This is a genomic window from Pseudomonas brassicacearum (genome assembly GCF_003732225.1).
GTDB lineage: Bacteria > Pseudomonadota > Gammaproteobacteria > Pseudomonadales > Pseudomonadaceae > Aquipseudomonas > Aquipseudomonas brassicacearum_E.
The window spans coordinates 168,398-224,329 of the sequence record NZ_MOBJ01000034.1 but is presented as its reverse complement, the minus strand read 5'-3'; the positions used below and the strand labels follow the sequence as shown (position 1 = coordinate 224,329).

Genomic DNA, 55,932 nt, shown 5'->3' with positions numbered 1-55,932 from the left:
CAGTGGAATGTGATCTTGCAGGGCACTGATGCCGAGACGGTGTTTTTCGATTATTGAGAGATTAAGGTCAAAAGATCGTCCGAACGCGGCCCGAGCCTTCGGCAGCTCCTACGGGGGGCGCGTGTTTCTCCCGTAGGAGCTGCCGCAGGCTGCGATCCTTTTCGGCATCTGTGAAACGGGGCCGTAAATCCTGCCTACACGGTTAACCTGAAAAACCGTGGTGTCAGATTTTACGACTGCTGCGCAGCCGAACGCAGGCTTCGCCAGCTGCTACGGGGAATGTGCCGAACCTGATATCCCTTCACTTACCGGCATTAGGGTTTGCCTCCTCATCACGGGGTTTTATTTCTGTGAAACGGGGGTGTTGCAAAGTATGTCTAGACTCTCACTGTCCCCATTGAGTGAAAAAACATGACAACAATAACCAGCCTCTACACCGCTGAAGAGCGTGGCAAAAGGATCTTTGCGATTGTCGGGGCGTCTTCCGGCAATCTGGTCGAGTGGTTCGACTTCTATGTTTACGCCTTCTGCGCGATCTATTTCGCCCCGGCGTTTTTCCCTTCCGACAACCCTACGGTGCAACTGGTTAACACCGCCGGGGTGTTCGCCGCCGGGTTTTTGATGCGTCCCATCGGCGGCTGGCTGTTTGGCCGGGTGGCCGACAAGCACGGGCGCAAGAACTCGATGATGATTTCGGTGCTGATGATGTGCGCCGGCTCACTGCTGATCGCCTGCCTGCCGACCTACAAGGACATCGGCGTCTGGGCGCCGATCCTGCTGCTGGTGGCTCGCCTGATCCAGGGCGTGTCGGTGGGCGGTGAATACGGCACCACCGCGACCTACATGAGTGAAGTCGCGCTCAAGGGCCAGCGCGGTTTCTTCGCTTCGTTCCAGTACGTGACTTTGATCGGTGGTCAGTTGCTGGCAGTGTCATTGGTGGTGATCCTGCAACAGTTCCTGACTGAGGACGACCTGCGTGCCTGGGGCTGGCGGATTCCGTTCGTGGTCGGCGCTGTCGCGGCATTGATTTCGCTGTTCCTGCGTCGTTCGCTGAAAGAGACCACCAGCAAGGAAATGCGCGCAGACAAGGACGCCGGCAGCATGGCCGCGCTGTTCAAGAACCACACCGCCGCCTTTATTACCGTGCTTGGCTACACCGCCGGTGGTTCGCTGATTTTCTACACCTTCACCACCTATATGCAGAAGTACCTGGTGAACACCGCTGGGATGCCCGCCAAGACCGCCAGTTACATCATGACCGGCGCGCTCTTCCTTTATATGTGCATGCAGCCATTCTTCGGCATGCTGGCGGACAAGATTGGCCGGCGTAATTCGATGCTCTGGTTCGGTGCCCTGGGGACGTTGTTCACCGTGCCGATCCTGCTGACCTTGAAGTCCGTGACCAGTCCGTTCCTGGCGTTTGGGCTGATCACCGTGGCACTGGCGATCGTGAGTTTCTACACCTCGATCAGCGGTCTGGTGAAAGCCGAAATGTTCCCGCCACAAGTCCGTGCGCTGGGGGTGGGCCTGGCCTACGCGGTGGCGAACGCGATATTTGGCGGTTCGGCGGAGTACGTGGCGTTGAGCCTGAAGTCAGTAGGTGTGGAGAACTATTTCTACTGGTACGTGACGGTGATGATGGCGGTTGCCTTCCTGTTCAGCCTGCGTTTGCCGAAACGGGCAGCGTATCTGGAAAACGATCTTTGACTTGTCGGGGCGCGCCTGAATCGGGCGCGCTCCGCGTAAGGAATCCCTATGCAACGACCGGGCAATCAATTGTTCGATGCCTATTTCACGGCTCGAAATATGCGTGAGGTGTTCAGCGATCAGGGCCGGGTTCAGGCCATGCTCGATTTCGAAGCGGCACTGGCCCGGGCCGAGGCGCGGGTCGGACTGATTCCGGCGTCTGCGGTTGCACCGATCGAGGCGGCCTGCCGAGCCGAGCACTATGACTTTTCTGCCCTTGGCGAGGCGATAGCGATTGCCGGTAACTCGGCGATTCCGTTGGTCAAGGCGCTGGGCAAGCAGATCGCCGCGCATGATCAGAACGCCGAACGTTACGTGCATCTGGGTGCGACCAGCCAGGATGTGATGGACACCGGCCTGGTGCTGCAACTGCGTCAGGCACTGCATTTGATTGAGACCGATCTGGCGCGACTTGGTGAAGCGTTGGCGATCCAGGCCCGGCGCCATGTGCTCACGCCAATGGCCGGACGTACCTGGCTGCAACATGCGACGCCGGTCACGCTGGGAATGAAAATCGCCGGTTGGCTGGGAGCGGTGACCCGCAGTCGGCAACGTTTGCAAGTACTCAAGCCGGGCCTGTTGGTGCTGCAATTTGGTGGCGCCAGCGGAACCCTCGCAGCCCTCGGCGAGCAGGCCATGCCAATTGCCGAAGCACTGGCGCAGGAGCTGCAACTCACGTTGCCGGAGCAACCCTGGCACACCCAACGTGATCGTCTGGTGGAGTTCGGCGCGGCGCTTGGATTGATCGCCGGCAGCCTCGGCAAACTGGGCCGCGACATCAGCCTGCTGATGCAGACCGAGGCGGCGGAAGTCTTCGAACCCTCGGCGCCGGGCAAGGGCGGCTCCTCGACCATGCCGCACAAACGCAACCCGGTGGGCGCGGCGGTGCTGATCGGTGCTGCGACCCGCATTCCCGGATTGCTGTCGACACTGTTCAGCGCCATGCCTCAAGAGCACGAACGCAGCCTGGGGTTGTGGCATGCCGAGTGGGAAACCTTGCCGGAAATTTGTTGCCTGGTGTCCGGCGCGTTGCAGCAAGCGCTGTTGATAACAGAAGGGCTGGAGGTCGACGCTGGGCGCATGGCGAAGAACCTTGAGTTGACCCAAGGCCTGGTGCTGGCCGAAGCAGTGAGCATCGTTCTCGCCCAACGGATCGGTCGCGACAGCGCGCACCATCTGCTGGAACTGTGCTGCAAGCGCGCGGTGGCCGAGCAGCGACATTTGCGTGCGGTGCTCGGTGATGAGCCGCACGTGACCGCCGAGCTTTCGAGCGCTGAACTCGATCAATTGATGAACCCTGCGCACTACCTCGGTCAGGCTCAAACCTGGGTTGAGCGTGCGCTGGCCGAACATTTTGCCCTGACTGCCTGAAGGAGAATTTCTGTGGGATTCGTACAACTCGCCGACGGCGAACTGAACTACCAACTCGACGGTCCGGAACACGCCCCGGTGCTGGTGCTGTCGAACTCGCTGGGCACTGACCTGCACATGTGGGACGTGCAGATTCCGGCGCTCACCGAACACTTTCGGGTGCTGCGTTTCGACACCCGTGGTCATGGCCGTTCGCTGGTGACGCCGGGGCCATACAGCATCGAGCAGTTGGGCCGTGACGTGCTGGCATTGCTGGATGCCCTGAAAATCGAGCGCGCCCATTTTTGCGGTCTGTCCATGGGCGGGTTGATCGGTCAGTGGCTGGGGATCAACGCCGGCGAGCGTCTGCACAAACTGGTGGTGTGCAATACCGCAGCGAAGATCGGTGATCCTTCCGGCTGGAACTCGCGTATCGAAACCGTCCTGCGCGACGGTCCGGCGGCGATGGTCGCGCTGCGCGATGCGTCGATTGCCCGTTGGTTTACCCCGGACTTTGCGCAAGCCAATCCGGCGGTAGCGAAGCAGATCACCGACATGCTCGCCGCCACTTCACCGCAAGGTTATGCAGCCAATTGCGCGGCGGTACGCGATGCCGACTTCCGCGAGCAACTGTCCTTGATCAACGTGCCGAGCCTGGTCATCGCCGGCACCGAAGACGCGGTCACGCCACCTTCGGGCGGGCACTTTATTCAAGAGCAAGTGAAGGGCGCCGAGTACGCCGAGTTCTACGCCGCCCATTTGTCCAACGTTCAGGCCGGCAGTGCGTTCAGTGACCGGGTGCTGAGTTTTCTGTTGGCTGAAAAGTCTATCTGAGGAGCGATTTGTGGACGAGAAACAACGTTACGCCGACGGCATGCAAGTGCGTCGTGCAGTGCTCGGCGATGCCCATGTCGATCGCAGCCTGGCAACCCTGACCGAGTTCAATTCGGAATTTCAGGAAATGATCACCCGCCACGCCTGGGGTGACATCTGGACCCGTCCCGGTCTGCCACGCCACACCCGCAGCCTGATCACCATTGCCATGCTGATCGGCATGAACCGCAACGAAGAGCTGAAAATGCACCTGCGTTGCGCGGCGAACAACGGCGTCACCCGCGCCGAGATCAAGGAAGTGCTGATGCAGAGCGCAATCTACTGCGGCATCCCGGCGGCCAATGCGACTTTCCACCTGGCCGAGTCGGTGTGGGACGAGTTGGGCGTTGAATCGCGCGAGTAACGCTCCCTATGCCCTGACACGACTGTCAGGGCTGCAATGCCTCCGAGGAGTTCCCGTTTACACGGTATGGCTCAATGGGAATTACTGTCCCAGAACCAACTCCAAATGCCTGGCAAATGCACCGGTTGGTTGGCATCACGAACCGTGCGGGCCAGAGCCGCATCTCGCAAGGCTACATGTTCGTCGTAAAAAGGTTTGGTGGCGGTGGTCACGCCGGTCTCGCGGGCGCTGTCGAGGAGTATCTGTAGATACTCCTCCATATGCCAGGATGTGTAGCGATTGAGGTCGTGAAACGTCACGACCACCGGAATGACGCCATCAACCGTCGGCAGTTCTCCGGCCGCTATCCGTTCGCGCACCTCCGACATTTGCCTCAGCATGTTGGCACGTCGGCGTGGGCTGCCATTGAAGCCCCATATTTTGCCGTCATTGGCGCTCAGGTCGGTCAGCAACACCTGCAAGCCATGTTGTTGATACGCGGCGAACGTGCGTTTGTCGTAATTCCAGAACGGTGGGCGCAACAGCATCGGCGGGCTGCCGGTGATCGACGCTATGTCCGCAGAGCCTTGGGTGAGCGACCGTTCGAGTTCTTCCGGGGAGAGCGAGCGGTGATTGGTATGCCCCGGCGTAGCGGTATGGAAGCCCAGGATGTGGCCTTCAGCATGTTCACGCTGCATGATTGTGCGGCCCAGTTCGCTGCCACCGGCGCGGGAGGCTTGTGTCTGCACGAAGAACACGGCCTTGATGCCCGGCTCAATCGGGTTGTTGGCAAGTACGTCGAGAACGGCAGTTGTTGGATTGAAAAAACCGGACGCGCTTGGACCATCGTCGAAGGTCAGCAGAAAACGGATCGGCGGGGTCGAACGCAAAATCTGTGCGGTCTTCGGGGTCAGTTCGATCGGCGGGCCGATGCAGCCGCTGAGGCCGACCATAATGGCAAGGACTGATAAGACAGCAGCGATCAGTTTCATGATTTTGCTTTGGCCTACGACAGATCAGGATGAATGCAGACTGTCGGCGCGCAGTTATTCACCGCACCGCAAGACCGTCGCTCCTATGGAAGTCTCCATAGGAGCATAACGGGGCTGAACGGTTCATGTACTCGCGGTATTTTTATCGAGTCAGAGCAGGTTGATCGGATAGCTGACGATCAGGCGGTTTTCGTCGAATTCGTTGTTGCTGTAATCCCGACGCATGGTCGAGTTACGCCACCGGACGTTGAGGTTTTTCAGGCTGCCGCTTTGCACGGTGTAGCCGACTTCGGTCTCGCGGCCCCATTCCTTGCCGTTGGTGACGGTCCCGGTGTGCACGTTGTCGCCGCTGATGTAGCGGTTCATCAGGGTCAGGCCGGGAATGCCTGCGGCGGCGAAGTTGTAGTCGTGGCGCAATTGCCAGGATTTCTCCTGGGCGTTGTCGTAGCTTGAGTTGTAGCTGTCGTTGGCCAGCGTCCCGCCGCTGGTGCCGTTGACCCGCATCCAGGCACTGTCGCCAGTGAGTTTCTGCAAGCCGACATAGAAGGTGTTGCCACCATATTTGGCCGAGAACAGCCCGGACCAGGTTTTGTTATCAAGCTCGCCGGCCCGTGCGTTGCCGTCTTCCTTGCCATAGAAAAAGCCCAGGTTGGCGCCGAGGGTCCAGTCACCCAATGGCTGGGTATGGACCAGGTTGAGGAATTGCTGACTGTAGATGTCCTTGAGTTGGGCATTCCACACGGCGATTTGCGTGCGCTTGTCGTTGAAGCTGTATTCGGCGCCCTGGAAGTTGAAACGGTCGGACGTGACGGCGGGTTTGCCGGTCATCGACATGTCGCTCATGCTGCTGTCGTCACGCGGGCTGTTGCCGCGCATCTGACCACCGTAGAGCGTCAGGCCGTCGATTTCCTTTGAGGTGATCTGCCCACCGCGAAAGGTTTGCGGCAACGAACGCCCATCGTCCGAACGCAGGATCGGCAACACCGGCATCCACTCACCGACTTTCAACTCGGTCCGGGACAGCTTCGCCTTGAAGGCCACACCCAGACGCCCGAAGTCATCGGCCGGGCGCCCATCGTGGTCCAGCGGCAGTAACTGCGTGCCCCCGGTGCCGCGTCCGCCATCGAGTTTCACCGAGTACAGGCCCAATACGTCCATGCCGAAACCGACGGTGCCCTGGGTGAACCCGGATTTGGCATCGAGGATGAAGCTTTGCGTCCATTCTGCCGCCGTGCCCTGCGCATGGGTCGGGTTGGTGAAGTTGCGGTTGAAGTAGAAGTTGCGCAGGTTCAGGTTGGCGCTGGCGTCTTCGAGAAAACCCGATTCCTGAGCCATGACGGGCAGAGTCGCGGTCAGCAGGCTCGGCAGAATAAGGGCGGTTGTCAGAGTGAATGGCTTCATGTGCTCGGTTTCTCTAATTGTTAGGGATGCAGCAGGGCGCAGCCGCAACCTTGGGGTTGCAGTCAAAAAAAAATTCGCGAGGGCGTGGTCGGCGCAATTAGCCGGAGCGGGCGGGGTGCGCAATCATGGTGTCGAACCTGTTGTTATTGGTTTTTGTAGGTGCGAGGGAATGGTGCAGGGGATCGACGACGGGATTCAATCAGATGAACGGGGTTTTGGGCGATTAACGAACACTAATCGACACCCGTCCGGTCGCATGGCGGTATGAAATATTGTTAATTAAATCCCATAGTTGTTCGGGTCAATAATGGGTGTTCGGCTTTGTGTTCTATTAATGGCGCTGGTGTTCTTTGATGGGTGTTAAATAGAAGTATTTATTACTTTGGTTGTAAGCTGTTTCCTACAGTTATTACTTTCATTAAACGACTGTCGATCATTGCCAGTTAACCTTAAGAAACGGTGTTATCGATTATCGTGAAACGGTTTAAAGGGAGCCATGGGTATGGCTGGAAAAGAGCAGAGGCCTTGCTATATTCAAAGTCCTCAGGGCGGGCAAGGAAAAGTCTCGTGCGTCGTCAGGAGGTACGTTTTCGTCATGCGGAAATAACAAGGAGAAGTACCATGAGCAATAAAGTCAATCAGCAGACCTTGGCCACGGTTGTTGGACGTGCCGTGTTGGATCCGGGTTTTGCCGATGCACTTCACAATGATCCTGCCACGGCAGCTAAAAATGTCGGTGTGCATCTAAGTGCTGATGAAATTGCGGCGGTTAAAGGCATTGATGCTGCAAAACTGTCGGCCGCCTCTGCCAGTATTCGAAGCGATCTGGGACCGAGTGCGATATTTGATACCCAGCAACAGCAAGCGCGCATGGATTAAAGGCCGGTGATGTCATTTGGCGTGCCCCGAAAGGTGGGTCTTTCACGGTGGTACGCCGAATGGCTTTATGAAATGTCATGAAGCAAAGCGGCCGAGCGCGGAGTGAATGACTGATGTCTGTCATCTTGGCTCCAATGGATAACGCGGACTTTGTCAGGTTCGCCGAAAGAGCCGTTGCCGAATATGGCGACGGTATGCTCGTCGCGGGTGAATGGGCCCGGGAGGAAGCGTCGCAAAAGGCCCGAAGTGTCTTCGAACAATTGTTGCCGCAAGGGCGACTGACTGAAAAAAACCAGCTCTGGGTGATCAAGGATCAAGAGCGTCGCATTGGCGAGTTGTGGGTCGCCGAGCGCCGCACCGGTGCCGGCAAGAGTGCCTTCATTCTGGATATTTACATTAACCCCGGAGAGCGCCGCCAGGGTTATGCAAAGCAATCACTGTTGGCCCTCGAGTCATGGGCACGTCAGGCGGGATGCGAAGAAGTGCGACTGCATGTCTTTGGTCGCAACGCTGCGGCGCGTCGTCTTTATGAACAATCAGGGTATGGCATCGCCAGTCTGACGATGGCGAAGCCGTTGCCGCCTACCTAAGGGAAGGTTGAAAAATGGAAATCGGGAACAGTGGTCTGCGTGAGCTATCCGATGACGAGTTGTTTCAGGGCACGACATTCCTGCCGGACACGGAGCTTTCACGATTTGAAGTATTACTGGAGCGTGTCAGCCGGAATCGCTACACGAGCTTTGTTGCGCTGTACTCCGAACTTTTTCAACTGTTTCCCGATGCTCCGCAGGTGGCGGAATTTTTCGAGCAGGCGTTTAATCTTATCGTGCCGCCGACCCGCGAGCAGCGCGTGATTATTAATGATCCGGTGTTTCAAGTGTGGAGTGTGTTGACCACTCATTATGCCAACTTGGTCATCACGAAAAAGGCGGCGAATACCGATGCGTTAGAGCAACTGTTGATCGAGTTTCCACTGATGCTGGCACGAGTGAAAAAAACCGACAGTGTTCACATGAATGATTATTGCCCTCCCGTGTATCGGTTTGATGTTGATCCGTTGGTGATGAGAGTGGCGCCGCCTAGTTATGAATTTCCGGAAGATGAAGCAACCCGTAAACAATTGGAGCGTCATGGTCATTCCGTGCGTTTCTTTTGCGATGTGGTGAATATTGCCTTGTTGCGGATAGAACACACGTGGCCCGCCTGCCGCGAACAGTTTAGAAAACTGGTCAAGTCCATTTGCTATTTGCCTGATGGTTTATTTCGAAGCTGTTCGGCTTCGCGTTTCACCGGGATCATCCTCGTATCAAGCCGGGATGATTCGATACTCGACCTGGAAGAGTCGCTGGTGCATGAGGCCACTCATCAGTTGCTCTACAACATTGTCGAAGTGTGCCCGGTCGTCAAGGATGAGACCTCGCGGGAGGCGTTGTTCACCTTGCCGTGGTCGGGGCAGAAGCGTGACCTCTATGGCTATTTTCATGCGTTTTTCGTGTATGTCGCGCTGGTCAAATACCTGGGACGGGTTCGCTCGCGCTCGCCCCATGAACTGCAACGGGCGCAAAAACGGCTGGTGTTCATCCTGCAAGGCTTGATCAAGGCGTTGCCCGATTTCGACGCCAGCACGGATTTCACACCTCAAGGGCGCCAACTGCTGGGAAACCTGATCAAAGAAGTCAGAGCGCTGGAAAGTCAATACGCCGGGCTATTGGCGATATCGGGGGCTGCGGCGGGGGCTAATCGCATGCTGGGCCTGACCGGTTGACGCCAGGGAGGCAAACATGGCGATGTTTGATGCTTCGCAATTTCCCGAGGCTGGCGTCGGGCTGGAATACCATTTGCCACGGCACACGCCTCAGGATGAGTTATCGGAAGAGGGGCTCGACCCGACCGTCGAACGGATTCTCGCTGAGGGTTTGCCATACTTCGATTATGTCGAGTTTCAACCGACGCACTGCATTCTGGAACCGCGTCTGCTTGAGCTCGGTGCGCAAGTACCGAGCTTGCTGCATTCTTCCAGTTTGTCCCTGGGCAGCGTGGGCATCGCGATGGACCGCGAGTTTCTGCAAATGACTCGGCGGCTGTGCGAGAAAACCCGCTCGCCTTGGCTGGCCGAGCATATTTCCTGGTCACGGTTTCACGGTGGTGACACTCAGCACTTCATTTTACCGACCCTGGCCCAAGAGGTGGCTGACACGGTGGTGGCCAACGCCATTGAATTGCGTGACCTCACGGCAACGCTGCTGGTTCTGGAAAACGCGCCGCGGTTGTTTTCGTTGCGCGATGCACAAGAACAATCTGAAGGAGCGTTCATCTCCAGGGTGGTGGAGCGCAGTGGCTCGGGCTTTCTGCTGGACCTCGACAGCGCGATCGCGACCGCCAGATCCCTGGGTTACGACCTGAACAACTACTTGCGTTCGCTGCCGCTGGACCGGCTGATTGAAATACATACCGGCCATCCGCGGCGGGATTGGGACATCTTGCGTCACTTGTTTGATTCATCACCGGTGAAAGCGATCACCCTTGAGTGGGATATTTCCCGTAAAACCGATGACGCAGAACTGTTGACGTTGATCACGGCCATCAAGTCCTTGAGACCCAAGGCGTTGTCCTGGCAGGGGCACGATCAGCCGGGCGTGCAAGAAACACCGTCGGAGGGTGCACAAACCCTGTTGAAACTCAGGGAAAGCACCTGGCTCAGCGTCGGCTCGGCATCGTTTTTTATCCGCGATCGGCAGTGGGACCTGAGTCTGGAATTCGCTGTGATGTTTCTGCCGTTGCTGCGCCACTTCCTGACTCCCCAGACACTGGGCAGTGCCTTGTTGCTGCCGGGCGTTATGCAGAGTCCCGAGCAGGACGACAATCTGGCGTTCCTGCGGGAACTGGTCAGCCTGGGTGTCTTGCAGCCGGTCGAGACGCCATCTGACACTTCCGTTGAGCGTAGCCACCCGGCCAGCCTTTGGACCCATTGGGACGTTGCGCTGGAGTTTTACCTGAGTACCCGGACCGGGTCGCACACGCCCTACATCAGCGTCAGCGATCTGGAAACGCAGCTTGAGCAAAAGGCTTCGGCGCGACGTCAGCCGTCGGCGTTCAAGGATTATTTGTCCCATCCGTTCATTGCCCTGGAAAACCCGCTGCTGGTGCCTTCCTGCGCGATCGCTCAATCGACATTGCTCGATTCGCTGTGCGACCGCCGCACATCGCGAACCTTCAGTGATCAACCGTTGAGCGCGCAGAATCTGTCCCTGTTGCTCTACTACACCTGGGGTGCGACGGTCATGGAACAGAACCGCATGGGCGACTACTTCCTGAAGAAAACCTCACCGGCCGGCGGTTCGCTGCAGGGCACGGAGGTCTATGCGGTGCTGATGAATGTGCAAGGTTTCGAACGCGGTCTTTACCACTATTCGGTACGCCGTCATGGGCTTGAGTTGCTTTCCCGGGAAGACCCGCGGGTCTGGATCAACGAAGCCTGTGGCGCACAGCCGTGGATCAAGGGCGCAGCGGCGGTGTTTGTCTCCACGGCGCGGGTCGAGCGGATGGCCTGGAAATACCAGTTCAGCCGGGCACTGCGGGTGGCGCTGATGGATGCCGGGCATCTGAGTCAGACCTTTTCGCTGGTGGCCACCGCCCTGGGCCTGGGCTGTTTCACCACCGCGGCATTACGCGATGAACTGTTCGAAAACCGGCTGGGACTCAACTATCTGGAGGAGCCGGTGTTTCTGGTCAATGGGGTTGGAGGGTGAGGCGTTCTGTCAGTTTAAATTGGCCCGATAGAAGCCGGTGATGAAGGCTAATGCCAGTCAGTTAAGCCAGTACGCAATCCGTAGCAGCTGGCGAAGCCTGCGTTCGGCTGCGAAGCGGCCGTAAAATCATGCAATGCGGTCTTCCAGTAATCCGTGTATGCCGAATTTACGACGGCTACGCCGCCGAACGCAGGCTTCGCCAGCTGCTACGGGGAATGTGCCTGGCCTGAAAGCCCTTAACTTTCCGGCATTAGTCATAAAGGCGGGCTCTCTATTCGTGCTCCGATCAGCAGGACCAATGCCATTGGTCGGAATCCGCCGCTACCTGTTATTTCTGACAGTAGCTGCGCGGTGTCGATTGGTGTTGGATGGCAACACCCTCCGCTGACCCAGGTGCTTGTCCATGACTTCGCTGAATACTGCCGAACAAAGGCTTGTCGACCTCCCGGACTTTGAGGCACCGACCATCAGGCAAGCGCCCGATGGCGTTGACCTGTTTCCGATCACTGCCGATGGCCGTTTGACCGTGGAGATTCTGGGGGGATTGCTCAAGAACGACCGAATCATTGTCAGCTGCATTGCCGAACCCGGTAGCCACAAGGACGCGTCATACACCTCGGTGTCGTTACTGGTAACCACAGATGGTCGTAGAGCCGTCAACCTGCCGATCTCGATTATTGCCTTCAGCCTGGGGCAGACGATCACCTTCAGGTATGAGGTCGAACGCGGGGGGGAGAAGAAAGACTCAGAGCCGTTGATCTTGAACGTGTTGCCGATTCCGCAGGAGCGGCTGCCCATGCCACGAGCGCTCGATGCGCAAGAGGGTGGAGAGGGGGAGGTGTGGGACCTGACGCAAGGGACCCATGACCGCACGATTCGACTGGATACGTGGCCGCTGATTGCGCCGGGGCAGCTTGTTACTTTTTATCTGAGAGGCGAGCAAGCGGACGGATCACGTTGGTGGGCCAGTGTTCTTGCTTCGTCTAGAGACAATGCAGCGCCTTGGGGTAATGCCGCTTATCGCGATGTCCAGGTACGTTTCCAGGATCTGAAGCATTTTCGTAATGGCAGCGCTGTGGCGTCGGTGTTCGAGGTCAATTTCAATCAGATCAGGAATTCACCCAGGGTAGTCAGTTTCCCGGTGCGAACCTATACCGTCATGACAAACGAGCAGGCGACTCCCAAAATTATTGCGCTGACAGACTCCAAGGGAACACCCATTCTTGAAGGTGGCACTACAACGGACTCTCGGGCGAGAGTGACGGCGACGGGAGAGCCGGAAGGCGAGGTCGTTTTTTTTGATGATGCTGACCGTGTCGGTGGCGGTGCCTTTAGTGCTACAGGTACATGGGAGAGTGCGTTACATGCGCCGTTCGCGCCGGGAGAACACTCACTTAAGTTCGTGGGGGATTACGGCAACAAACCGGAGTCAAACGTCTGGAGGTTTACCGTGGTGACACCCTCGAAAACCTGAGCGCTTTCAGGGCCGTTCTCACTTGCAGTACCAACCGGCCTTTAACACCGATTTCAAGCCGAAAAAAAAGCCCACCAAATGGTGGGCTTCGTTTTTACGCGATTATCGGAACATCTTCAGCTTCGGTGCTTCTTCTTTCACCGGCTCGTTCTTCGCGGTTTGCGCGTTCCAGCCACCCCCCAGGGCCTTGTACAGGTTCACTTCGCTGAGCAGTTGCGAGAGGCGGTCGGTGATCAACGATTGCTGCGCGCTGAACAACTGACGCTGGGCGTCGAGGAAGGTCAGGTTGCTGTCGACACCGATGCGGTAGCGACGCTCGGCCAGGCGTAGTAATTTTGGTACGCCGCCACGGGCTTGAGCTGCTTTCCCGGGAAGCCCCGTGAGTCTGAATGCGGGTGGCGCTGATGGATGCCGGGCATCTGAGTCAGACCTTTTCACTGGTGGCCACCGCCCTGGGCCTGGGCTGTTTCACCACCGCGGCATTACGCGATGAACTGTTCGAAAACCGGCTGGGACTCCACTATCTGGAAGAACCGGTGTTTCTGGTCAACGGGGTTGGAGGGTGAGGCGTTCTGTCATTTGAAATTGCCCCCCCATAAAACCCGTCATTAAAGCTAATGCCTGTGCCCCCAAAAGATCGCAGCCTGCGGCAGCTCCTACGCCGAGCAGTCGAATGCGTATGTAAACCCGTAGCAGCTGTCGAGCCCGCGAGGCTGCGTTCGAGGACGCAGTCCTCGCAAATCCTGTATACGCGGTACGTCTGAAAAAACGTGTTGCTTGATTTTACGACCGCTTCGCGGCCGAACGCAGCCTCGCGGGCTCGACAGCTGCTACGGGTGTTTAAGCTTGCCTACGCAGTGCCCATCAGAGGCTACAGCGCCTTGCGTCACGGCCTACACCTGCGCCAGAATCCGCCGGCTTGTGCGCTTTGGTCGTCGCCTCTATTGTTTCCGTGTCACTGACCATCAGTGATCGGGTTTAGTAGCCCGCGTTAACTTTCCAACGGTTGCACGAGCGTCATCCAGTCAGGTTTCTGCCTGTACTTGATGGTGGCTGTGCGCATGGCGCCCTCGGGCGCGCCGGTTTTGGTGGGTTAACCGGTCTACTAACTTGTGCACAGCTGCCACCCTAATGAGATGGTCAGCCCAGTACGGGAACCCCGATAGATCTAAACTTACGCCGAATCCTCCCGAAACCGACCCTGTTTCCCCCTACGCCTCCCTCGATTCAAAAGAACTCCACGCCGCCGCGCACCGTGCGCTCGATCACTACCTGGTGCTACCCGAGACCAAGGCATTGCTGGCCGACCGACGCCCCGGCTGCATTTTCGTCATCGCCCCCGACGTCGACTCTGAAACCCTGCTGGCCCACGCCTGCGAAACCCTTGCCTCGGCCAATGTCATGGCCAGCGATCTGGCGTTTGAGCTTGAAGGGCCCAAGCGCAATACCGCGCTGGCGATTCAGCAGATGATTTCCTTGGCCGAGTTGGCGGTAAATCGCGCACTGGACCACCTCGATCCACCCGAACCCGCGTAGGAGCTGCCGAGGCTGCGATCTTTTGCCAGTAACGGGAATACCGAAAATCAACATCAAATGATCGCAGGCTGCGCCAGCTCCTACGCGGGACACTTCAATCGGCGGAGCTGCCGGAGGCTGCGATCTTTTGGGCCGCCAACATTTAACCGACAGACATTAGTCAAGAAAGCGGGTTTTCTATTCGTGCTCCGATCAGCAGCACCGATACCATTGGTCGAAATTCGCCGCTACCTGTTATTTCTGACAGTAGCTGCTTGGTTTCGATTGGCGTTAGATGGCAACACCCTCCGCTGACCCAGGTGCTTGTTCATGACTTCGCTGAATACTGCCGAACAAAGGCTTGTCGACCTCCCGGACTTTGAGGCACCGACCATCAGGCAAGCGCCCGATGGCGTTGACCTGTTTCCGATCACTGCCGATGGCCGTTTGACCGTGGAGATTCTGGGGGGATTGCTCAAGAACGACCGAATCATTGTCAGCTGCATTGCCGAACCCGGTAGCCACAAGGACGCGTCATACACCTCGGTGTCGTTACTGGTAACCACAGATGGTCGTAGAGCCGTCAACCTGCCGATCTCGATTATTGCCTTCAGCCTGGGGCAGACGATCACCTTCAGGTATGAGGTCGAACGCGGGGGGGAGAAGAAAGACTCAGAGCCGTTGATCTTGAACGTGTTGCCGATTCCGCAGGAGCGGCTGCCAATGCCACGAGCGCTTGATGCGGAAGATGGTGGAGAGGGGGAGGTGTGGGACCTGACTGAGGGGACCCATGACCGTACGATCAGGCTGAGTACGTGGCCGTTGATTGCGTCTGGGCAGCTTGTCGAATTGCGGGTGCGTGGAGAGCAGGCGGATGGATCAGATTGGTGGCTTGTTGTCTTGTCTTGGTGGGGGGATAAGGGCGACAACGCCGAGCCTTGGGGAAGTGCCGCTTATCGCGATGTCCAGGCACGCTTTCGAGATCTGAAGCATTTTCGTAATGGCAGCCATGTGAGGCTGGAGTTCAGGGTCAAATTCAATCAGATACAGGGGCCGTCCAAGGAAGTCAGCTTCCCGGTGCGAACCTATACCGTCATGACAAACGAGCAGGCGACTCCCAAAATCATTGCACTGACAGACTCCAAGGGAACACCAATCCTTGAAGGTGGCACTACAACGGACTCTCGGGTGAGAGTGACGGCGACGGGAGAGCCGGAAGGCGAGGTCGTTTTTTTTGATGGTGCTGACCGTGTCGGCGGTGGTGTCTTTCTCCCTACAGGTGAATGGTGGGGTGTGTTGCTAAAGCCGTTCGCGCCGGGAGAACACTCACTTAAGTTCGTGGGGGATTACGGCAACAAACCGGAGTCAAACGTCTGGAGGTTTACCGTGGTGGCACCCTTGAAAACCTGAGCGCTTTCAGGGCCGTTCTCACTTGCAGTACCAACAGGCCTTTAACACCAATTTCAAGCCGAAAAAAAGCCCACCATCAGGTGGGCTTCGTTTTTGCTGGTGTTATCAGAGCATTGTTATCAGAACATCTTCAGCTTCGGTGCTTCTTCCTTCACCGGTTCGTTCTTCGCGGTTTGCGCGTTCCAGCCACCACCCAGCGCCTTGTACAGGTTCACTTCGCTGACCAGTTGCGACAGGCGGTCGGTGATCAATGATTGCTGCGCGCTGAACAACTGACGCTGGGCGTCGAGGAAGGTCAGGTTGCTGTCGACACCGATGCGGTAGCGACGCTCGGCCAGGCGGTAGTAGTTCTGGTTGGCGGCAACCAGATCACGCTGGGCCTGCAACTGTTCGTTGAAGGTCAGGCGTGCGGCGAGGCCGTCAGAGACTTCCTGGAAGGCGGTCTGGATCGACTTCTCGTACTGCGCGATGGTGATGTCTTTCTGGATTTTCGAGTAATCCAGGCTGGCGCTCAGGCTACCTGCATTGAAGATCGGCAGGTTGATTTGTGGCTGGAACAGCCAGGTCCCCGAACCACCCTTGAACAGACCGGAGAGGTCCGGGCTGAGGGTGCCGGCATTGGCGGTCAGGCTGATGCTCGGGAAGAACGCTGCCCGTGCCGCGCCGATGTTGGCGTTGGCGGCCTTGAGCTTGTGTTCGGCTTCAAGGATGTCCGGGCGACGTTGCAGCAGGTCGGACGGCAGACCGGCTGGCACTTCGCTGAGCAGGTCATCGGACAGCGGTTGGCTCGCTGCCAGGTTGGCCGGTATACCGGTGCCCAACAGCAGCGCCAGGCTGTTTTCATCCTGGGCAACCAGGCGAGTGAATTTCGCCTGTTGTACCCGGGCAGTCTCCACGGCCGTACGCGACTGGCTCAGGTCCAGCGCCGAAGCCACGCCGACTTCGTTGCTACGGCTGGTGAGCCGGTAGCTTTCTTCGAAGGTCGCGAGGGTGTCCTGGGACAGTTTCAGCTGTTCCTTGTCGGCCTGCCAGGTCAGGTAGGCATTGGCCACGCTGGCCACCAGGCTGATCTGGGTGCTGCGGCGTGCTTCTTCAGTGGCGAAGTACGATTGCAGCGCTTGTTCGTTCAGGCTGCGAACCCGACCGAACAGGTCGAGTTCATAGGCGCTGACGCCCACGGTGGCTGAATAGGAACTGACGATACCCGCTTCACCGGTCTGCGAGGCCCGCGCCGGAACCCGCTGACGGCTGCCGGTGCCGGTCGCCGAGACGGCCGGGAACAGGTCGGCGCGCGAGATGCGGTATTGAGCCGCAAAGGCGTCGATGTTCAGCGCCGCGACACGCAGGTCGCGGTTGTTTTCCAGAGCGGTCTGGATCAGCTGTTGCAGCGCCGGGTCATGGAAAAACTGCTTCCAGCCTTGTTCGGCGGCTGCCTGGTTCGCGGCCTGGGCCGGCGAGTACGCCGGACCTTGTGGGTATTGCGCCGCAATCGGTGCCGCGGGCTGCTGATAATCCGGTATCAGCGAGCAGCCACCGAGCACGAACGCGGCGACGGCTAGGGAGAGTAGCGACTTGCTCATTGGCCAGCCTCTTTAGGAGTTTCTATAGCGCCGTCATCCTGATCCGCAGTTTTGCGTTGACCCATCGACGACACAGTGACAAAGAACAGTGGGACCCAGAAGATCGCCAGAACCGTGGCCGTCAGCATACCGCCGATTACCCCGGTACCGATCGCATGCTGGCTACCCGAACCTGCGCCGGTGGAAATGGCCAGAGGTACCACACCGAGGACGAAGGCCAGCGAGGTCATGATGATCGGTCGCAGACGCATCCGACACGCTTCGATGGCGGCGTCCGCCAGGCTGCGCCCTTGTTCATGCAGTTCCTTGGCAAACTCGACAATCAGAATGGCGTTTTTCGCCGCCAGACCGATGGTTGTCAACAGACCTACCTGGAAGTACACGTCGTTGGACAGGCCGCGCAGGCTGGTAGCGAGCAAGGCACCGATGATCCCCAGCGGTACAACCAGCATTACCGCAATCGGAATCGACCAGCTTTCGTACAGCGCTGCCAGACAGAGGAAGACCATCAGCAATGACAATGCGTACAGCGCAGGTGCTTGCGAGCCGGACAGACGTTCCTCGTATGACAGACCGGTCCAGGAAATACCGACACCGGCCGGCAGTTTCTGGGCCAGGGCTTCGACTTCGGCCATGGCTTCACCGGTACTGTAACCAGGCGCTGGAGCACCGAGGATTTCCATTGCTTCTACACCGTTATAACGCGCCAGTTTCGGCGAGCCGTAGATCCACTCGCCCTTGGCGAACGCGGAGAACGGAACCATGGTGCCCTGGCTGTTGCGTACGTACCATTTCTTCAGGTCTTCAGGGCTCATGCGAGCACCTGGCTGACCTTGTACGTAAACCTTTTTCACTCGACCACGGTCGATGAAGTCGTTGACGTAGCTACTGCCCAGCGCAATCGACAGGGTGTTGTTGATATCGCTCATCGTGACGCCCAGGGCGCTGGCTTTTTCGTCATCGATTTCCAGTTGGTATTGCGGCTCGTCGTTCAGGCCGTTCGGACGCACCTGCGACAGCACCTTGCTCTGCGCCGCCATGCCGAGGAACTGGTTGCGGGCAGCCATCAACTTGTCGTGACCGATGCCGGCGCGGTCCTGCAGGAACACGTCGAAGCCGGTGGCGTTACCCAATTCCAGTACCGCAGGTGGCGCGAATGCGAACACCATGGCGTCACGGAAGGTGAAGAAGTGTTGTTGGGCGCGGGCAGCGACCTTGAACACGCTGTTGTCGGCGTTACGTTCGTCCCATGGTCTGAGCATGATGAACGCCATGCCCGAGCTCTGGCCACGACCGGCGAAGTTGAAGCCGGTCACGGTAAACACCGAGTTCACCGCATCGCCTTCACCGCCATCCTTGCCTGGACGCAGCAGGAATTCTCGCATCTCGTCCACGACCACTTGGGTACGCTGGGAGGTGGAGCCGGCCGGGGTCTGGACCTGGGCAAACAGTACGCCCTGGTCTTCTTCCGGGAGGAACGCTGTCGGGATCCGCGCGAACAGCCAGATCATGCCGACCACGATGACCAGGTAGGCCAGCAGGAACGGGGCCTTGTGCTTGAGCATGTTGCCGACACCGCGCTCGTAGCTTTTGACGCTACGGTCGAAGTTGCGGTTGAACCAGCCGAAGAAGCCGCGTTTCGGAACGCCGTGCTCGCCTTTCGGAATGGCCTTGAGCATGGTGGCGCAAAGCGCCGGGGTGAAGATCAAGGCCACCATGACCGACAACGCCATGGCCGACACGATGGTGATCGAGAACTGCTTGTAGATCACCCCGGTCGAACCGCTGAAGAACGCCATCGGCAGCAGTACCGCCGACAGAACCAGGGCGATACCGACCAGTGCACCCTGGATCTGGCCCATGGATTTCTTGGTGGCTTCCTTGGGCGACAGTCCTTCTTCGCTCATCACCCGTTCGACGTTTTCCACCACGACGATGGCATCGTCCACCAGCAAGCCGATGGCGAGCACCATGCCGAACATGGTCAGGGTGTTGATGCTGAAACCGAACGCCGCGAGGATCCCGAATGTACCCAGCAGAACCACCGGTACGGTCATGGTCGTGATGACCGTGGCGCGGAAGTTTTGCAGGAACAGGAACATCACCAGGAACACCAGCACGATCGCTTCGACCAGGGTTTCAACGACACCCTTGATCGACTCGGTCACCACTGGCGTGGTGTCGTACGGGAACACCACTTCCATCCCTTCCGGGAAGAACGGCTTGAGGTCGTTGATGGTTTTGCGCAGGGCTTTGGCGGTGTCGAGGGCGTTGGCACCGTTGGCCAGTTTCACCGCAAGACCGGACGCCGGGCTGCCGTTGAACTGGGCGCTGATGCTGTAGTTTTCACCACCGAGGCCGACATCGGCGACATCGGACAGGCGAACCTGCGAGCCGTCCTTGTTGACTCGGAGCAGGATTTCCTTGAACTGCTCGGCCGTCTGCAAGCGGGTCTTGCCGATGATCGTGGCGTTCAGTTGCTGGCCGGGCAGGGCTGGCAGGCCGCCGAGCTGGCCGGAGGAAACCTGGACGTTCTGTGCGGCGATCGCGGTTTTGACATCGACCGGGGTCAGGTTGAAGTTGTTCAACTTGGCCGGATCGAGCCAGATACGCATGGCGTACTGGGCACCGAACACCTGGAAGTCACCCACACCCGCAGTCCGCGAGATCGGGTCCTGCATGTTGGAAACGATGTAGTTGGACAGGTCGTCCTTGGTCATGCTGCCGTCGTGCGAGACCACGCCGATAACCATCAGGAAGTTTTTCACTGCCTTGGTCACACGGATACCCTGTTGCTGCACTTCTTGCGGCAGCAGCGGGGTGGCCAGGTTCAGTTTGTTCTGGACCTGAACCTGCGCGGTATCGGAGTTGGTGCCCTGCTCGAAGGTCGCGGTAATGGTCATGCTGCCGTCGGAGTTACTTTCCGAGGACACATAACGCAGGTTATCGATACCGTTGAGCTGCTGCTCGATCACTTGCACCACGGTGTCCTGCACGGTCTGTGCAGAAGCACCCGGGTAGGTGACGGAAATGGCGATCGCCGGCGGGGCGATGCTCGGGTACTGGTTGATCGGCAATTTGAGGATCGATAGAGCCCCGACCAACATGATCACCAGGGCAATTACCCAGGCGAAAATCGGACGGTCGATAAAAAATTTCGACATGGTTTACTCCCCTTTGCCGCCTGCTACTTTGTTTGTTGCCTGCGCAGGGGCCGGGTCTTTCGTGGCTACGTTAGTGGCGTCGCTGACTTTGACTACAACGCCCGGTTTGACGAATTGCAGACCTTCGGTGATCAAGCGATCGCCGGCCTTGAGGCCGTCTTCAACCAGCCATTGGCTGCCAACGGTGCGGCTGGCCTTGAGCTGGCGCAGTTCGACCTTGTTATCCGCACCGACCACCAGAGCGGTTGGCGTGCCTTTTAGGTCACGGGTCACGCCCTGTTGCGGAGCAAGAATCGCCGCCGCGTTCACACCGGCTTGCAGCTGTGCATGAACGAACATGCCCGGCAGCAGGGTGTGGTCAGGGTTCGGGAACACCGCGCGCAAGGTCACGGAGCCGGTGGTCTGGTCGACCGACACTTCGGAGAACTCAAGCTTGCCCTGTTGCTTGTACTGGCTGCCGTCTTCGAGAGTCAGCTTGACCATGGCGGCATTCTCGCCAGCCTTTTGCAGACGACCGCTTTCCAGTTCGCGGCGCAGTTCCAGCAGCTCGACCGAGGACTGGGTAACGTCGACATAGATCGGGTCCAGCTGCTGGATCACGGCCATGGCGTCGGCCTGGCCATTGTTGACCAGTGCGCCTTCGGTGACCGAAGAGCGGCCGATGCGACCGGAAATCGGCGCGTAAACCTTGGTGTAGCGCACATTGATCTGCGCGCTTTTCAGGGCCGCTTCCGATTGCAACCGGTTGGCCACGGCCGTGTCGTATTCCTGACGGCTTACGGCTTGCTCGTTGACCAGTTGTTTGTAGCGATCGGAAATCGACTTGGTCGATTGCAGATTGGCTTGCGCACTGTTCAGCGTGGCTTCATAGACCGAAGGATCGATCTGATAAAGCTGTTGGCCTTCCTTCACTTCGCCGCCTTCTTTGAACAGGCGCTTGAGAATGATGCCATTGACCTGAGGGCGAACTTCCGCGATGCGGTAGGCCGTGGTGCGGCCCGGCAGTTCGGATGTCAGGGTAAAGGCTTGAGGTTGAAGGGTTACGACGCCGACCTGAGGGGCTGGAGCGGCAGGGGCCGCCTCTTCCTTTTTACATCCGCTGAGCAGCGATGCCAGGGCGACGGCAGTAACCAGAGCGGTAACAGCTGGCTTGAATTGCATGAAGATCCTCGGGTCAGGCGCGCTAAATGCGCACAAGAAAGGTGGAAAGGTAAAAAAACTGTGCCGGGTGGATAAGTAGCTTGCTAAGGAATATACTTACGTTCATGGTTGTTTGTAAATAGCCTTGCTCAGTACCCACCCGGTTACAAAAGTCGATGCAAGGCATGAATTGTAGGCCGGGGACGAGACCCAGAGAGCTCGCCCCACATTTGTTCAGACGGTGCACAGACATCGCTGAAGCATTCCTGATTGAGGTTTTACTGGCATGGTCCGTCGCACTAAAGAGGAAGCTCAAGAAACCCGAAGCCAGATACTCGAAGCGGCAGAGAAAGCCTTTTACGAACGGGGCGTGGCGCGCACGACGCTGGCGGATATCGCCACCCTGGCCGGCGTTACGCGTGGGGCCATCTACTGGCATTTCAGCAACAAGGCGGATCTGGTTCAGGCCATGCTCGACAGCTTGCATGAGCCGCTGGATGAGATGGCCAGGGCGAGCGAAAGTGAAGACGAAGAGGATCCGCTGGGATGCATGCGCAAACTGCTGATTCATTTGTTTCATCAAGTTGCCCTGGACCCGAAGACTCGACGCATCAATGAGATTCTGTTTCATAAGTGCGAATTCACCGATGAAATGTGTGATCTGCGCCAGCAGCGCCGCGCGGTCAGCCTGGAGTGCAATGTGCGTATCGAACTGGCGTTGCGTAATGCGATGAAACGGGGCCAGCTCCCGGACACGCTTGACGCGGCCCGTGCGGCGATCAGCATTCATGCCTATATCGACGGTATTCTGTACCAATGGCTGCTGGCGCCTGACAGCTTCCAGCTGCACGCTGAAGCCGCGCGTTGGGTCGATACCGGGCTGGACATGCTGCGCTTTAGCCCAAGCCTTCGACAAAATGCGTAATTGAGTCCGGTTGTGTCAACACTTCAGGCGAGCGTAGGTTCATTCCTTCGCTCGCCTTCTCGCACCAGACTGCTGTTATATACGGATGCGGGACTGGTTGATAGGTAGTGAGCTACGTATTTTGTAGGTGATTTGTTGCGCGTCTGTTAACGAGTGTGAGCGACCCCGTTTTTGAGGGTGTGGGGCAGCCGATCAACGGCATCGCTCTGATTCATGTTCACGGTCTGCCGGTTGTGCGGATGCCAGACAAACGTTGTAAAACACTGCGGGGAGAGATTTTACGCAATGAACGCTTCTCCGATCTGGATATCTACCAGGTAACTGTAAGGCGCTTCATTCAATGTGTTTTTCAATGTGGATGTGCAGTGTAGGTGGGTGCTACCGATAGAAGTTACCCTGTGATTCCTGGTTGGGACGTCAGATGAGTAGTAGCTGGATGAAGTTTTAAGTCGGAAGTTTGTTTCGATCACGAAAATTTTGTCGGTGGTGGCGTTGCTGTAAATAAAAAATCGTTGTGCATGTACTCTGTTATTTGGATGGGTGGGACCCAGTTCTTTGAACTTGCATACTGTTCTTTCGCAAAAGTATGTGGCTTCATAAGGGTCAAGGAAACGTATTGACGGCGGGGAGATGCTTACTTTGGTATTGGTGTTGATGAGTTCGAGTCTATCGGATGTATTGTTGGTAATAAAATATACCGTGCTAATGGTGTTTTTATCTACGATATCCTCGCCGCGAAATATGGCGTCTTTGAACTGCTCTTGATGTATCATGCTCCGTGATATTTTTCCTGCCGATGAGCTGAACGTGATTCTGCGTTCCTCCTCGGCTAAGTGGTGCTGTTTTGCTTCGTCAGCCGTTTTTTTTATGTACCCGATCAGGTCTACACTTGGGGCGAGATTGATAAGTTTATTAAGAAAGTTGCTGTTCATTCTGTGTCCTTTTGTTTTGGGTGTTTGAATAGTTGATTTTTAATATCGTATGTTTTCAGGTTCTATTGGGGGCGAGGTAGACGCTCTTATGGGATGAGCTACTGTTCTTGTCCGATATGGATATCCAGGCAGTAGCTGTAAGGCGCTGCGGGTACGTGTGCTCTCAATCGGGATGAGCAAACCAGTTTTTTTCGGCCCATGGAGCTTGCTTGATGGGCCCAAGTCGGCGTCAATGTAGTCGTAAAAACACCGAACGAGGACTTCACTACCATGGTTGTATCAAAATGACACTTCATGTCGCCTGCGCCATAAGTGAAAAACTTCTTGATAAACGTTTGGTTGCGGGCAGTAACAGCTGAAAGTCTGTTGGAGTCAAAATATTTCTTTGCATCCATCGTGGCGATTTCGTAAGGTGGGATATCACATCCGGACATGTCCTCGACGTCGAAGTCTGTATCGATTAATTGGATCGTTTCAGAGGTGTTGTTGTGGATGAAGATTAATAACCTTATTTCGTTATTGCTTTGGCTAAATTGTTTCCAGTGCGCATTTTTACGCTTTTCAATTTCGGCGTTAATTGTTTTTTCGTCATTGTCTAGACGTTCATTCTCATCGTTGATCTCCTTTTCTTTACGCTTTGCTTCTTTTCGCTCGTGCTCCCACCTATAGCTTTCTGGTGATCGTCCATTCTCGTGGTACTGCTCAGAAGATCCAGTGCGGTCCTCGTTCATGCCAATTCCTTTTGGTGATATATATGTGTTGTTGGTTATCGTTGTCAGGGTTTAGCTGTGGCGGGTTGAGTATCGATGTTGATGGGGTTGTTGAATAGTTAATGTTTTTTTCTAATTGTTTTTGTTCGGTTGGAGTGTTTGTAGTTAATAAGGTTGCGATAGTTTGGTGGTGGGCGATGTGTGGTGATTATTAATAATGAAAAAGCCCCGGCTCTTTCGAGTCGGGGCTTTTTCATTTAAATGTCGAAACTTACATCACCGGATAGTCGATATAACCGACCGGCCCTTTGCCATAGAACAGTTCCGGACGCGCTTCGTTCAACGGCGCATCGGCCTGCAAACGTGCTGGCAGGTCCGGGTTTGCAATGAACGGCACACCGAAGGCAACCGCATCGGCCTTGCCACTGGCGAGCCAGGCGTTGGCGCTGTCTTTGGTGAAACGCTCGTTGGCGATGTACGGGCCGCCGAAGGCTTCTTTCAGCTGCGGGCCCAGGCTATCGCCGGCTTCTTTCTCGCGGGAGCAAATGAACGCGATGCCGCGTTTGCCCAGTTCGCGAGCGACATAGAGGAAGGTTTCGGCCAGATTGTCGTCGCCCATGTCATGGGAGTCGGCGCGTGGAGCCAGATGCACGCCTACGCGGCCCGCGCCCCAGACTTCGATCGCGGCGTCGGTCACTTCCAGCAACAGGCGAGCACGGTTTTCCAGGGAGCCGCCGTAGTTGTCGGTGCGCTGGTTGGTGCTGCTTTGCAGGAACTGGTCGAGCAGGTAACCGTTCGCGCCGTGGATTTCCACGCCGTCGAAACCGGCGGCTTTGGCGTTTTCCGCACCGACGCGATAAGCGTCGACGATGTCGGCGATTTCAGCGGTTTCCAGTGCGCGCGGCGTTGGGAAGTCGGCCAGTGGGCGAACCAGGCTGACGTGGCCTTTTGGCTGGATGGCGCTTGGTGCAACCGGCGCTTCGCCGTTCAGGTAGGAAGGGTGGGAAACCCGGCCAACGTGCCACAACTGCAGGAAGATTTTGCCGCCGGCGCCGTGGACCGCTTTGGTCACGTTGCTCCAGCCACGCACCTGGTCGTTGGACCAGATGCCCGGGGTGTCCGGGTAGCCGACGCCCATCGGCGTGACCGAAGTGGCCTCGCTGAGGATCAGGCCGGCAGAGGCGCGCTGCACGTAGTATTCAGCCATCAGCGCGTTTGGCACACGGCCTTCGTCAGCGCGGCAGCGGGTCAGCGGCGCCATGATGATGCGGTTCGCCAGTTGCAGGTCGCCAAGTTTGATCGGATCGAAAATAGTCGTCATGGGATACAACCCTCGTTAGTGATCAGTTAGTAGCAGGAGCCAGCTCGGCATTGCCGCTCTGACGGAAAGTAATCAGCGTCACCAGCAGCGCCAGGATCGCCAGAGCAGCGGCCGCAAGGGGCACGCTGGCCAGCCCGAAACCGTGGGCGATGACGCTGCCGCCGACCCAGGCACCCAAGGCGTTGCCAAGGTTGAAAGCGCCAATGTTCAGGGTCGACACCAGGTTTGGCGCGGCTTTGCCGAAGGTCACCACGTTGACTTGCAGCGCCGGTACGGCGGCGAAGGCCGCGGTGGCCCAAAGGAACAGCGTGATTTCGGTCGGAATCACGGCGACGCTGGTCCAGCTCAGCGCGGTCGAGACCACCGCCATGGAAATGAACACGCCGATCAAGGTCGCGGCCAGGCGCTTGTCCGCCAGTTTTCCGCCGATGATGTTGCCGACTGTCAGGCCGAGGCCGATCAGCAGCAGGGTCCAGGTCACGCCTTTGGGCGAAACTCCGGTGACGTCGCCCAGCAGCGGTGCGACGTAAGTGAAGAGGGTGAACATGGACGCAGAGAACAGTACGGTCATGCTCAGCGACAGCCAGATCCCGGCGCCTTTGAGGGCGGCCAGTTCGGCACGCATGTCGAGCTTCTCTTCGTCGCGTTTGGCGGGCAGGAAGCGGATCAGGCCGATCAGCGCGATTACACCGATCACGGTCACCGCCCAGAAGGTCGAACGCCAACCGGCTTCCTGACCCAGTGCGGTGCCCAGCGGTACGCCAAGCACGTTGGCCAGGGTCAGGCCGGTGAACATCAGGGCAACCGCCGAAGCACGTTTGTTGGCGGGCACCAGACCTGCCGCCACCACTGAGCCGATACCGAAGAATGCGCCGTGGCACAGGGCGGTGACGACACGGGCGAACATCAGCACCTCGTAATCACTGGCCAGGGCGCAGAGCAGATTGCCGACGATGAAAATACCCATCAACGCGACCAGCGCAGCCTTGCGTGGCAATTTGGCGGTGGCCATTGCCATGAACGGCGCACCGATGGCGACGCCCAGGGCGTAGCCGGTCACCAGCCAGCCAGCGCCGGGGATCGAAACACCGAGGTCGGCCGCCACATCGGGCAGCAAGCCCATGATGACGAACTCGGTGGTGCCGATGGCGAAGGCGCTCAGGGCCAGAATGAGGAGCGAGAGGGGCATTGTTGATTCCTTATCGGCGTACTGACGTAAAGGGTCAGAGCTCTTTGCTGAAGGTGCGGAGGAATTCCTGAATGGTTTCCTCGTTGCGTTTGAAAAAATGCCACTGGCCGACTTTACGGCTGCTGATCAGGCCGGCGCGTTGCAGGGTCGCCAGATGGGCGGAAACAGTGGACTGCGACAAGCCGCAACGTTGATCGATCTGCCCGGCGCAGACACCGTGCTCGTTGCTGTGGGACTGGTCGGGGAATTCGACGGTCGGATCTTTGAGCCAGTGCAGGATTTCTCGCCGTACTGGATGCGCCAGGGCTTTTATTATTTCGTCGAGGTCGATGGTGGACATGGCAGTGCTCGGGTTGGGTAAAACGTTATATCGCGATGAAGCGAACTTTAAATCGGTATTTCGCGATATACAAATATGATTTTGGTCTGAGGTCAACCTAAATCGGTATATCGAGTTATAACGATATGTTGGTTGTAAAAATACAAGGGGGCAGTGCTAAGCTGCGCCCATGAACTATCTCGCACATCTTCACCTCGGTGGCCAGCGTCCCGGTCAATTGCTCGGCAGTTTGTATGGCGACTTCGTCAAAGGTCGGCTGCAAGGGCAGTTCAATCCGGAGATCGAAGCGGCCATTCAGTTGCATCGCAGCATCGACGTGTTTACCGACCGCCATCCGTTGGTCGATGTGGCGCTGTCGCGGTTTACGCTGACGCGACGGCGGTATGCCGGCATCGTGCTCGATGTGTTTTTCGATCATTGCCTGGCGCGGGATTGGGCGCAGTATGCCGACCTGCCGCTTTCGCATTTCACCGCGGATGTGTACCGGGTGCTGGCTGCTGAACAGCAGTTGCCAGGGCGGCTGGCGCAGATCGCTCCGCACATGGCAGCGAATGACTGGCTCGGTTCTTATCGGGAGTTTGCAGTGCTGGACCAGGTGCTGCGGGGGATTTCACGGCGCCTGTCGCGGCCTGAAGAACTGGCCGCGGCGATGGATGAACTGCGACGGTTGTATGAACCGTTGAGTGATGATTTTCGGTTGTTCTATCCGCAGTTGCAGGCATTCGCTGCAACGCCACGAATCTAATGTGGGAGCGAGCTTGCTCGCGATGAGGGCCTGACAGCCAACATTGTCGGTGACTGACAAACCGCTATCGCGAGCAAGCTCGCTCCCACAGGGTACAGCGTCAAGCGGCTATGGCCGGACGTAACGGAGTTGGCTGTGTTTCTGGCAACGCTCCAAACAACGCCTTTTGCACCGCTTGCTGCGCCGCAAAGGCCAGCGCCGCACGTTCCTGGCCGTGGCAGGCAATCGGTTTGAGCAGGTGGATTTCGACGTCACCCTGATCGTTGGCGAACAAGCGCATCAGGTGTGAGAGCAGGTCGTCATCGCCAATGAACGGTGCGAGCGGGTCGATCTGGCCGTCGCGCAGATAACGAACGGCCACCGGTTGCAGCGCCACGTCCGCGTCGATGGCAGCGGACAACAAGCGACCGTGGAAGGTGCGCAACGAGCGACCATCGGTGGTGGTGCCTTCCGGGAACATCAGCAGCGGATGGTCCTGTTCAAGATGACGGCTCATCTGTTTGCGAATCAACTGGCTGTCACCCGAGCCGCGACGAATGAACAGGCTGCCGGCCTTGGCCGCGAGCCAACCGGCGACCGGCCAGGTGCGTACTTCGGCCTTGGATAGAAAGGACAGCGGTGTGAGCATGCCCAACAGCGGGATGTCGGTCCACGACACATGGTTGCTGACCCAGAGCATCGGTTGTTGCGGCAGTTCGCCGTGAACCGTCACGCGAAAGGGCAGGGCATTGCTCAACCGGGTCATGAAAAACCGCGACCAGCGTTGGCGCCGGACCATCGAGTTGGCCACGCCCATGCGCTCGAACAGCCCGAACACGCTGGCCATGCTCAAGCCCAGCGCAACCACCAGCAGCACTCGCGCGATCCGCGCGTACACCCGTAACCGGCGCATTACACGGCCGCCTTGAAGTGTTTGGCGTAACGCGGGCACAGTTCGTCGCGCTTGAGCAGGATGAACACGTCGGCGACCTGGAAATCTTCATCCCAGCACGGCTCGCCACAGATCTTCGCGCCCAGGCGCATGTAGGCCTTGAGCAGTGGCGGCATTTCGGCGATCACGTTGGACGGAATGTCGAGGGCCGGCAGCGGTTTTTTCGGCTCGGCGCGCAGGTGTTCAGTGCACAGATAGCGTTCACGCAAGCGCTGCATGATCGCCTGGGCCTGAATCCCGCCGTCCTGCATCGGGATGCTCGCGCAACCCATCAGGTAGCTGTAGCCGCCCTGATTCAGCACTTCGGCCAGTTCGCCCCAGAGTACGGCGATGGTGCCGCCGTTGCGGTAGGCCGGGTCGACACAGGTGCGACCGATTTCCAGGATCGGCCCTTGCAAATGCACCAGGCCGTGCAGGCTGAATTCTTCTTCGCTGTAAAAACGCCCCAGGCTGCTGGCGGCCTGGTGGTCGAGCAAGCGTGTGGTCGCTACCAGGCGTCCGGTATTCAAATCACGCACGCCAATGTGGGCGCAGTGAACATCATAGTCATCCATGTCCAGACCCAACTCTGCGCCTTTGAGCTTGGCGTTGAACTCGCCGCTGAAAACGTTGAAGCGCAGGGCCTGGGCTTCCTGCAAAGCCTGCGCGCCGATCAGGCGTTCGGCTTGCAGGCGGCGTTCATTGCCGGTGTCGCTGATGCGGGCGATCTGAGTCATTGCGAATCTCCGTACGGGCTGCTCACCCGTCTTGGGTTGCAGTCGATCGACTTTGTTGTGCAAAGTCAGGCTATGTAGCCCCGGTGTCATCGCCATGAAGCTTTGGTGATGCTTGTGTGACAGCCCTTGAGGATCCGTTTATGCCATGGCAAGCCCTGTTGAACTGCGATCAGCGCCAGCCCGAAAACCTTGATCTGGCAGAGGGTTATGCGACGTTGCTGCATGTGTTGGGCGCGGTGACGCCGTTCGAGTTGGCGGTGCGCGGCGGGCGGATGATGGCAACGCCGGGGTTGGCCTTTCTGGTGGGTTACCAGGCTGCGTTGCGCATGCTGTGGCCCAGCGCACCACCCAGTCTGGGTGCATTGTGTGCGACCGAACAGCGCAGCCTGCGCCCGGCGGACATGCAAACCCGCCTTGCGGATCTGCGTTTGAGCGGACGCAAGGATTTCGTCACCGCCGGCGATGCGGCGGATTGGCTGCTGATTGCCGCGCGCAGCGAGGAGACGGGCCAGTCACCGCGTTTGAGCCTGGCGGTGGTGTATCCCGGCGAGCCTGGCGTACGGGTTGAAAAGCTTCCGGCAATCGCGTTGATGCCGGACATCAGTCACGGTCGGCTGTATCTGGACAATGCGCTGTGTGAACTGCTCGCCGGCGATGGCTGGGACGCGTACGTCAAACCGTTCCGCACCCTTGAAGACATCTATGTACTCAGCGCCATGAGTGCCTGGTTGTTCGGTGTCGGTCGGGACAGCGACTGGCCGCAAGGTCTGCAACTGCAGTTGCTGGCGCTGTTGGCCGGGTGCGCGGAAGCCAGCCGCCAACCGCCGAACAGTAGCGCCGGGCATGTGTTGCTGGGTGGGCTGTTTGCGCAGTTCGAAGGGCTCAAGGCGTCGCTCAATGAAGCCTTTGCCGACGGACCGCCGCAATGGGCAGCGTTGTGGAAACGCGATCAGGCGGTGCTGGATCTGGCGGCGGGCGCGCGGGCCAAGCGGTTGGCCAAGGCGTTGGCGGGATCTTCGCTCAACTGAAGGGCCTCATCGCGAGCAAGCTCGCTCCCACAGGGGCTTGTGTAGAACACAAGACCGCGACATGGCATCAATCCAATGTGGGAGCGAGCTTGCTCGCGATGACGGTCTCACTGACAGCGCATTTCTCGAACTGTCATTTATCTCGACTACGCTCAGAGGGTTAATCCCTATGAGCGTCTGCCGTGTTCAAACGCCTGCCTCTGCTGTTCATGTTGCTGGTCAGTCTTCCTGTTCTGGCAGAAAACTGGCCTGCCGAGCACTGGTCGCCCGGCCCGAAAACCACTGGGCCGGCGCTTCAGGCGTTGGAGGATTACGCCTTTACGCCGCGCGACGACGTTACTCGCAAAGGCGTTCGTACCGATGCCTTGCTGGTGATTCGTGACGGGCAATTGATCTACGAACGTTACGCCGGCGCCACGACGGCTGACACACCGCACCTGACCTGGTCCGTCAGCAAAAGCCTGATGGCCGCGGTGCTGGGTGTGGCCTATGGCGAAGGCTTGTTCAAATTGCAGGACCCGGCAGCGAAGTTTTATCCACCCTTGCAAAGTCATCCGAATGTTTCCATCGCCGATCTGCTGCATTGGGCCTCGGGGTTGGACTGGCAGGAAAGTTATGAATATGCGCCGCTGAATTCTTCAGTGGTGGCGATGCTCTACACCCATGGACGCCAGGACATTGCAGCGTTCGCCGCCGACCATGACGAGTTCAGCGCAGCGGGCGAGGCGTTTCGTTATTCCAGCGGTGACAGCAATCTGCTGTCCGCAACGCTGAAGACCATGGTCGGTGCGCAACGCTACGCCGACTATCCATGGAGCGCATTGTTCGGCCCCTTGGGCATACGCAGTGCAGTTTGGGAAACCGATGCCACAGGGACTTTTGTTGCCTCGTCCTATACCTATATGACGGCTCGCGATCTGGCGCGGATTGGCCTGCTGATGCAACGCGACGGTCGTTGGGGTAACCGGCAGTTGCTGCCAAAGGACTGGGTCGAGTTCAACCGCCAACCGTTCAATCGCTTCAAAACCAATCAGGATGAAGCCGTCCCCGGGGGGCATTGGTGGCTCAATCGTGCGGTCGACGGCGCCGAGAGGCCCTGGGAGGACGCACCTGATGACACCTTCGCCGCACTCGGCCATTGGGGGCAGGCGCTGTATGTGGTGCCCAGCGAGAATCTGGTGATCGTGCGCTACGGCGATGATCGCGACGGCAGTTACCGGCATAACGAATTGCTCCGACTGGCGCTGGCGGCATTCGCGCAGAAGGTGCAGCCATGAACCTCGGTTTTATTCGCCGTCGACCACGGCTCAGCGTGTTGCTGTTGTTGATCGCCGTGTTGCTCGGCTGGATCTGGCAGGAGCGGGTTGCGTTATGGGCCTTCCCGGACATCATCAGCGCCTACACCGCCAAGGAATATTGCTCGTGTCGTTACGTCGAGAACAACCCGGCGGACTATTGCCAAGGCTATGTGAAGCAGTACGTACCCATTAGCGGGTTTCTCGATGACGCTCCAAACAAGCGTGTGACGGCCAGCGGCATGGGACGCAGCCATACCGCCGCATGGATCGGTGCCCGTCAGGGTTGCCGCTTGACTCCGTAGGGGGTGGTCTTTTGCCCTGCGCGGTTTGCAAGCGCGTTCACTCAGGCTAAGGTTCGGCTCAGGTTTACTTGCCCATGAGTGTTTATGTTCAAGCGGTTTTGCTGCACAACCCTGGCTTTGCTGCCGTTAGCTTTCGTTACCTTGCCCGCACACGCCGACTGGTACCTGGACGGTGAGTCCTCACGTTTGTCGTTTATTTCCACCAAGAACGCCAACCTTTCCGAAGTTCAGCGTTTTCTGGTGCTGCATGGCAAGGTCGACGCCAAAGGCCAGGCGCAAGTGCAGGTCGAACTGGAGTCGGTCAACAGTGGAATTCCGCTGCGCGATGAGCGCATGCGCAAGGAGCTGTTCGAGATCAAGACGTTCCCTGAGGCGCTGATCAGCGCGCAGATCGATCTGCGGCCGATCAAAGACCTGGCCCCCGGCGCGCAACTCGAACTGCGTTTGCCACTCACTGTCAGCCTTCATGGCAAAGAGCAGGATTACAACGTCGAGTTGCTGGCGACACGGCTCGATGATCGACGCTTTCAAGTGGTGACCCTGGAACCGCTGGTTCTCAACGCTGCGGATTTCGATCTGCTGCCAGGGCTGGAAAGCTTGCGCAAAGTCGCCGGTCTGTCGGCCATCAGTTTGTCGGTGCCGGTAAGTGCGGTACTGATTTTTACGGCGCGCTGACATGAAGGGTGCAGTGTTTCCATGGCGCGAAGGCAATCGCTATGAGCTGTTGATTGACGGGCCGCAGTTTTTTCCACGGATGCTGGCGGCGATTGCCAATGCACGGGAACAGGTCGAACTGGAGCTGTACCTGGTGGAGGCGGGCGTCTGCGCCGAGGCGCTGGTTCAGGCGCTGGTGCAAGCGGCTGAGCGCGGTGTGCGCGTACGTTGCCTGTTCGATGATTACGGCAGCCTGGCGTTCACTCTGAGCCTGCGGCGGCGCTTGATCGAAGCTGACGTGGAGCTGCGTTTCTATAATCGGTTGAGCTGGCGGCGCTGGGTGCGCAATCTTTACCGCGACCATCGCAAGTTGCTGTTGGTCGATCAGACGCTGGCAGTGGTCGGCGGTACGGGTGTCACCGACGAGTTCTGGACGCCAGGCCATGACACCAGCGAGTGGCATGAAGTGATGGTGGAAATCATCGGCCCGCTGGTGCTCGACTGGCAGTTGCTGTTTGACCGTCAATGGATCGCCAACCGCCATCGCCATGCCTGGAAACCCGCCTCACACTTCGGTTTGCCGCGCTTGCCACGGGTGCCGTCGATGGGCGAAGGGATGGGCCGGGTGGCGTATGCCGACGCAAGGCAACACCGGGACATTTTGCAGTCGCTGTTTCGTGCCTTGAACAGCGGTCAGCGGCGCATCTGGCTGGCCACGCCTTACTTCCTGCCGACCTGGAAAGTCCGCCGTTCGCTGCGCAAGGCCGCCGCACGGGGCATCGATGTGCGCCTGCTGCTGACCGGGCCGCGCACCGATCACCCGTCGGTGCGCTACGCCGGGCATCGCTATTACCCACGCCTGCTCAAGGCCGGGGTGAAGATCTTCGAATACCAGCCGTGTTTCCTGCACCTGAAAATGGTCCTGATCGATGACTGGGTGAGCATTGGCTCGTGCAATTTCGATCACTGGAATCTGCGCTTCAACCTGGAAGCCAATCTGGAGGCCCTCGACCCAACGCTGACCCTGGCGGTGGCGGCAAGTTTCGAGAAGGACTTTGCCTTGAGTCAAAGGGTCAGTCTTGAGGAATGGCAACGCCGGCCATTATGGCGACGGGTCAAGCAGCGGGTGTGGGGATGGGTGGATCGGCTGGTGGTGAATCTGCTGGATCGGCGGGGCTGAACACAATCCCCCAAACACCAAAAAACAATGTGGGAGCGAGCTTGCTCGCGATGACGATTTCACCTTCAACATTGATGTTGACTGTTACTCCGCTATCGCGAGCAAGCTCGCTCCCACAGGTACTTCATGTGACTTCAGGTTAAAGCAACTCGAAGCTCTGCTGCGTCACGTCCTCGGAATCGAGGCCGATCTGCACGTTGAACTTGCCAGGTTCTGCCGCGTATTTGAGCTGGGCGTTGTAGAACTTCAGGTCGTCCTCTTCGATGGTGAAGTGGATGACTTTCTGTTCGCCAGCCTTGAGCATTACCTTCTGGAAGTTCTTCAGTTCCTTGAGTGGGCGAATCATCGAACCGACCACGTCCTGAATGTACAGCTGCACCACCGTTTCGCCGTCGCGCTTGCCGGTGTTTTTAACGGTCACGCTGGCGTCGATCTTGCCGGTCTTGTTCAGCGTGGTCGACGACAGGGCCATGTCCGACAGGCTGAAGCTGGTGTAGCTCAGACCGTAGCCGAATGGAAACAGAGGACCGGTGGTGTCATCGAAATACTGCGAGGTGTAGTTGCCCGGTTTGCCTGGGGTAAACGGGCGACCGATGCTCAGGTGGTTGTAGTAGGTCGGAATCTGCCCTACCGAACGCGGGATGCTGATCGGCAGCTTGCCGGACGGGTTGTAGTCGCCGAACAGGACGTCGGCAATCGCGTTGCCGCCTTCGGTGCCGGTGAACCAGGTTTCGAGGATCGCGTCAGCCTGTTCCTTCTCTTCGAGAATCGTCAGCGGACGGCCGTTCATCAGCACCAGCACCAGCGGTTTACCGGTGGCTTTCAGGGCCTTGATCAGGTCGCGCTGGTTGGCCGGGATGTTCAGGTCGGTACGGCTTGAGGACTCGTGGGACATGCCACGCGACTCACCGACTGCTGCCACGATGACATCGGACTGCTGAGCCGCTTTCACCGCTTCGTCGATCATGACCTGCGCCGAGCGCGGATCATTCACCACTTCCGGAGCATCGAAGTTGAGGAAGTTCAGGTAATCGAGGACTTTCTTGTCCTCGGTGATGTTGGCGCCACGGACGTAAGTCAGCTTGGCCTGATCGCCGAGGGCATGGGTCATGCCATCCAACAGGGTGACCGATTGTTCCGGTTTACCGGCAGCCGCCCAGCTGCCCATCATGTCGATCGGTGCCTTGGCCAGTGGACCGACCAGAACGATTTTTGCGGTTTTCTTCAGTGGCAGGGTTTCGTTCTGGTTCTTCAGCAACACCATGCTGCGACGGGCAACGTCACGGGCTTCGGCGCGGTGCAGACGGCTGTCGGCGTAGGTGTCGGCCGGGTCATCCTCAGCCTTGCCGATCCGCAGGTACGGGTCTTTGAACAGGCCCATGTCGTACTTGGCGCCCAGCACTTCACGCACGGCGTTGTCGATGTCGCTCTGCTGGATCTCGCCGGACTTCAGCAGCCCCGGCAATTCCTTGCCGTACAGGGTGTCGTTCATGCTCATGTCGATGCCGGCCTTGATCGCCAGCTTCGCCGCTTCGCGACCGTCACGGGCCACGCCGTGCTTGATCAGCTCGAAGATCGCCCCGTGGTCACTGACTGCCAGGCCCTTGAAGCCCCACTCTTTGCGCAGCAAGTCCTGCATCAGCCACAGGTTGGCAGTGGCCGGTATGCCGTTGATCGAGTTCAGTGCAACCATCACCCCACCGGCGCCGGCATCAATGGCGGCGCGGTACGGTGGCAGGTAGTCCTGGTACATCTTCACCGGGCTCATGTCGACGGTGTTGTAGTCGCGACCGCCTTCGACCGCGCCGTACAGGGCGAAATGCTTGACGCTGGCCATGATGCTGTCGGCCGCGCTCGGGGTCTCGCCCTGATAGGCCTTGACCATCACTTTGGCGATGCGCGAGACCAGGTAGGTGTCTTCACCGAAACCTTCGGAGGTGCGGCCCCAACGCGGGTCACGGGAGATGTCGACCATCGGCGCGAAGGTGATGTCGAGGCTGTCAGCCGCGGCTTCCTTGGCGGCGATGCGCCCGCTGCGGCCAATCGCATCCATGTCCCAGCTTGAGGCCAGGGCCAGCGGGATCGGGAAAATGGTCCGGTGGCCGTGGATCACGTCATAGGCGAAGAACATCGGGATCTTTAACCGGCTGCGCATGGCCGCGTCCTGCATCGGACGGTTTTCCGGACGGGTGATCGAGTTGAACGTGCCGCCGATGTTGCCAGCGGCGATTTCCTTGCGGATCAGCTCGCGGGGCATTTCCGGGCCGATGCTGATCAAACGCAATTGACCGATTTTTTCGTCCAGGGTCATCTGTTTCATCAGATTGCTGACGAAAGCGTCCTTGTTCTCAATAGGGGCGGGCTTGGTGTCGGCCCATACCGAGTGACTGGCCAGACCGATGGAAAGGCCCAGCAAACACAGCTTCTTCATGAATAGTGATCTCAAAAGCCTAAACGGACGCAGTGGTTACGCGCCGGTCAGCCAAAAATTAGGGAGCGTCTGTTGTTGTTCGGATAAATGCAGCAAACTTCTGAACTCTTTTCGCGCTGGGCATCTTTTAGCCGATTGGCTCGATGCAATCCAGTGGCGGGGGCAGATTATGCCCCAAACGCTCAAGGGGCATACACCTGCGAAGACCAAGGACTGGGGGGCATGGTTTCTGGGGCAGCAGGCGATAACAATAATGAACGAGCATTCAACACCATGGCATTACTGAGTGAGTACGAACAGCGTCAGGTCGCTGAAGCGATTGCCCGTGTCGAGCGCGACACCGACGCTGAACTGGTCACCGTGCTCGCGGCGCGGGCTGACGACTACGCGTATATCCCTTTGCTCTGGGCCAGCCTGCTGGCGCTGATCGTGCCGGGTATCGTGCACTACGTTTCCGGCTGGCTGAACATGCACACCTTGCTGCTGGTGCAATGGGCGAGTTTCATCGTGTTGTGCCTGGTGTTCCGGATTCCATCGATCACCACGCACCTGATCCCGCGTTCCGTGCGCCACTGGCGCGCCTCGAACCTGGCGCGTCGGCAGTTTCTGGAGCAGAACCTGCACCACACCGTCGGCAGCACCGGCATGCTGATTTTCGTCTGCGAGGCGGAACGCTATGTGGAGATTCTGGTGGACGAAGGGATTTCCAGACGGCTGGACAACAAAACCTGGGAGCCGATCGTCGCAGCCTTCACCCGACAGGTGAAACAGGGGCAGACATTGCAAGGCTTCGTGACCTGCATCGAAGCCTGTGGCGAACTGCTCAAGGTGCATGTGCCGGTGACCCATGTGCGCAATGAGTTGCCGAATCGGTTGGTGGTGTTGGGGTGAAGGGGGATTTCAAACCGTTCGGTAAATAACTGCGTGTCCCGACGCGCCATCCCCCCTAAAATACCCGCCATTCCCCGATCCGCACCGCCCGAGGCGTTTTTTACATGTCTGTTACCGCAACTCCCGCCAGCCTCACGCCGGATCATCATGCGCAATTCATCGACCTGCTGAGCACCAGCCTGGCGCAGAACGCCTTCATCAAACTGGTGCTGGCCAAGTACGTCGGCGCTGAAGTCGACTTGCAGCGCATTATCATCAAGCAACTGACGGTCAAGGAGCAGCCGTGCCTGTCCTTCGTCTACCGCTACAAGACGCGTGACATCACCAAGAATTTCCCGATCGAAGAGGGCGTGGCGACGATTGCTGCGTTGTTGCCGCAGACGTTCAAAAACGCTCATCTGCTGGCGTTGACCGATGAAGCCCAGCTCGAATACAGCAAGAAGGGCAAGAGTTCGCTGTTCAAGAGCAAACCTCAGCAACTGCGTGAAGTACCGTCCGCCGAGCACAACCGTGAGAAGAACCGCTTCCTGGACCTGACCCGACCGTTCCTCGCGGATCTGGGCGTGACCAACAAGCAGCATGAACTGATCCCGGCGATGTCGCGCAAGTGGAAGCAGATCAACAAGTTCATCGAAGTCTTCAGTCATGCGCTGACGTCTTCACCGCTGGCGCTGGATAAACCGGTACGCGTGGCGGACTTCGGTTCAGGCAAGGGTTACCTGACCTTCGCCATTCACGATTACCTGCGCAATACCTTGCACGCCGAAGGCGTGGTCACCGGTGTCGAGCTGCGTGAAGACATGGTCACCCTGTGCAACACCGCTGCCGCGCGCCTGGAGCATCCGGGGCTGGTGTTCAAATGTGGTGACGTGCGCAGCGTGGCGCCAAGCGAGCTGGACGTGATGATCGCCTTGCACGCCTGTGACATCGCCACCGACTACGCGATCCACACCGGCATCCGCTCCGGTGCGGCGATCATCATGTGTTCGCCGTGCTGCCATAAGCAGATTCGCCTGCAGATCCAGAGCCCGGCGCTGCTCAAGCCGATGCTGCAATATGGTTTGCACCTCGGTCAGCAGGCAGAAATGGTCACTGACAGCCTGCGGGCGTTGTTCCTCGAAGCGTGCGGTTATGAAACCAAGGTCTTCGAGTTCATCTCCCTGGACCACACCAACAAGAACAAGATGATCCTGGCGGTCAAACGCGCTGAACCGGTGGACCCGGCCCAGCTGTTGGTGAAAATCCAGGAGCTCAAGGCGTTCTACCACATCACCGAGCATTGCCTGGAAACCCTGCTGCGGGCTGATGGCTACCTCTAACCCTGTGGGAGCGAGCTTGCTCGCGATGGCGGCGCTACATTCAGCATAAATGTTGAATGCTATGGCCCCTTCGCGAGCAAGCTCGCTCCCACATTAGGTTTGATGGCGGTCTTGCGCCCGAGCATCACGGTGACAATCACCCCGACCGCAAACAGCCAGGTAATCGGTTCGATGTGTTCACCAAAGAACAGCGCCGAGAAGGCGATGGTGAAGAAGATCTGCAGCAGCTGGATCTGACTGACCCGGGCGATGCCACCCATCGCCAGCCCGGCGTACCAGGCGAAGAAACCGATGAACTGCGAGAACAGCGACACGTAGCCGAATGCCCACCAGGTTTTCGCCGAAATCTCGCCTTGGTGCTGTAGCGCCAAATATGTCACCGGGCCGATCAACAGCGGTGTCGACAGCACCAGCGCCCAGCAGATCACTTGCCAGCCGCCCATCTCCTTGGCCAACCGGCCACCTTCGGCGTAACCCAGACCACCGATGGCTATCGCCCCGAGCATCAGCAAATCACCGGCCTGAATGCTGCCGGCACCGCTGATCAACGCATACCCCAAAACCAGCGCGCTGCCCAATGCGGCACAGGCCCAGAAGGCTTTCGACGGTCGCTCATGGGACAACCACGCGGCATACAACGCCACGCACAACGGCTGCAAACCGTTGACCAGCGCGCCATGGGACGCTGGCAGGGTTTGCATGGCCCAGGCCGAGAGCACCGGGAAACCGAGAATCACCCCGGCGATCACCAACGTCAGGCCTTTGACCTGTTTCCAGGTTGGCCATTTCTCCCGTCGCCAGAGCAACAACATCGCCGCCGGAATCGCCGCGAACAATGCTCGACCCAGACCATTGAGCAGCGGATGGACTTCCTGCACCACGATCCGGGTGAAGGGCAGGGTCAGGCTGAAGATGACGACGCCGAGCAGGCCCAGAGCCATGCCGGTGTTTTCGCGCGAGGACATAACGGTAACCAGAGTTTTAAAGTGGCAGGAGAGCTTTCATCTAGCCATAAACCCCGGACTTACGCGCTTACAGCTGAGAGCAAAGTTATCCGTACAGTTGGGGGTAATCCCCCCAACGTAGGAGCTGCCGAAGGCTGCGATCCCTTAGCGATCCCAGCAACGCCACAGATCAAAAGATCGCAGCCTGCGGCAGCTCCTACGTAGTAGCTGGTTATTACCCATCCCAGCGGATTCGGACTACCTTGAATACTCCTTCCTGCCCACGTTTTTACCAGAGGAGTCATCCCCATGGCCGCGAAAAAAATTCTGATGCTGGTCGGCGATTATGTCGAAGACTATGAAGTGATGGTGCCGTTTCAGGCGCTGCTGATGGTCGGTCACACGGTGCACGCGGTGTGCCCGGACAAAACCGCCGGGCAGACCGTGCGCACCGCGATCCATGACTTTGAAGGCGATCAGACCTACAGCGAGAAACCCGGTCACCTGTTCGCGCTGAACTTCGACTTCGCCAAGGTCGATGCGGCGGACTACGACGCATTGCTGGTGCCCGGTGGTCGGGCGCCGGAATACCTGCGCTTGAACGAAAAAGTCCTGCAACTGGTACAAGCGTTCGACAAGGCCGGCAAACCGATTGCGGCGGTTTGCCATGGTGCGCAATTGCTGGCGGCGGCGGGGATTCTTGAAGGTCGCGAATGCAGCGCTTATCCCGCCTGTGCGCCAGAAGTGCGTTTGGCCGGTGGTACGTTTATCGATATTCCGGTGACTGAAGGCCACGTACAAGGCAATCTGGCGACTGCCCCTGCCTGGCCGGCGCACCCGAGCTGGCTGGCCGGTTTCCTCGGTCTGCTGGGTACCAAAATCACCTTGTAAGCAGAGGTCTGCGCATGTGCGAGCTGTACGTCAAAGCCGACCCGATCCTGTACGAGTCACGCTCGCGCTCGCTGCGCATCTGCGGAGTGGTGACCACGCTGCGGCTGGAAAACCAGTTTTGGGACATCCTCAGCGAAATCGCCGAAGTCGATGGCATGACCACCAACCAGTTGATCGCCAAGCTCTATGAAGAGGTGATGGACTACCGGGGCGAAGTGGTGAATTTCGCCTCGTTTCTGCGGGTCAGCTGCACGCGTTACCTGTGCCAGCGCCGGGTGACGGCGCCGGAGTTGTCGGTGGTGCGCGCGGTGGTGAAGTAGAGCTGCCTGGTCTTTACTCTGAAGCGCGTAACCTCTTAATCGCCAAGGAGAACGAGCATGTCTGGATGGTACGAGTTGAGCAAAAGCATCAATGGCCAGTTTCGCTTTGTGCTGAAGGCGGCCAACGCCGAGACCATTCTCACCAGCGAGCTGTACACCACGCGCAGCGCCGCCGATAGCGGCATCGCCTCGGTTCAGAGCAATAGCCCACTGGATGAACGCTACGAGAAAAAGTCCACCAAGGATGGCCATCCTTACTTCAACCTCAAGGCCGCCGACCATCAAATCATCGGTAGCAGCGAGGCTTTTCCTTCCGACGCCGCGCGGGAAAAAGGCATCGCCAGCGTCAAGGCCAATGGGCCGACCACGGTGATCAAGGACAAAACCTTGCCGGTGCTTTGATCACACCTCTTCAAGACCTGTACAGATATCCTGTGGGAGCGAGCTTGCTCGCGATGGCGGCATAACATTCGACGGAGATGTTGAATGTCAGATCGCTATCGCGAGCAAGCTCGCTCCCACAATGGTTATGTATGCGCCTGGAGGTCAGCGCAATGTGCTCAACAAATCCTGCAACTGGCTGCGACCGGTTTCACCCAGTGGGAATATCGGCAGACGCGGATCGCCAGCTTCCAGTCCGGTCATGCGCAGACCGGCCTTGATGGTCGCCGGCAAACCGCCCTTGAGGATGAAGTCCAGCAGCGGCAACTGGCGATAGAACAACTCCCGCGCCTTGCTCAGGTCATTGGCCAACACCGCCTGATGCAGCGCGCCATTGAGCTGCGGGATCAGGTTCGGTGCCGCCGTGCACCAACCTTTGGCGCCCGCCGCGAAAGCCTCCAGCGCCAGCGTATTGCTGCCGTTGTAGAACGGCACCTGACCTTCGCCGAGCCATTGCAGTTTGTGCATGCGCTGGATATCGCCTGTGCTCTCCTTGACCATGGTCACGTTTTCCACGGCATTGAAAATCCGCAGGATCAGTTCTACCGACATATCGGTGCCGCTGGTGGCCGGGTTGTTATAGAGCATGATCGGCACGCCGATGCTTTCGCCGATGGCGCGATAGTGGGCGAGGATCTCGGCTTCGCTGAGTTTCCAGTAGGACGCCGGCAACACCATCACCACGTCGGCGCCATGCGCCTCGGCGAAACGCGCGCGGCGCGCGGCTTTGGCGGTGGTCAGGTCGGAGACGCTGACGATGGTCGGCACGCGCCTGGCCACATGCTTGATGCTGAACTCGCTGACCTGATCCCACTCGGCATCGCTCAGGTACGCACCTTCGCCGGTACTGCCCAGCGGGGCGATGGCGTGTACGCCACCGTCGATCAAACGATCGATGGAGCGACCCAGGGCATCCAGATCGATGCCTTCGCCATTCGCGGTGAACGGGGTGATGGTGTAGCCGATGATGCCGTGAATAGAAGGGGTAGACATGAGGTCTCTCCGTTTAAGCAAAGGGGTGGGTTCAGTTCAGGCAATCGGCGTGTTGACGCAGGTTCTGCCGAGCGTAGTAGTTGAAGGCGGCGCCGTGGCGTTTGGGTCTGGAAATCCAGTCATGGGCTTCGCGACCGAGCGCCGGCAGAATCGGTTTGAGTTCACCGGCCGACATCGCCAGCAGTTGCAACTTGGCCGCACGCTCGATCAATTGCGCGATGACACAGGCTTCCTCGATGGTTCTCCCAGTCGACAACTGACCGTGGTGGGAAAGTAGAATCGCCCGTTTGTCACCCAGGGCGCCGGCGATGATTTCACCTTCTTCGTTACCCACCGGCACACCTGGCCAGGCTTCGAGAAAGGCGCAGTCTTCATAGAGCGGACAGAGGTCCATGTGCGAGATTTCGAGCGGCACTTCCAGCATCGACAACGCCGCAATGTGCGTTGGGTGCGTATGAATGATGCAGTTCACATCCGGCCGGGCGCGGTACACCCAGCTATGGAAACGGTTGGCCGGGTTGGGCATGCCGTGACCTTCCAGAACTTCCAGGTCTTCGTTGACCAGCAGCAGGTTGCTCGCGGTGATTTCGTCGAAACCCAGGCCCAGTTGTTGGGTGTAATAGGTACCGGGTTGCGGGCCACGGGCGGTGATTTGCCCGGCCAGACCAGCGTCGTGGCCGTTCTCGAACAGAATGCGGCAGGTCAGCGCCAGCTTTTGCCGGTCGGTCCACGTATTATCCGCCAGCGTGTTTTGCATCTGCGAAAGCGCCTGCTTGATGAGTTGGTCCTTGGGTAGTGCTAATGTCTTGGCCATATCGGGTGTCCTTTGCAGTAATCAATGGACGTCGGATGTGTTTCTCCCACTGCTCGCAAAGTCGTTGGGTGAACACAAGTGACACTTAAGAGGCTATATGACACTTTGTGTCATTGGCAAGGACTAATCGTTGCCTCCTTGATGGATTAATCGCTCCACATGTCTATCCGTTTGAAATTACTGCGAAAAAAACTCGGTGTTACGCTGGAGGCCCTGGCCGAAAAATCCGGCATGACCAAGAGTTATCTGTCGAAAGTCGAGCGCGGGCTGAACACCCCGTCCATCGCTGCGGCGCTGAAACTGGCCAAGGCGCTGAACGTCAAGGTCGAGGAATTGTTCTCCGAGGAAACCATCAGCCTTGACAGCTACAGCCTGGTGCGCGCCGAAGAGCGCCAGTCGCTGGCGGCCAATGATCAGGCTCCGGGTTACGCGGTGCTGGCCCATCAGGTCAGCGAGCGCAGTCTGCTGCCGTTCATCATCTATCCGCCCAAAGAGTTCAGCGACAAGACTTTCAAGGAGCACATGGGGGAGGAGTTTCTGTTCGTCCATGAAGGCCAGGTAGAAGTCGACTTCATGAGCGAACGAGTGATTCTGAACCGTGGCGATGCGCTGCACTTCAACGCGCAAAAACCCCATCGCCTGCGCTCGGTGGGCGAGGTGCAAGCGCAGTTGTTGGTGGTGGTGCATAGCGGCGAGGAGTGATTCGACTGCAAAAGCATCGCGAGCAAGCTCGCTCCCACAGGGGGGACGTCGCAGATCAAATGTGGGAGCGAGCTTGCTCGCGATGGCGTCGATCCCGGCGCCACTAAACCTCGACTGGAACGGATAACTTCGGGCTACCCAACGCATGGCTCTTGGAATCAAAAAACCTCAGCTCCACCGCAGTCCCCTCAAACACCTTCGCATAATGCCGCTTCTGGCTCTGGATGAACGCGGCGCTGCGCGGGTAAATCGAGACCGCCACGGTCTTCGGTTGCGCCTGACGCAGGGCATGAATGATGTGATTGTCCTGCTTGCCAAGGCTGTGGCCGAAGATGCATAGCGCGTCGCTTTGCTTGAGCAACTGGTCGTAGCAGAACGACAGGTAATCTGAACTGCGGATGGTTTTGAGCTTGTCTTCAGAGGTGCCTTCGCTGACGAACAGCGGTACATCGTCCAGCGTCTTGATCGTGTTGTTGATTGCAAAGCTGCCCAGCAACGTGCCTTCGGTCGAGGTCAGTTTACGTGCGGTGCCATCCTGATTGCGCACCAGATGCAGGCCACCGTGCAGGTAGAGCAGGCGGGTTTTATCAGTGGCGCTGACACTCAGCTCAAAGCTCGGCTCAGAGCCATGGAACAGGTCGCTGATGGTGTCGGGGTTGTGCTGAATCGCCCAGTAGTTGAGCAGGTCGTAGTTGGTAGTGAACACCGTCGGATACGTGCTCAATTCCTGATGGATCGCTGCCAGGCTTGTGGCCTGCACCAGGCGCCACGGGATGTGCACGGCGTGCACGGTGTTGATCAGCGCTTCCTTGATCGCGTAGTAGCGATTGCGCGGTGCGGCGGAACTCACGGCCAGGGCCTTGTTCACTCGGCTGGTGGTTTTCAGCGCCCCCAGCACTTGTTCGAAACTGCGGGTTTGCATCGCGTCGAACACGCTCAGTTCGGACTGGCTCAACGGCTTTTCTTCGACCGTGCGGGCATTGTCGAACAGCGAGTCGTAACCGAAGTCATCCCACACCGCGCGACTGGCGCCGTTGCCCACCAGCAGGCCGCTGAACGAGGTGGTTGCGCGCAACGCATTCCAGTCTTCTAGTCGGGCATCAAATTCCTGGAAATCGGTCATCGCGTTGGTCATCTCAAGCAGGTGGAGTGCAGGGCGCAGACTTTATCACGACCGGGTGTTGAGCCAGATCAACATGCGCGGTAACTGATGGGTCGATCCTTTGGGTATCCGCTGAATCGGGGTTTCCGGTTCGGCCCTATCGAAGAGGATCGGTCATGACCAGCACGTTTTTCATTCCCGCCGTGAACATCATGGGCACCGGTTGCCTCGACGAAGCCGTGAACGCCATTCGCAACTATGGCTTTCGCAAGGCCTTGATCGTGACGGACGCAGGATTGGCCAAGGCTGGCGTGGCAGCCCTGATCGCTGAAAAGCTCGCGATGCAGGACATCGACTCGGTGATTTTCGACGGTGCCAAACCGAACCCGAGTATCGCCAACGTCGAGAGCGGCCTGGAACTGCTCCAGCGCAGCCAGTGTGATTTCGTGGTCTCCCTGGGCGGCGGCTCGCCGCACGACTGCGCCAAGGGCATCGCGCTGTGTGCCACCAACGGCGGGCATATCAGCGACTACGAAGGTGTCGATCAGTCGGCCAAGCCGCAGTTGCCGCTGATCGCGATCAACACCACAGCCGGCACCGCCAGCGAGATGACCCGTTTCTGCATCATCACCGACGAATCGCGTCACGTGAAAATGGCCATCGTCGACCGCAACGTTACGCCGCTGCTGTCGGTCAACGACCCAGCGCTGATGGTCGCCATGCCCAAAGGCCTGACCGCCGCCACCGGCATGGACGCCTTGACCCACGCCATCGAAGCCTACGTTTCCACAGCGGCCAACCCGATCACCGACGCCTGCGCGTTGAAAGCGATCGAGCTGATCAGTCGCAACCTGCGCCTGGCTGTACGCGACGGCAGTGACATGATCGCCCGGGAAAACATGGCCTACGCGCAGTTCCTCGCCGGCATGGCATTCAACAACGCATCGTTGGGTTTTGTGCACGCCATGGCTCACCAGTTGGGTGGCTTCTACGATTTGCCCCACGGCGTGTGCAACGCGGTACTGCTGCCGCACGTGCAGAGTTTCAATGCCGCCGTCTGCGCCGAACGTCTGACGGTAGTGGCGCACGCTCTGGGTGCCGACACGCGCGGCGTCAGCCCGGAAGAGGGCGCCCAAGCGGCCATCATGGCGATCCGCGCGTTGGCCAAGGATGTGCAGATCCCCGGTGGTTTGCGCGACCTCGGCGCCAAGCTGCAAGACATCCCGATCCTTGCCGCCAACGCCTTGAAAGACGTCTGCGGCCTGACCAACCCACGGGCAGCGGATCAGCGGCAGATCGAGGAGATCTTTCGTAGCGCGTTTTGAATGGCGGTGTTGAACGGGTTGAATCGACAGACCGGGCAGGCGATAGTGCATGGCTGATTTTTATCGATTGATGACGTTCACAAGGAACAGGGAATGACCTTGAAATACAGCTGGCTGGGGTGTGTGGCAATGAGTGGTGCGCTGGGCGCGACCCAGGCGTATGCCGAGTGCGAAACACCGCCATTGCCCGAGGGCGTGCCGGGATACTCGGTATGCAAGGACTGGCCGGCTTACGATGGTCAGACCATCACCGCGCTGTCGCAAATTGAGCCGGATCCGACCCAGAGCGATGAGCCTGATGGCATGGGCATGTACGACTTGAAACTGGCCGTGGTTTCCAATGTCGACGGCAAGCCGCTGGCCCGCTATTCCAAAGCCTCGGTGTTCAGTTCCGATGCCGTCCGGTTCGATGGGCTGAGCATCGACACTGCGCGCTACAAACTCACCTCCGACCTGCGAGCGTTCGGCGTGCGCGCAGGCTTCACCGGCTCGTCGCGGGCTAACCCATTCGACGAGGCCTGGCTGTCGCTGTATGTGCGCGAAGGCAACTCGTTGCGCCCGGTGCTGGAGCAACTGGTGATCGAGTCGAGTAACGGTGAGTGGGATACCAACTGCGCCGGCGAGTTCTCGCATACCAAACGCACCCTGGACATGGCCAAAACCAGCAGTCATGGTTTCGCCGACCTGATCGTCAAATCGGTGACCACCGGCTCACAAAACTCGGTGAAGAATGGCGATTGCGAATCCAAAGATACGGTAGGGAAAACGGTACTGACGACGCTACGGTATGACGGTCAGCAGTATGTTGTGCCGAAAGAGTTAAAAGGGCTCTGAACCGATGCTCTCAGGCCTCAACCACCTGACCCTGGCAGTCACCGACCTCGACCGCAGCGTGGCGTTCTATCAGGGCCTGTTGCAACTGCATCTCGACGCCACGTGGGACAGTGGCGCCTATCTGTCGTTGCCGGGGTTGTGGCTGTGTCTGTCTCTCGATCCGCTGCGCGAGCCTGAGGCGGCGGTCGATTACACGCATTACGCGTTCAGCGTCGGCGCCAGCGACTTCCCGGTGTTCGTTGAACGACTGCGAGCAGCCGCAGTTCTAGAGTGGCGAGACAATCGCAGCGAAGGCGCGTCGTTCTATTTTCTGGATCCGGATGGGCACAAGCTCGAAGCCCATGTCGGGGATCTGGCGTCGCGGCTTGAAGCGTGTCGCCAGAAACCCTATGCCGGGATGAGGTTTTTCACACCGTAACAGGGCGGTATCGCCGCATACGCTATTCTGATCGACAATGTGGGCGCTCGTCGGGTACGCACGCTGTATCAGCGTCATGAGCTGGCAATTACCCGGATTTGCGGGGTAATGTTCATCGGTTTCGCCGTCAACGCCTTGCTGCATGCGGTGCCGGGGTTGTTGGCGAACAAGGTTTGAGGCTGCACGCAAGGCTGCGACAGCTGCATCAGGACATCCTGTTTAGCGATGGCCGGGTCCAGGGATTGATACTCACGGCTGTACCTTTGGACAGTGTCTATCTTTGATGACCACCAGAAATTCCGCGCCGCTGGCAAGTTACATCGATCTTTTGCTCGACGTCGTGTGTGCGGTCGATAGCCAGGGGCGTTTCGTATTTGTCAGCGCCGCCTGCGAGCAAGTGTTCGGTTACACCCAGGACGAGCTGATCGGCCAGCCGATGATCGAGATGGTCCACCCGGCCGATCGCCAGCGGACCCTGGACGCCGCCCGGGAAATCATGCGCGGCCAGCCCAACCCGAACTTTGAAAACCGCTACCTGCGCAAGGATGGTCAGGTAGTGCATCTTCTCTGGTCAGCGCGTTGGTCCGAAGTCGACCAATTGCGCATCGCCGTAGCCCGTGACATCACCGAGCGCAAACAGGCTGAGTCCCGACAGGCGGCACTGTACGCGATCTCCGAAGCTGCCCATGCCGCTGAGGATCTGCTGGCGCTGTTCAAACGCATTCATCAACTGATCGGCGAATGGTTGCCGGCGTTGAACTTCTCGGTAGCGCTCTACGACGAGCACTGCAAGCAATTGAATTTCCCGTACCACGTCGACGATCACGATCACGAGCACGAGCACGATCCGGTGTTTACCGTTACTGGCCAGCTCTGCGCCGAAGTCATTCGCACGGGGCAGTCGGTGCTGGTGACGCCCGACCAACCTGCCGCGATGCCCGGACTTTGCGAGGTCATGAATGGCCAGGATTCACCCTGTTGGCTGGGTGTGCCGCTGAACTCACAGAAAGGCACCATCGGTGCGCTGATTGTCAAAAGCGTACCCGGTGGCGAACGCTATACCGAGCGCGACAAGGAGCTGCTGCAATACGTCTGTGCCCAGGTCGCGGCGGCCATTGAGCGCAAGCAATTGCACACCCGGTTGCAATACATGGCACAGCACGATCAATTGACCCGCTTGCCTAACCGCGAACTGTTGCGTGAACGCATGACCGCCGCCCTTGGTAAAGCCAGAATAGAGTGCGGACGCATGGCGTTGCTGTACGTTGACCTGGACCATTTCAAACAGGTCAACGACACCTACGGCCATGGCGTCGGCGACATGTTACTGCAAGCCGTGGCTAATCGACTGCAAGGCTGCGTGCGTGAGTCCGACACGGTAGCGCGCATTGGTGGCGATGAGTTTGTCGTCCTGCTCGACAGTGTTCAGGCGGCCGAAGATGCGGCGCGGGTGGCGATCAAAATCCGCCAGGTACTAGGCCAGCCGATGCGTCTGGACAGCCATAGCCTGAACATCATGCCGAGCATTGGCATCGCGCTTTACCCCGAGCATGGCAGTGAGGAAAAGCAATTGTTCAAGCACGCAGATGAGGCCATGTACGCTGCCAAGCGCTTGAGCGGGCGCCTGGACCGCGTCTGATTCGACTTTGGCGCGGGCGCCGTTCGTCGCGGCAGGCTCAACTTTTCTAAACCTTTGTGGTGTTTTAACTTCAGACGTCAGGCGGGGATGCCCGCTGCACTCATTTGCCTGTTCAGGAGGGCGTGACCATGAAACGTATGGCCAGCCGGTTACCGACCATCAGTTTTGCCGTGTTGCTGGGCCTGGGCGCCAGCAGCGCTTTTGCCCAGTCGCCAGCCGAATTCATCAACGACGCCTCGGCCAAAGGCATGGCCGACATTGAAGCCAGCCGCCAGGCTCACCAGAAAACCGAATCCAAAGAGGTCAAGGATTACACGATTGTGGTGATCAACGACCGCACCACGGCCAACCAGCACCTGGCGAAAATCGCCAAAAAACTCGATCTGCCCGTTGCCCCTAGAGATGAGGTGGCCAGCAAGGCCAAGGCGCTGATTCCTGAGGTCAAGGACGGCGACTCGTTCGATGCGGCCTTTGCCGCCAGCCAGGTACAGACCACCCAGGAAGCCATCGAGCAGCTGAAGCAGGAAGCCCAAACCACCAACGTCCCGGAGATCAAGGCCTTCGCCGCAGAGACCCTGCCCAAACTCGAAAACCACCTGCAAATGGCCAAAGCCCTTCAGGCCAGCCGTCAATCGGGTCGGGTGGATGGCTGACGCAGGTGTGCGCGCACGATCCGTAGCAGCTGGCGAAGCCTGCGTTCGAGGGTGAAACCCTCGTAAACCGTATTCTCGATACCTCAGAAATGATGCGGTGTCAGATTTACAAGATCGCAGCCTGCGGCAGCTTCTACGGATTTGACGGCTCGGCGTAGGAGCTGCCGCAGGCTGCAATCTTTTGAGGCTGCCAACACTTGACTGACAGGCATTAGCCTCAGCCGGGTTTTTTGTTCAGCTCGACAGCTTCACCCCAACCGTCCAGCTGAAATACCCCAGCGCCTCACAACTGCTGTTCACCAGCATGAAACTCAGCTCGCACTGCTCGACACCTGCGCTCAGTTGCTGGCAGTGCCAGTAGTGGTCATCGGCTTTCACTGCGATCGGTTCGGTGGGGGCTTCCGGGTTGGGGGCGGGCAAGGTCTGGCCGTTGTGCACCACCAGATGCGGTTTTGATAACACACCGGCGTTGCTCACAGACAGGGCATAAAACACCACGCTGTGTTCGGCCTGCAGGCCGACGGTTCGGCCACGTAAGTGGAAGGTTTTTGCGGAGTTCGCGGCCAGCTCAATGCAGGTGCCCTTGGCCTCTGGCGTTGTCCCTTGGGTTATGCCAAAGGTAAAAATGAAGCCGTCTTCGATCACGGTCGGATTCTGGGGGTCGAGGCTCGGTTTTGGGTAGCGAGTGAGCAGGGTTTCGGCGTCGACAATAAGCAACACATTGGTTGCCTGCTCAGTGGTGGGTGACGGGCTTGCGCTGGTATCTGTGGACATCACGGCTTCCTTTCATGATGTGGGTGGATCGCGGCGCACCGCTGCGGCTTACGCAAGACATCCAGTTTCAGTCGGGGCGCGAGACAGAGGAGAAAGCCCCTTGTCGCCAAGGGGCCGTCCAGATCAGTTATGGATGGTGATGAACGGATCCCACGAGCAGCAACCAACAATCTGGCAGTCCCGGTCCACGATCAGGAAGTGGAAGTGATAGGTCACGCTGCCGGTAGAAAGGGTTTCCGAAGACCAGTAATGGTTATCGACTTTCTGGCAGCTAGGCACCGACGGGTTGCTGGTGTTTGGCACGGCAACACACGCGGTGGCTTTGCGCGGAGTCGGCATCGAGATCAGTTCATTACCCACGTTGCCAATGAACTTGTAGAAAATCACTGCCTTTTCGAAGCTCTGCGACAGGCTGGTTTCGCGCCAGCGAATCAGGTCACCGACGCAGGCTTTCAAATTCAGTTCGCCACCGGCCTGGCCATTGATCACGTTGTCCCGGTTGGTGACCATGTACACGTGATTGACATCAATCATTGTTGGCGCGTTAGGGTTTTTGCTGATGTTCGGGTAGTTTTTCAAAAATGGTTTCGGTGTCGATCGAAACAAGCACATCCGTGACTCGAGACATAGTAAAGCTCCTTGATCATAGTGAGCGTCTGGCATCTACCAGACGCAACAACGCTTGATTGCCTTGCGGCTGTTGTAAGCGCGCTATTACGGGGAATCCACCGATCACAGGGTACGAGCTGGCCTGGCTCCTTGCCTATAAAAGTGACCGGCCCGGGTTCCTTCCAACAGGCCGCGTCTGCACTATAGATGCCGATCTGAAGCTGTCAAAACAGAGGGATCTTCACTCGACGAGCGGTCGTTTTTCTTCTAACTTCCGATGATTTGGCGATAAGGAAACAGCAATCCAAAACGTTTCCCATGTGTTGATTTCCCTCTAAATCGTGTGCCATTGAGTAACGATTACCGATCCCGGCAGCTTCACTTCCAGGGTGTCGGCGAATTGACCGTCGATGGCTTTGAGCAGGCCTTGCGCAGGTGTCCGACCCAAGCTGATAGCCTTGAGTCCGGAGCTTGCAACCATCAGCGCCTTGAGGTCTTTCAAAGGGCCTTTGATGGCTTTGGCACTGGACAGATCCTTGGTGTGCAGCAAATCGGGCGAGGCGAAAAACTCCGCATTCTCCAGTCCCGCCGCCGTCATCTGCTCCAGGTTGTCCGGGTCAATTTCCGCGTAATGCGTCGCGCCCCCGAGGAATTTTCGGTTCGCTACCTCGCCGTCGATCGCCAGCAGAAAGAAGGTAAACGCCGTGTTGCCCAAGCGCACCCAATCATCCTGATTGGTGTTGCTGCCCTGGGTTCTTTGCAGGGTTTTGATCTTGCGGTGCACCAATTCAAAGTTTGATGAAATGGTGTTGAACGGCGGGGGACCGTCCTTTGACGTGGTGTAGTGCCGGAGGGTGAATTTTTTGTCCGCGACTTTGGCGAGCTCAGCGTCGGTCGCTTTCTTGTCGCTGAATTTCAGACTGTCGTCCGTGACCGATTGCATGATCTCGAACGGCTGAGTCCGGTTCTGTGGCTGGTAGTTCGTCTGGTGCTGTTCATACATGTCCAGCGCTGAAGCCGGTTTTTGCGAAGAAGTCGAGGCAGCGCTGGGTGGTTGAGTCAGGCAGGGGCCTTGGTGATTGGATTTGCACACGACACATAGCTTGGGGACTAAAAACGCTGTGGGTTTGGGTGCGATGGCGGGCGCTGCTCGAGGGGGTGGTGCGGATGCGTTTGATGAAGAGGCCTGGGGACTTTCGACTCGGGGAAAGACGCTGGTGCTCCTGGGCTTTTGACCCGCAGGCGGCGTGTTTGGCGTTGCCGGAGACGGCACGATGGGCATGGGGCCCTTGCCCGCATTCGATCCAGAGGTTCTCGGCACAAGTAGTCACTCTCTTGTTGTAGTAGACGGTGCTCCGTTACAGCTTGAAGCGATCGCCCACGTTTATAACCGAGGTCTGTGTGAGGGTTGCCGGGGGAATTGTTAGATGAAATTTCCTACGTGTGGTGAAGCATGTTTCTTACGTGGATCACAGCAACTGCAATGCATCCGGACGCGCCCCTGGAAATACGTTCTGCAACTGCGAAGCGGACAAGCCCCATGTCCTGCCAAGCAAACCACCGAGCAGGTTCCGGTAATTGTTGAGCACCGGGTAATCGCGGTTTTGCAGCAGGCTTTGCGGATTGACCGCCACCTGTTCGCCAACAATGCGCCCGCCGCGAACATTGCCACCGAGTACCCAATAGACCGTGCCATGCCCGTGGTCGGTGCCCCTGGCGCCGTTTTCACGAAAGGTGCGGCCGAACTCCGAGACCACTACCACGGTGGTGTTGTTCCATTCATCACCCAGAGCCTGGGCATAGGCGGCCAGACCTTCACCGAGGTTCGCCAGGTTATTGGCCAATTGGCCGCTGGTGCTGCCCTGGTTGACGTGGGTATCCCAGCCGCCGACATCGACGAAACCCAGTCGGTACTGGTCGCGCATCAGTGTTGCCATGCGCCGGGTCTGGGCAGCAAAGTTCTGCGCATTCGGCGCACCACGATTGGCCTTGATCATCTCGTCCTGCGGATCCCTTGATACCTGCTGGCGCAGTTCAAGGCCATCGGCTGCGGAGGCGGCGTAGGGTGTGTTTTTGTACATCGACGAGAGAATCGCCGATTGCCGAGCATCGAAGGCCGGTTTCGAGGCACCGCGCAACGAGATGTTGGGGATGGCGTTGCCGCCCTGAAAACTCAGGGGCAAGGCATCGGTGAAGGCAATGGGCGCACTGTTCGGCACCTGACGCGACAAGCGTGCGAGAAAGCCCGAGTCGTAACGGTTGCGCTGTTGGGTCGGTTCGCCAGACTCGATGTTGTCCTGCGTTTCGAAGTGGCTGCGGGACAGATCATCGGTCCCGGCGAACGGCACGAAGGCGATCTGTTTGCGTTGCCACAACGGGTAGATCGAATCACGTAAAACCGGGTTCAGGCCCCAGTGGCTATCCAGTGCAATGGCGCTGTTGGGGTTATGCGAGTCAGGCCGGGCAATGGCGAGAGTCGGACGCGACTCGTAGTAAAAATCGCTGGAACAGGGCACCAGCAGGTTGTTGCAGTCGTAGCCGCCGCGAAGAAAAACGATCAGAAAGCGTGGCGCCGAAACGGGGGCGGCGAACAGCTTTGCACAAAACGACAAGGACGGCAGCGTCGCGGCTGCCGCAGCGGCAATCAGCAGTTCTCGACGATTCATGGCGGCACCTCATCACGCAGCTTAGCGGTTATTGAAGTCAGGTGAGGCGAGCAAAAAGGTGTTCCATTCCTGAGGCGACACGGCCTTGTTCAGCGCACCAAGGGTCGCTGCTGAAAGGTGTGGAGAGATGACCTCGTAGAACAACGGTGTGGTAATCAGCGGAAATCCGGGGCCGGGCAGGTTGCTACCTTCCGGGGTAAACAAACGGTTATCCCCACGCCCGATTGCCCGGGCGATTTCGAAGCGTTTGGACATCTGCCCCGAGCTCGACCAACCGCTCGATTCCAGCGGCCAGCCATCCGGTGTCACGCGACCGAACACCGGTTGCCCCAACTGATTGAGCCAATTGATCATCGGCCTGGCGTTGGCCAGCGGTTTACCGTCATAGGCCAGCCGCACCGCCGACACCACAAACTGCATCGGGTCCTTGAACTTGGTGCCGGCACTTTGCAGTAATTCCCTGGACTCGAACAACGTGCGCATCACTTGGGCGATATCGCCGTCGCTGTCCTGAAAGGTCTTGGCCATCCGGTCCACCAGCGCCGGCGGCGGCTGATCGGCCACGAAGTATTCGGCCAGCTGTTGCGAGACAAAATGGGCACAGGCTTTCTGCCGGGTGATCAGCTCTACGGCCTGACGAATCTCGTCAAAGCCGCTGCCTCTGATCGGTTGGCCGAGTAGCACCTTGTCGCTGAAATCGTGACGACGCGGATTGAATTCGAATACCCCTTCGCGCACCACCAAGGCCTGTAACCGAGGCGCAAACTTCTGTGTACGGCCATCGAGCGGGATCAGCCCGGCGCCGGTCAGAATCAACGCCAGTTGCTGGACGTCTTGCTGGGTATAGCCGGAGCCGACGCCCAGGGTGTGCAGCTCCATCAGTTCGCGGGCGTAGTTTTCGTTGAGTTTGCCCCGAGCGTTTTGCGCGTTGTCGAGGTACTCAAGCATCGCCGGACTCTTGAGGGTGGCCATCACCAGATCCTTGAACTTGCCCAAGGCATGTGGGCGGATCGTGCGTTCGGCGTAGTCCGCCGTCAGCACCCGTACCCGAGCTTTGCCCTGAAATACGCTGAAGTGGTTGAGCCAGAAACCCACCAACTGCTCCTTGAGCTGATTGGGCCCATACACCGCACGCAACAGCACGGCTTCACGCGCTTGCTCTGCGAGTTCGTTGGCTTGTTGTTGCAGGTCTTTTTTCGCGGCGTTTTTGGTGTCGCCTTCGGGCATGGCCTTGAGCTGTTCCTGCTGGCTCTTGAACGCGAGCAACAAGGGTTCGGGCGGCGTGCTCAATACCGGATAGCTGTGCAACAGTGCGTTGATCGCGGGTGGCAGCGGGTCGTTGATACGGTCGGCCAATTGGGCTTGAAGCAGCCCCTCGCGGCCCATGTTGCGCAAGCGCGCCAGGTTGGCGGCATCCAGATCGAAGCCATCGCGGCGTAGCCAGGCAATGTCGCTCGGGTTGAGCGCGGCGGGTGTACCGGCCGAGGCCAGTGTGGGAAACAACAAGCAGGCCGACAGGCACAACGGGCGCAAAACGGCAGATGGCACGTGCATGTAGGAGGTTCCCGAGTATCAAGAGAGACGTCGACAGCAGCCAGTGTAGTTTCCACTCGTGTAGCTGACGCGATGCTGAAGAACGTGCATTTAAAACGGCGGGCAACCGGCGCGTTCCGCGATCGTGCGAAGGCTCTATGCCGCTGGTCGGTCAACTTTTCTTTACATACTTCCGGTGGGTGGGTTCAGGTATTAGACAGATATCTGCTGGTACAAATATTCATACGCCAAGCAGGAGCGTGGCGGTAAAGGGGGCATGGTTTTACGGGGTTACTCTATTGGCCGATGAGCCTCAGGAGGCAACATCATGTTGTTACGTTACGCGGCATTGGTAGCAGTGGTCATCGCGGCGTCCGGTTGCGTACAGGAGCGGGTGGTTCACGACCGGCGTCCGCCGCCACGCGAGTACGTCGAAGTGATCGCACCGCAACCACCACCGGTGCGGGTCATTGAGGTGGAGCCAGAAGGTCGGCAGGGTTATGTCTGGTCGCGCGGTTACTGGCGCTGGGAAGGCGGACGTTATGTCGCCGTTCGCGGGCACTGGGAACCGGAACGCCGGGGCTATCGTTACGTGCACCCGCATTGGGAACAGCGCAACGATGGCTGGCATTGGCAAGGCGGCGGCTGGGTCCACTAGATCCAGCGTTTCGCCGAATCAAAAAGAGCGACCTGCATAGGTTAATACCTGTCAATCAAGGCACAAACCTGTGGGAGCGAGCTTGCTC

53 protein-coding genes and 3 pseudogenes (1 of these 56 running past the window's edge) are annotated in these 55,932 nt (G+C 58.4%); 33 read left to right on the top strand and 23 right to left on the bottom strand.

Annotated elements, in window-relative coordinates; all coding sequences use genetic code 11:
• The 5 genes from pcaG to pcaC all read left to right on the top strand — a co-directional run.
• On the top strand, nt 1-57 hold the 3' portion of the coding sequence (pcaG, locus tag BK659_RS25590) for a protocatechuate 3,4-dioxygenase subunit alpha (protein ID WP_123428248.1). It extends 510 nt beyond the left edge of the window; the window shows 57 of its 567 coding nt (coding positions 511-567); its start codon lies off the left edge, out of view; its stop codon occupies nt 55-57.
• A 354-nt stretch (nt 58-411) separates the two neighbouring features.
• A complete protein-coding gene (locus tag BK659_RS25585; protein WP_123428246.1) occupies nt 412-1,707 on the top strand; it encodes an MFS family transporter in 1,296 nt (431 codons plus the stop codon).
• Nucleotides 1,708-1,755: 48 nt separating this feature from the next.
• Nucleotides 1,756-3,117 (top strand): 3-carboxy-cis,cis-muconate cycloisomerase, encoded by a 1,362-nt coding sequence (locus BK659_RS25580; protein ID WP_123428244.1) that lies wholly within the window; start codon nt 1,756-1,758, stop codon nt 3,115-3,117.
• Between the two features lie 12 nt (nt 3,118-3,129).
• A complete protein-coding gene (gene pcaD, locus BK659_RS25575) occupies nt 3,130-3,930 on the top strand; it encodes a 3-oxoadipate enol-lactonase (RefSeq protein ID WP_123428242.1) in 801 nt (266 codons plus the stop codon).
• 10 nt (nt 3,931-3,940) lie between these two features.
• Nucleotides 3,941-4,333 carry a 4-carboxymuconolactone decarboxylase gene (pcaC, locus tag BK659_RS25570; RefSeq protein ID WP_123428240.1) on the top strand — a complete coding sequence of 131 codons (393 nt, stop codon included), beginning with the start codon at nt 3,941-3,943 and terminating at the stop codon, nt 4,331-4,333.
• Between the two features lie 71 nt (nt 4,334-4,404).
• Here the strand turns inward: pcaC and BK659_RS25565 are convergent, their stop codons facing one another.
• Complete coding sequence (locus BK659_RS25565; RefSeq protein ID WP_123428238.1) at nt 4,405-5,304, bottom strand: polysaccharide deacetylase family protein; 900 nt, start codon at nt 5,302-5,304, stop codon at nt 4,405-4,407.
• Nucleotides 5,305-5,454: 150 nt separating this feature from the next.
• Nucleotides 5,455-6,639: an OprD family porin gene (locus BK659_RS25560; RefSeq protein ID WP_404942549.1), complete on the bottom strand. Its 1,185-nt coding sequence runs from the start codon at nt 6,637-6,639 to the stop codon at nt 5,455-5,457.
• Nucleotides 6,640-7,326: 687 nt separating this feature from the next.
• Between BK659_RS25560 and BK659_RS25555 the strand changes: the two genes are divergently transcribed.
• The 5 genes from BK659_RS25555 (at nt 7,327) to BK659_RS25535 (ending at nt 12,807) form a co-directional block, all read left to right on the top strand.
• A complete protein-coding gene (locus tag BK659_RS25555) occupies nt 7,327-7,584 on the top strand; it encodes an Os1348 family RiPP precursor (RefSeq protein ID WP_123428233.1) in 258 nt (85 codons plus the stop codon).
• 113 nt (nt 7,585-7,697) lie between these two features.
• Entirely contained in the window at nt 7,698-8,174 is a 477-nt protein-coding gene (locus tag BK659_RS25550) for a GNAT family N-acetyltransferase (RefSeq protein ID WP_123428231.1), read from the top strand.
• Nucleotides 8,175-8,188: 14 nt separating this feature from the next.
• Nucleotides 8,189-9,349 carry an aKG-HExxH-type peptide beta-hydroxylase gene (locus BK659_RS25545; protein ID WP_123428228.1) on the top strand — a complete coding sequence of 387 codons (1,161 nt, stop codon included), beginning with the start codon at nt 8,189-8,191 and terminating at the stop codon, nt 9,347-9,349.
• A 16-nt stretch (nt 9,350-9,365) separates the two neighbouring features.
• Complete coding sequence (locus BK659_RS25540) at nt 9,366-11,333, top strand: multinuclear nonheme iron-dependent oxidase (RefSeq protein WP_123428227.1); 1,968 nt, start codon at nt 9,366-9,368, stop codon at nt 11,331-11,333.
• A 403-nt stretch (nt 11,334-11,736) separates the two neighbouring features.
• The gene (locus BK659_RS25535) at nt 11,737-12,807 is read left to right on the top strand and encodes a hypothetical protein (protein ID WP_123428225.1); all 1,071 of its coding nucleotides are present in this window, start codon (nt 11,737-11,739) and stop codon (nt 12,805-12,807) included.
• Between the two features lie 102 nt (nt 12,808-12,909).
• Here BK659_RS25535 and BK659_RS25530 read toward each other — a convergent pair.
• Nucleotides 12,910-13,134: pseudogene (locus BK659_RS25530) on the bottom strand (TolC family protein); the annotation flags it as partial.
• Between the two features lie 113 nt (nt 13,135-13,247).
• On the opposite strand from BK659_RS25530, the gene BK659_RS25525 reads away from it, so the two are divergent.
• The 3 genes from BK659_RS25525 to BK659_RS25515 all read left to right on the top strand — a co-directional run bounded on the left by BK659_RS25525 (nt 13,248) and on the right by BK659_RS25515 (nt 15,732).
• Nucleotides 13,248-13,373 carry a nitroreductase family protein gene (locus BK659_RS25525; protein WP_259740316.1) on the top strand — a complete coding sequence of 42 codons (126 nt, stop codon included), beginning with the start codon at nt 13,248-13,250 and terminating at the stop codon, nt 13,371-13,373.
• 565 nt (nt 13,374-13,938) lie between these two features.
• Nucleotides 13,939-14,343, top strand: coding sequence for a DUF6124 family protein (locus tag BK659_RS25520; protein WP_123428221.1), 405 nt, complete (start codon nt 13,939-13,941; stop codon nt 14,341-14,343).
• Nucleotides 14,344-14,652: 309 nt separating this feature from the next.
• Nucleotides 14,653-15,732: a hypothetical protein gene (locus BK659_RS25515; protein WP_123428219.1), complete on the top strand. Its 1,080-nt coding sequence runs from the start codon at nt 14,653-14,655 to the stop codon at nt 15,730-15,732.
• Between the two features lie 119 nt (nt 15,733-15,851).
• On the opposite strand, the gene adeC is transcribed toward BK659_RS25515, so the two are convergent.
• The 3 genes from adeC to emhA are packed head-to-tail and all read right to left on the bottom strand — an operon-like array spanning nt 15,852 to nt 21,637.
• Nucleotides 15,852-17,312, bottom strand: coding sequence for an AdeC/AdeK/OprM family multidrug efflux complex outer membrane factor (adeC, locus tag BK659_RS25510; protein ID WP_123428217.1), 1,461 nt, complete (start codon nt 17,310-17,312; stop codon nt 15,852-15,854).
• Nucleotides 17,309-20,476, bottom strand: a complete 3,168-nt coding sequence (gene emhB, locus BK659_RS25505) for an efflux RND transporter permease subunit EmhB (RefSeq protein ID WP_123428215.1) — start codon at nt 20,474-20,476, stop codon at nt 17,309-17,311. Before emhB ends, adeC begins: the two co-directional genes overlap by 4 nt.
• Nucleotides 20,477-20,479: 3 nt before the next feature.
• Nucleotides 20,480-21,637 (bottom strand): efflux RND transporter periplasmic adaptor subunit EmhA, encoded by a 1,158-nt coding sequence (gene emhA, locus BK659_RS25500; protein ID WP_123428213.1) that lies wholly within the window; start codon nt 21,635-21,637, stop codon nt 20,480-20,482.
• A 265-nt stretch (nt 21,638-21,902) separates the two neighbouring features.
• On the opposite strand from emhA, the gene emhR reads away from it, so the two are divergent.
• On the top strand, nt 21,903-22,541 hold the full coding sequence (gene emhR, locus BK659_RS25490; RefSeq protein ID WP_123428209.1) for an efflux system transcriptional repressor EmhR: 639 nt from the start codon (nt 21,903-21,905) through the stop codon (nt 22,539-22,541).
• 278 nt (nt 22,542-22,819) lie between these two features.
• Here the strand turns inward: emhR and BK659_RS25485 are convergent, their stop codons facing one another.
• The 5 genes from BK659_RS25485 to BK659_RS25465 form a co-directional block, all read right to left on the bottom strand.
• Complete coding sequence (locus BK659_RS25485; RefSeq protein ID WP_123428207.1) at nt 22,820-23,473, bottom strand: hypothetical protein; 654 nt, start codon at nt 23,471-23,473, stop codon at nt 22,820-22,822.
• A gap of 98 nt (nt 23,474-23,571) precedes the next feature.
• The gene (locus tag BK659_RS25480) at nt 23,572-24,204 is read right to left on the bottom strand and encodes a hypothetical protein (protein ID WP_123428206.1); all 633 of its coding nucleotides are present in this window, start codon (nt 24,202-24,204) and stop codon (nt 23,572-23,574) included.
• A gap of 250 nt (nt 24,205-24,454) precedes the next feature.
• Nucleotides 24,455-25,504, bottom strand: coding sequence for an alkene reductase (locus BK659_RS25475; RefSeq protein WP_123428204.1), 1,050 nt, complete (start codon nt 25,502-25,504; stop codon nt 24,455-24,457).
• 22 nt (nt 25,505-25,526) lie between these two features.
• Entirely contained in the window at nt 25,527-26,693 is a 1,167-nt protein-coding gene (locus tag BK659_RS25470) for an MFS transporter (RefSeq protein WP_123428202.1), read from the bottom strand.
• Between the two features lie 34 nt (nt 26,694-26,727).
• The gene (locus BK659_RS25465; RefSeq protein WP_054596057.1) at nt 26,728-27,033 is read right to left on the bottom strand and encodes an ArsR/SmtB family transcription factor; all 306 of its coding nucleotides are present in this window, start codon (nt 27,031-27,033) and stop codon (nt 26,728-26,730) included.
• 169 nt (nt 27,034-27,202) lie between these two features.
• Between BK659_RS25465 and BK659_RS25460 the strand changes: the two genes are divergently transcribed.
• A complete protein-coding gene (locus tag BK659_RS25460) occupies nt 27,203-27,778 on the top strand; it encodes an acyl carrier protein phosphodiesterase (RefSeq protein ID WP_123428200.1) in 576 nt (191 codons plus the stop codon).
• Nucleotides 27,779-27,878: 100 nt separating this feature from the next.
• Here the strand turns inward: BK659_RS25460 and BK659_RS25455 are convergent, their stop codons facing one another.
• On the bottom strand, nt 27,879-28,670 hold the full coding sequence (locus BK659_RS25455) for a lysophospholipid acyltransferase family protein (protein ID WP_123428197.1): 792 nt from the start codon (nt 28,668-28,670) through the stop codon (nt 27,879-27,881).
• Complete coding sequence (olsB, locus tag BK659_RS25450; RefSeq protein ID WP_123428195.1) at nt 28,670-29,425, bottom strand: L-ornithine N(alpha)-acyltransferase; 756 nt, start codon at nt 29,423-29,425, stop codon at nt 28,670-28,672. Before olsB ends, BK659_RS25455 begins: the two co-directional genes overlap by 1 nt.
• A 140-nt stretch (nt 29,426-29,565) precedes the next feature.
• On the opposite strand from olsB, the gene BK659_RS25445 reads away from it, so the two are divergent.
• The 5 genes from BK659_RS25445 (at nt 29,566) to BK659_RS25425 (ending at nt 33,887) form a co-directional block, all read left to right on the top strand.
• A complete protein-coding gene (locus BK659_RS25445; RefSeq protein ID WP_123428193.1) occupies nt 29,566-30,453 on the top strand; it encodes an acyl-CoA dehydrogenase middle domain-containing protein in 888 nt (295 codons plus the stop codon).
• Nucleotides 30,454-30,635: 182 nt separating this feature from the next.
• Complete coding sequence (locus BK659_RS25440) at nt 30,636-31,730, top strand: serine hydrolase domain-containing protein (protein ID WP_123428191.1); 1,095 nt, start codon at nt 30,636-30,638, stop codon at nt 31,728-31,730.
• Nucleotides 31,727-32,053 carry an amidase gene (locus BK659_RS25435; protein ID WP_123428189.1) on the top strand — a complete coding sequence of 109 codons (327 nt, stop codon included), beginning with the start codon at nt 31,727-31,729 and terminating at the stop codon, nt 32,051-32,053. The genes BK659_RS25440 and BK659_RS25435 overlap by 4 nt, the downstream gene beginning before the upstream one ends.
• A gap of 84 nt (nt 32,054-32,137) precedes the next feature.
• On the top strand, nt 32,138-32,728 hold the full coding sequence (locus BK659_RS25430) for a YceI family protein (protein ID WP_123428188.1): 591 nt from the start codon (nt 32,138-32,140) through the stop codon (nt 32,726-32,728).
• A 1-nt stretch (nt 32,729) separates the two neighbouring features.
• Nucleotides 32,730-33,887 (top strand): phospholipase D-like domain-containing protein, encoded by a 1,158-nt coding sequence (locus BK659_RS25425; protein WP_123428187.1) that lies wholly within the window; start codon nt 32,730-32,732, stop codon nt 33,885-33,887.
• Nucleotides 33,888-34,026: 139 nt separating this feature from the next.
• On the opposite strand, the gene bglX is transcribed toward BK659_RS25425, so the two are convergent.
• Nucleotides 34,027-36,318 (bottom strand): beta-glucosidase BglX, encoded by a 2,292-nt coding sequence (gene bglX, locus BK659_RS25420; RefSeq protein WP_123428186.1) that lies wholly within the window; start codon nt 36,316-36,318, stop codon nt 34,027-34,029.
• A gap of 273 nt (nt 36,319-36,591) precedes the next feature.
• On the opposite strand from bglX, the gene BK659_RS25415 reads away from it, so the two are divergent.
• Complete coding sequence (locus tag BK659_RS25415; protein ID WP_123428803.1) at nt 36,592-37,209, top strand: TPM domain-containing protein; 618 nt, start codon at nt 36,592-36,594, stop codon at nt 37,207-37,209.
• 104 nt (nt 37,210-37,313) lie between these two features.
• Nucleotides 37,314-38,528, top strand: a complete 1,215-nt coding sequence (locus BK659_RS25410) for a class I SAM-dependent methyltransferase (protein ID WP_123428185.1) — start codon at nt 37,314-37,316, stop codon at nt 38,526-38,528.
• A gap of 59 nt (nt 38,529-38,587) precedes the next feature.
• On the opposite strand, the gene BK659_RS25400 is transcribed toward BK659_RS25410, so the two are convergent.
• Complete coding sequence (locus tag BK659_RS25400) at nt 38,588-39,493, bottom strand: DMT family transporter (protein WP_123428184.1); 906 nt, start codon at nt 39,491-39,493, stop codon at nt 38,588-38,590.
• Between the two features lie 288 nt (nt 39,494-39,781).
• On the opposite strand from BK659_RS25400, the gene BK659_RS25395 reads away from it, so the two are divergent.
• Genes BK659_RS25395 through BK659_RS25385 form a run of 3 tightly spaced genes read left to right on the top strand, consistent with a single transcriptional unit; the run spans nt 39,782 to nt 41,085 of the window.
• The gene (locus tag BK659_RS25395) at nt 39,782-40,363 is read left to right on the top strand and encodes a DJ-1/PfpI family protein (protein WP_123428182.1); all 582 of its coding nucleotides are present in this window, start codon (nt 39,782-39,784) and stop codon (nt 40,361-40,363) included.
• 14 nt (nt 40,364-40,377) lie between these two features.
• Entirely contained in the window at nt 40,378-40,683 is a 306-nt protein-coding gene (locus BK659_RS25390) for a ribbon-helix-helix domain-containing protein (protein ID WP_123428180.1), read from the top strand.
• A gap of 57 nt (nt 40,684-40,740) precedes the next feature.
• Nucleotides 40,741-41,085: a YegP family protein gene (locus BK659_RS25385; RefSeq protein WP_123428178.1), complete on the top strand. Its 345-nt coding sequence runs from the start codon at nt 40,741-40,743 to the stop codon at nt 41,083-41,085.
• A 144-nt stretch (nt 41,086-41,229) separates the two neighbouring features.
• On the opposite strand, the gene BK659_RS25380 is transcribed toward BK659_RS25385, so the two are convergent.
• Together BK659_RS25380 and BK659_RS25375 are read right to left on the bottom strand one after the other, a co-directional pair.
• Entirely contained in the window at nt 41,230-42,117 is an 888-nt protein-coding gene (locus BK659_RS25380; protein ID WP_123428177.1) for a dihydrodipicolinate synthase family protein, read from the bottom strand.
• A 31-nt stretch (nt 42,118-42,148) separates the two neighbouring features.
• Nucleotides 42,149-42,931 carry an aldolase gene (locus BK659_RS25375; RefSeq protein WP_123428174.1) on the bottom strand — a complete coding sequence of 261 codons (783 nt, stop codon included), beginning with the start codon at nt 42,929-42,931 and terminating at the stop codon, nt 42,149-42,151.
• Between the two features lie 159 nt (nt 42,932-43,090).
• Here BK659_RS25375 and BK659_RS25370 point away from each other — a divergent pair, with 159 nt between their 5' ends.
• Nucleotides 43,091-43,633, top strand: a complete 543-nt coding sequence (locus tag BK659_RS25370) for a helix-turn-helix domain-containing protein (protein ID WP_123428173.1) — start codon at nt 43,091-43,093, stop codon at nt 43,631-43,633.
• Nucleotides 43,634-43,736: 103 nt separating this feature from the next.
• On the opposite strand, the gene BK659_RS25365 is transcribed toward BK659_RS25370, so the two are convergent.
• Nucleotides 43,737-44,756 carry a DUF4917 family protein gene (locus BK659_RS25365; RefSeq protein ID WP_123428801.1) on the bottom strand — a complete coding sequence of 340 codons (1,020 nt, stop codon included), beginning with the start codon at nt 44,754-44,756 and terminating at the stop codon, nt 43,737-43,739.
• A gap of 155 nt (nt 44,757-44,911) precedes the next feature.
• On the opposite strand from BK659_RS25365, the gene yiaY reads away from it, so the two are divergent.
• From yiaY to BK659_RS25335, 6 genes and pseudogenes are all read left to right on the top strand, one after another.
• Nucleotides 44,912-46,060 carry an L-threonine dehydrogenase gene (gene yiaY / locus BK659_RS25360; protein ID WP_123428171.1) on the top strand — a complete coding sequence of 383 codons (1,149 nt, stop codon included), beginning with the start codon at nt 44,912-44,914 and terminating at the stop codon, nt 46,058-46,060.
• Between the two features lie 93 nt (nt 46,061-46,153).
• Complete coding sequence (locus BK659_RS25355; RefSeq protein ID WP_123428169.1) at nt 46,154-46,894, top strand: PA3715 family protein; 741 nt, start codon at nt 46,154-46,156, stop codon at nt 46,892-46,894.
• Nucleotides 46,895-46,898: 4 nt separating this feature from the next.
• Nucleotides 46,899-47,312 carry a fosfomycin resistance glutathione transferase gene (gene fos / locus BK659_RS25350; RefSeq protein ID WP_123428167.1) on the top strand — a complete coding sequence of 138 codons (414 nt, stop codon included), beginning with the start codon at nt 46,899-46,901 and terminating at the stop codon, nt 47,310-47,312.
• Between the two features lie 3 nt (nt 47,313-47,315).
• Nucleotides 47,316-47,489 (top strand): annotated as a pseudogene (locus BK659_RS25345) (LysE family translocator); the annotation flags it as partial.
• 106 nt (nt 47,490-47,595) lie between these two features.
• The gene (locus tag BK659_RS25340; protein ID WP_123428165.1) at nt 47,596-48,951 is read left to right on the top strand and encodes a sensor domain-containing protein; all 1,356 of its coding nucleotides are present in this window, start codon (nt 47,596-47,598) and stop codon (nt 48,949-48,951) included.
• Between the two features lie 128 nt (nt 48,952-49,079).
• On the top strand, nt 49,080-49,604 hold the full coding sequence (locus tag BK659_RS25335; RefSeq protein ID WP_123428163.1) for a DUF4142 domain-containing protein: 525 nt from the start codon (nt 49,080-49,082) through the stop codon (nt 49,602-49,604).
• A gap of 234 nt (nt 49,605-49,838) precedes the next feature.
• On the opposite strand, the gene BK659_RS25330 is transcribed toward BK659_RS25335, so the two are convergent.
• From BK659_RS25330 to BK659_RS25310, 5 genes and pseudogenes are all read right to left on the bottom strand, one after another.
• A complete protein-coding gene (locus BK659_RS25330) occupies nt 49,839-50,378 on the bottom strand; it encodes an AidA/PixA family protein (RefSeq protein WP_123428161.1) in 540 nt (179 codons plus the stop codon).
• Nucleotides 50,379-50,501: 123 nt separating this feature from the next.
• Nucleotides 50,502-51,006, bottom strand: a pseudogene (locus tag BK659_RS25325) (inclusion body family protein).
• Between the two features lie 315 nt (nt 51,007-51,321).
• Complete coding sequence (locus tag BK659_RS25320; RefSeq protein WP_148050455.1) at nt 51,322-52,269, bottom strand: hypothetical protein; 948 nt, start codon at nt 52,267-52,269, stop codon at nt 51,322-51,324.
• Nucleotides 52,270-52,456: 187 nt separating this feature from the next.
• Complete coding sequence (locus tag BK659_RS25315; RefSeq protein WP_123428158.1) at nt 52,457-53,653, bottom strand: DUF1501 domain-containing protein; 1,197 nt, start codon at nt 53,651-53,653, stop codon at nt 52,457-52,459.
• 21 nt (nt 53,654-53,674) lie between these two features.
• The gene (locus BK659_RS25310) at nt 53,675-55,207 is read right to left on the bottom strand and encodes a DUF1800 domain-containing protein (protein ID WP_123428156.1); all 1,533 of its coding nucleotides are present in this window, start codon (nt 55,205-55,207) and stop codon (nt 53,675-53,677) included.
• A 307-nt stretch (nt 55,208-55,514) separates the two neighbouring features.
• On the opposite strand from BK659_RS25310, the gene BK659_RS25305 reads away from it, so the two are divergent.
• Nucleotides 55,515-55,844 carry a YXWGXW repeat-containing protein gene (locus tag BK659_RS25305; RefSeq protein WP_123428153.1) on the top strand — a complete coding sequence of 110 codons (330 nt, stop codon included), beginning with the start codon at nt 55,515-55,517 and terminating at the stop codon, nt 55,842-55,844.
• Nucleotides 55,845-55,932 lie beyond the last annotated feature (88 nt).

Excerpts from the sequence above, each read along its gene's own strand:
- BK659_RS25585 (WP_123428246.1), top strand. The coding sequence starts at position 412 with ATGACAACAATAACCAGCCTCTACACCGCTGAAGAGCGTGGCAAAAGG.
- BK659_RS25580 (WP_123428244.1), top strand. The coding sequence starts at position 1,756 with ATGCAACGACCGGGCAATCAATTGTTCGATGCCTATTTCACGGCTCGA.
- BK659_RS25565 (WP_123428238.1), bottom strand. The coding sequence starts at position 5,304 with ATGAAACTGATCGCTGCTGTCTTATCAGTCCTTGCCATTATGGTCGGC.
- BK659_RS25560 (WP_404942549.1), bottom strand. The coding sequence starts at position 6,639 with ATGGCTCAGGAATCGGGTTTTCTCGAAGACGCCAGCGCCAACCTGAAC.
- BK659_RS25555 (WP_123428233.1), top strand. The coding sequence starts at position 7,327 with ATGAGCAATAAAGTCAATCAGCAGACCTTGGCCACGGTTGTTGGACGT.
- BK659_RS25550 (WP_123428231.1), top strand. The coding sequence starts at position 7,698 with ATGTCTGTCATCTTGGCTCCAATGGATAACGCGGACTTTGTCAGGTTC.
- BK659_RS25545 (WP_123428228.1), top strand. The coding sequence starts at position 8,189 with ATGGAAATCGGGAACAGTGGTCTGCGTGAGCTATCCGATGACGAGTTG.
- BK659_RS25540 (WP_123428227.1), top strand. The coding sequence starts at position 9,366 with ATGGCGATGTTTGATGCTTCGCAATTTCCCGAGGCTGGCGTCGGGCTG.
- BK659_RS25535 (WP_123428225.1), top strand. The coding sequence starts at position 11,737 with ATGACTTCGCTGAATACTGCCGAACAAAGGCTTGTCGACCTCCCGGAC.
- BK659_RS25520 (WP_123428221.1), top strand. The coding sequence starts at position 13,939 with ATGAGATGGTCAGCCCAGTACGGGAACCCCGATAGATCTAAACTTACG.
- BK659_RS25515 (WP_123428219.1), top strand. The coding sequence starts at position 14,653 with ATGACTTCGCTGAATACTGCCGAACAAAGGCTTGTCGACCTCCCGGAC.
- adeC (WP_123428217.1), bottom strand. The coding sequence starts at position 17,312 with ATGAGCAAGTCGCTACTCTCCCTAGCCGTCGCCGCGTTCGTGCTCGGT.
- emhB (WP_123428215.1), bottom strand. The coding sequence starts at position 20,476 with ATGTCGAAATTTTTTATCGACCGTCCGATTTTCGCCTGGGTAATTGCC.
- emhA (WP_123428213.1), bottom strand. The coding sequence starts at position 21,637 with ATGCAATTCAAGCCAGCTGTTACCGCTCTGGTTACTGCCGTCGCCCTG.
- emhR (WP_123428209.1), top strand. The coding sequence starts at position 21,903 with ATGGTCCGTCGCACTAAAGAGGAAGCTCAAGAAACCCGAAGCCAGATA.
- BK659_RS25485 (WP_123428207.1), bottom strand. The coding sequence starts at position 23,473 with ATGAACAGCAACTTTCTTAATAAACTTATCAATCTCGCCCCAAGTGTA.
- BK659_RS25480 (WP_123428206.1), bottom strand. The coding sequence starts at position 24,204 with ATGAACGAGGACCGCACTGGATCTTCTGAGCAGTACCACGAGAATGGA.
- BK659_RS25475 (WP_123428204.1), bottom strand. The coding sequence starts at position 25,504 with ATGACGACTATTTTCGATCCGATCAAACTTGGCGACCTGCAACTGGCG.
- BK659_RS25470 (WP_123428202.1), bottom strand. The coding sequence starts at position 26,693 with ATGCCCCTCTCGCTCCTCATTCTGGCCCTGAGCGCCTTCGCCATCGGC.
- BK659_RS25465 (WP_054596057.1), bottom strand. The coding sequence starts at position 27,033 with ATGTCCACCATCGACCTCGACGAAATAATAAAAGCCCTGGCGCATCCA.
- BK659_RS25460 (WP_123428200.1), top strand. The coding sequence starts at position 27,203 with ATGAACTATCTCGCACATCTTCACCTCGGTGGCCAGCGTCCCGGTCAA.
- BK659_RS25455 (WP_123428197.1), bottom strand. The coding sequence starts at position 28,670 with ATGCGCCGGTTACGGGTGTACGCGCGGATCGCGCGAGTGCTGCTGGTG.
- olsB (WP_123428195.1), bottom strand. The coding sequence starts at position 29,425 with ATGACTCAGATCGCCCGCATCAGCGACACCGGCAATGAACGCCGCCTG.
- BK659_RS25445 (WP_123428193.1), top strand. The coding sequence starts at position 29,566 with ATGCCATGGCAAGCCCTGTTGAACTGCGATCAGCGCCAGCCCGAAAAC.
- BK659_RS25435 (WP_123428189.1), top strand. The coding sequence starts at position 31,727 with ATGAACCTCGGTTTTATTCGCCGTCGACCACGGCTCAGCGTGTTGCTG.
- BK659_RS25430 (WP_123428188.1), top strand. The coding sequence starts at position 32,138 with ATGTTCAAGCGGTTTTGCTGCACAACCCTGGCTTTGCTGCCGTTAGCT.
- BK659_RS25425 (WP_123428187.1), top strand. The coding sequence starts at position 32,730 with ATGAAGGGTGCAGTGTTTCCATGGCGCGAAGGCAATCGCTATGAGCTG.
- bglX (WP_123428186.1), bottom strand. The coding sequence starts at position 36,318 with ATGAAGAAGCTGTGTTTGCTGGGCCTTTCCATCGGTCTGGCCAGTCAC.
- BK659_RS25415 (WP_123428803.1), top strand. The coding sequence starts at position 36,592 with ATGGCATTACTGAGTGAGTACGAACAGCGTCAGGTCGCTGAAGCGATT.
- BK659_RS25410 (WP_123428185.1), top strand. The coding sequence starts at position 37,314 with ATGTCTGTTACCGCAACTCCCGCCAGCCTCACGCCGGATCATCATGCG.
- BK659_RS25400 (WP_123428184.1), bottom strand. The coding sequence starts at position 39,493 with ATGTCCTCGCGCGAAAACACCGGCATGGCTCTGGGCCTGCTCGGCGTC.
- BK659_RS25395 (WP_123428182.1), top strand. The coding sequence starts at position 39,782 with ATGGCCGCGAAAAAAATTCTGATGCTGGTCGGCGATTATGTCGAAGAC.
- BK659_RS25390 (WP_123428180.1), top strand. The coding sequence starts at position 40,378 with ATGTGCGAGCTGTACGTCAAAGCCGACCCGATCCTGTACGAGTCACGC.
- BK659_RS25385 (WP_123428178.1), top strand. The coding sequence starts at position 40,741 with ATGTCTGGATGGTACGAGTTGAGCAAAAGCATCAATGGCCAGTTTCGC.
- BK659_RS25380 (WP_123428177.1), bottom strand. The coding sequence starts at position 42,117 with ATGTCTACCCCTTCTATTCACGGCATCATCGGCTACACCATCACCCCG.
- BK659_RS25375 (WP_123428174.1), bottom strand. The coding sequence starts at position 42,931 with ATGGCCAAGACATTAGCACTACCCAAGGACCAACTCATCAAGCAGGCG.
- BK659_RS25370 (WP_123428173.1), top strand. The coding sequence starts at position 43,091 with ATGTCTATCCGTTTGAAATTACTGCGAAAAAAACTCGGTGTTACGCTG.
- BK659_RS25365 (WP_123428801.1), bottom strand. The coding sequence starts at position 44,756 with ATGACCGATTTCCAGGAATTTGATGCCCGACTAGAAGACTGGAATGCG.
- yiaY (WP_123428171.1), top strand. The coding sequence starts at position 44,912 with ATGACCAGCACGTTTTTCATTCCCGCCGTGAACATCATGGGCACCGGT.
- BK659_RS25355 (WP_123428169.1), top strand. The coding sequence starts at position 46,154 with ATGACCTTGAAATACAGCTGGCTGGGGTGTGTGGCAATGAGTGGTGCG.
- fos (WP_123428167.1), top strand. The coding sequence starts at position 46,899 with ATGCTCTCAGGCCTCAACCACCTGACCCTGGCAGTCACCGACCTCGAC.
- BK659_RS25340 (WP_123428165.1), top strand. The coding sequence starts at position 47,596 with ATGACCACCAGAAATTCCGCGCCGCTGGCAAGTTACATCGATCTTTTG.
- BK659_RS25335 (WP_123428163.1), top strand. The coding sequence starts at position 49,080 with ATGAAACGTATGGCCAGCCGGTTACCGACCATCAGTTTTGCCGTGTTG.
- BK659_RS25330 (WP_123428161.1), bottom strand. The coding sequence starts at position 50,378 with ATGTCCACAGATACCAGCGCAAGCCCGTCACCCACCACTGAGCAGGCA.
- BK659_RS25320 (WP_148050455.1), bottom strand. The coding sequence starts at position 52,269 with ATGCCCATCGTGCCGTCTCCGGCAACGCCAAACACGCCGCCTGCGGGT.
- BK659_RS25315 (WP_123428158.1), bottom strand. The coding sequence starts at position 53,653 with ATGAATCGTCGAGAACTGCTGATTGCCGCTGCGGCAGCCGCGACGCTG.
- BK659_RS25310 (WP_123428156.1), bottom strand. The coding sequence starts at position 55,207 with ATGCACGTGCCATCTGCCGTTTTGCGCCCGTTGTGCCTGTCGGCCTGC.
- BK659_RS25305 (WP_123428153.1), top strand. The coding sequence starts at position 55,515 with ATGTTGTTACGTTACGCGGCATTGGTAGCAGTGGTCATCGCGGCGTCC.